The organism is Micromonospora sp. NRRL B-16802 (genome assembly GCF_001279555.1).
Classification (GTDB): Bacteria; Actinomycetota; Actinomycetes; order Mycobacteriales; family Micromonosporaceae; genus Micromonospora; species Micromonospora profundi.
On record NZ_LGEB01000046.1, the window covers coordinates 111,005 to 168,675 of the forward strand.

A 57,671-nucleotide genomic window follows, 5' to 3' on the forward strand; every position below is an offset into this window, starting at 1 on the left:
AGACGGTGGGCCAGGCCCACGGCTTCCTCTACATGCTCTACCTGCTGGCCGCGTTCGACCTGAGCCGCCGGGCCGAGTGGCCGTTGAAGCGGATGCTCCTGGTGATGCTTGCCGGCACCGTGCCGTTCGTCTCGTTCTACGCCGAGCGCCGGGTCACCGGCTGGCTGGACAAGCCGGCAGCGCGTACGCCGGAGCCGGTCGCCAGCTGACCGCGGCCCTGCTGCCGGTCAACGGCTGGGCCGCCACGGGTCGGCCGAGGCGACCGGGTCGACCCAGCCGCCGTACCGGTTGACTTCCCGGGCTCGCAGCAGCGCCCGGGTGACCTGGCCGAACTGCCGCTCGTCGTCGGCGCTGAACAGCAGCACCTCGGCTCCCCGGTGCCACCCCCACAACTCGTACGGCGGTGGGCGCCAGCGGTCGCCGACAAGGGCAAGCGCCGCCGGCAGCAGGAACACCGCACCGAGAATGAGGTACGCGCCGGCGGTCAGCCGTTCCAGGCCGCCGCTGAAGCCGAGCAGCAGTCCGACCGCACCGATCATGGACGCGGTGGCCACGACGGCCCGGACGGCGATCCGGTCGTGCGGGCCCCGGGTGGTGCGCAGGTGGGTCAGGTCGACGATGCGGTAACTGGTGCGGCCGACGGTGAACCGGTCGACGGTGACGATGATGCCGGGTCGCGCGTACAGCAGTGTCGACCGGGCACCGGGCACCGTTCGTTGCGGTCGCGTCGTTGCGCCTTCACGATTCACGGGTCCTCCCCCGAGGGGCGATCGCCGGGGGCCCACCAGCCGCGGGCATCGTTGTCTGTCGACGGGATTCCCGGCTCCGGCCTCCATTGTGTTCGGGCGCCGCCAGCCCACCTGGGCAATTACCGGCTTCCGACAGCTCACCCACCCGGGCGACATCGTTACGAAACAGCATCCATTTCAGGTTTTGTCGGTTATCGCGCCCGCTCATCCGACGGCATACGCCCGGAACGACGAAAGTCAGAAACCAGTCAATAGGCGACAGAAGGGATTCGGCGTCGCCTCCGCGCGGTGTCAACAGCCCCGAGCGCGCCAGGTGGCCCAATGGTCCTTCGCGTCACTCAGCCAACATTCGCCCCTACTTCAACTGCGGGTTTCAGGCGTCCCGGGTTAGGTTGTTCGAGCCGGTCTGGCCCAGTGCCGTCCACCCGGGTGGCCCCAGCCGGTGTCGCCGAGGCGTCAGCAGCGCCGTCGGCGACCGTGGGAGAGGGGCCTTTCGCTCTTGTCATCCCTGAGATATCTGCTGCGCACCGTGGCGCTGGTCGGAATGTCGGCCGCGCTGGTCGCGCCAACGGCGGTGGCTCACGCCGAGCCATCCCCGGCCGACCTGACCCGCCGGATCGAGGCCTCCTCGACCGAGTTGGAGCGGGTCGTGGAGTCGTACAACAAGCTCAACGAGGAGATCAAGGCCAACAAGGCCACCGTGGCCCAACTACAGGCCCGCATCGGCCCGCTGGAGCAGCAGGCCGAGCAGAGCCGGGCCGACGTCGCCCAACTGGCCAACTCCGCATACAAGAGTGGTGGTCTGCGTACCGCGGACGCCCTGCTGCGGCCCGGCGGTTCCGCGGCGCTGCTGGATCGGCTCGGCACGCTCGACCAGTTGACCCGCCAACGGCAGGCACGCATCTCCGGCTTCACCGCCAACCAGCAGCGGTTGCTGGACGAGAAGTCGCGTCTGGACGCCACGCTGGCCCGGCAGGCCGTGCAGGCCCGCGAACTCGCGGCGGGCAAGAAGCGCATCGAGAACGACCTGGCCAAGCTCTACGAACTGCGCCGCCAGGCGTACGGATCGGCCACCGAACGGCCCGCGCCCAAGACGGCGAAGACCGAGGCCAAGAACGTGCCTGCGGTGTCCGGGGCTGCCGGCACGGCGGTGCGCTACGCCTTCGGCGCGCTCGGCAAGCCGTACGTGTGGGCGGCCGACGGGCCGAACGGCTACGACTGCTCCGGGCTCACCTCGGCGGCTTGGCGGGCCGCCGGCAAGTCACTACCGCACAACACGCGCATGCAGTGGGGCGCGGTGAGCCACATCAGCAAGGGCGACCTGCGGCCGGGAGACCTGGTCTTCTACAGCGGGCTCGGGCACGTCGCCCTCTACGTGGGTGGCGGTCAGGTGATCGACGCACCGAGCGCCGGCCGTAACGTGCTCAAACGCGGCATGAACATGATGCCGATCCAGGGCTACGGCCGGGTCCGCTAGCCGGACCCGAATACGGCGAACGGCCGGCGTCCCCCTATCGGACGCCGGCCGTTCGCCGTCATTACTACCAGGTCAGGCTGCCTGCAGCCCCTCCGCGCGGGCAAGCTCACGCAGCCGGCCGAGGGCCTGGATCTCCAGCTGGCGGATCCGCTCACGCGACAGCGAGAACCGCGACGCGACCTCGGTGAGCGAGTGCTCGCGGCCGTCCTCGAGGCCGTAACGGGCCCGCATGATGCCTGCCGAACGGTCGTCGAGGTGGTTGAGCAGACCCTCGATGCGCTGCCGCTCCAGCCCGCTGAGGACGATGTCCTCCGGCGACGGCGCGTCGCTGTCGGCGACCAGGTCGCCCAGGTTGGTGTCACCGTCGTCGCCGACCGGAGTGTCGAGCGACACGGTGTCCTGCGACCAGCGGCGCAGCTCGTTGACCCGCTCGACGGTGACGCCGAGCGATGCCGCGATCTGCTCCGGCTCCGGGTCGGCGCCCAGCTCACGGGTGAGCTGCCGGGCCACGTTGCGCATCCGGTTGACGTCCTCCACCAGGTGCACAGGCAGTCGCACGGTGCGCTCCTGCTGGGCGATCGCCCGGCTGATGGCCTGACGGATCCACCAGGTGGCGTAGGTGGAGAACTTGTAGCCACGCTCGTAGTCGAACTTCTCGACCGCCCGGACGAGGCCGGTGTTGCCCTCCTGGATCAGGTCCAGCATGGGCATGCCCGAGCGCACGTAGCGGCGGGCGATCGACACGACCAGTCGCAGGTTGGCGCGGATGAAGAGGTCCTTCGCGCGCTCGCCCTCGACGACAAGCCACTCCAGGTCGGTCCGGTCGACCCCGTCGGGAACGGCGTCCTCACCGAGCAGGTGCTCGGCGTACAGGCCGGCCTCGATCGCCTTGGAGAGGTCGACCTCCTTGGCGGCGTCCAGCAGTGGCGTCCGGGAGATCTCGTGCAGGTAGACGCCGACCAGGTCGCGCTCCTCGGCCACCTCGTCGGTGCGCATGCCGATGTTCTTGTCCACGTTGCCCACGGTCCCCTCGCTCGCGCCGGTTGCCCGGTTCCTTGCCATTCCCCACGTCGGTCAGCCCCTGGTAACTTCTGCTGTGCCCATCGGTGCTGACACCTACACAACAGATAAGACGTCTCGGGGATTCCATGTCGTGAGTCGAAAGTGTCACGAATGCCTGAGTAGTTGCTGAGAGCGCGATCCATGTTCGCTGTCAGCACCCGCCCGGGTAACTCGCCGCTGGGCACCTCAGACGGGTTGGCGGGTCGACGAAATCGCCGAACGCCCGCACCATGGCAACACCGCCCGCCGCGGGGGCACAGCGACCCGGGTCACCACCGTGCTGCGATCCTGGTCACTGCCAAACACGTACCGGCGGGCCGGTCGGTTCATCCACGAGGGTGTTATTACCCCCCGCCCCGATGAACAATCCGGAGCCCCGTTCGCTTCCCGGTATGCGGGGTCTCAGGAGGCGAGCAGCGCGAGGGCCCCGCGCACCTGGTCGGCGGAGCGCGCCAACGCGGCCCGCGCGGCAGCGACCTCGGCACCGGAGACCAGCGAAACCAGTGCCGTCTTCAGATCACCGTCGGCCTCGTTGAGAGCCCGCCGGCAAACCTCCTCGGAGCATCCGGTCGCCTCCATCAGGATCGAGATCATTCGGCCACGAAGCTTCGCGTTTGTGGCGACCATATCGATCATGAGGTTCGAGTAGACCCGCCCCAGGCGCACCATGACGGCTGTCGAGAACGTGTTCAGCACCAACTTCTGCGCTGTGCCCGCCTTCATCCGGGTCGACCCCGTGACCACCTCGGGTCCGGTGTCCACCCCGATGAACACGTCGACGGACCGGGCCGCCTCCGCCTCCGGATTGGCGCAGAGCAGCACTGTCGAGGCACCCGTGGCGCGGGACGCGGCGAGCGCCCCGAGGACGTACGGGGTGCGCCCGCTGGCCGCGAGACCGACCACCAGGTCACCCGCACGCACACATCCGGCGGCCTCGACCGCACCGCCCTGATCGTCGTCCTCGGCGTCCTCCACTGCCCGCCACATCGCGTCCGGCCCGCCCGCGAGGTGTGCGCAGAACCAGTGCCGGGGCGAGTTGAACGTGGGTGCCAACTCGGCCGCGTCGAGGACGCCCAGCCGACCCGAGGTGCCGGCCCCGAAGTAGTGCACCCGGTGGCCACCGCGCAGCGCCGCGACGGCCAGGTCGACAGTGGCGGCGATCTCGTCGAGCACTGCGGCGACCGCCGCCGGCACCCGCCGGTCGGCTTCGTTGATGACGGTGAGCACGTCCCGGGTCGACATCAGGTCGAGGTCGACGCTCAGCGGGTTGCGCCGTTCCGTGGGGGCGCCCACCCGGACGGCCGGGCGGACGGGCGGTGCTGACATGGTCTCGTCCGGCTCCACCGCACCGGGCGTCATGCCCGCCTCCGGTTGGCACCCACCCGGTGCGACTGGACCGCCTCGGCGGTCGCCTCAAGGGCTTTGCGGGCGCGGGACCTGTTGCGGGCGGCCACCCCGACGAAGAGGCAGTCGACCACTGTGAGCTGGGCCAGCCGGCTGGCTGTGGCACCGGAGCGGTAGGTCGTCTCCCGGGCCGCCGTGGTCAGCACGAAGTCGGCCACCTCGGTGATCGGCGAGCGCGGGAAGTTCGTGAGCGCCACAGTGCTGGCACCCCGCTTACGCGCCTGCTCCAGCACCTCGATGACGTCGGAGGTGGTGCCGGTGTGCGAGATGCCGATCGCGATGTCGCCCTTGCCGAGCAACGCGGCGGACGTCAGCGCGGTGTGCACGTCCGGAAAGTAGAAGGCGATCCGGCCGATGCGATGCAGCTTCTGTTGGAAGTCGGAGGCGACGAACCCACTGGCGCCGGCACCGTAGATGTCGATGCGACCGGCACCGTTGATGGCCTCGACCACCTGCTCGCAGATGGCGGGGTCGAGTTGCTCGGCGGTCTCCTCGACCGCGCGGGCGTCGTTGAACGCGATGGTGGCGATGATCTGGGCGAGGTCGGCGCCGGGCGGGATGTCACCGCCGACGACCCTGGCGTCCGGCGGCTCGACCCGGCGGGCGGCCTCGGCGGCGAGCCGGATGCGCAGCTGCGGGTAACCGTCCATGCCCACCGAACGGCAGAACCGGATGACTGTCGCCTCGGACGTCTCCGCTGCGGTGGCGAGGTCGGTGATCGTCCGCCGGGCGGCGGCGGCCGGATCGGACACGACCAGTCGGGCGACCCGCTGCTCGGCAGGCGACAGCGACGGCAGCAGCCCACTGATGTGGACGATCAGCCCACCGGGCTCGTGATTCGCAGAAATCTTCGGACTCTTCGCCACGGATGAAACTTACTTTCACCAGGCGGAGGCGTCAACCACGACTCCACGTGTTGGGCAAAACACTGCCGAACCGGCCGGGCCCCTCCGGCCAAGGGTGCCACCGTCCAGACAGCACCGCCTCCCCCACCGGGTCCGGCCACCGCACCGTACGGTGCCGGAGGTGCGGCGATCCGGGCCCGGCCGGACCGTACGGCCCGCATGGTCGACCGCACCGGCCAGCCCATCCCCACGAGACGCTAGCGTGACCGCATGGCGGAACGCAGTGTGCTTGTCACCGGAGGCGCGGGCGGGCTGGGCGGGGCGGTCACCAGCACCTTCCTGGCGGCGGGCTGGCGTGTGGTCGTACCCGAGCGGCAGAGTCGGCCCGGGTCGGAGCCGGCGGCCGACGGTCTGGTCCGGCTGGCGGCGGACCTGAGCGACCCCGCGGGCGCGGCCCGCGCGGTCGAGGCCGCCACCGCCGACGCCGCCGCGCCGCTGCGGGCCGTGGTCAACCTCGTCGGTGGGTACGCCAGCGGCGGGCTTGTGCACGAGACGCCGGTCGAGGAGTTCGAGCGGATGCTCACCGTCAACCTGCGACCGACCTACCTGGTCACCCAGGCCGCCTTGCCGCACCTCGTTGCCGCCGGTGGCGGGGCGGTGGTCTGCGTGTCGTCCCGCGCGGCCCTCGCACCGTTCCCCGGTGCGGCCGGCTACGTCACGGCGAAGGCGGCGGTGCTCGCCTTCGCCAACGCGGTCGCTGTGGAGTACCGATCCCGGAACGTTCGCTGCAACACAGTCCTGCCAAGCGTCATCGACACGCCCGCGAACCGGACCGCCCAGCCCGACGCCGACCACTCCCGCTGGGTCTCCCCGGCCGAGATCGCGCCGGTGATCCACTTTCTGGCCTCGGCCGAATCCACGCCGACAAGCGGTGCCACCGTCCCGGTCTACGGACGCGCCTGAGCCACAAGCGGACCGGTGACGACGTGCTCCGAGCGTTGCGCCACCGGCGTGACGGGCGGCCCGTCCGGCAGCGGTGGAGAATCGAACGACTGCGGCACCGGGCCAGAGCCGACGCCGGAGGGCAGCCAGGCCGTGAGGTGCGCACGGATCTGCTCGGTCACCTCATCGGCCGGAAGCCCGGCGTCCACAAGCACGAAGGTCGGATACTCGGGCAGCGTCCGGTACGCCGTGTCCGCCGCGGTGAGCCAGCCCATCGTCTCGTGGTCGGTGCCCCGCCGCTCGATGCGCCGGTACGCCTCCGCCGGGTCGACGGCGAGCAGGAACGTCACCTGCGGCGTCGGGAACAGTCGGTAGCCGGCACGGGCCAGCCGCTCCCAGCGCTGCCCGCCATGCGCCCTGATGCTGGCGTACTGGCAGGCCGAATAGCGATCCATCACCGCAGTGCGACCGGTGAGCACGCAGCTGATCAGGGCGATGGCGATGGCCAACCAGCGCAGCACGGACTCCACAGCCAGGACGCCGTCGCGCCCCACAAGCCGCTGGGCATCCGGACGACCGAGCCGCTGCGCGACCCGGCCGAGCCAGCGACGCCCGCTGGCGTTGCGGCGGTAGGTGGCGGGGCGACCGGCGGCGGTCAGCGCGTCGGCCAGCCGGTGCGCCTGGGTCGTCTTGCCCGATCCGTCGATGCCGATCAGTGCGATGGTGCGTAATCGGGTCCTGCCACGTCGCATCCCCGGTGATCTGGCCACCCTTGACAGGTTATCCGACGCACGCTCATCTCTCCGTGAGGTTTGTAACCCTTCGTCCCCGTTGATCCCCGACCGCCACCTCGCCAGGTGTGGGCAACCGGAATGCCGGGTACGGAAGTTCGATCCAGCCGCCTGTCCACAAACATGACCGACGGGAGACCCAGATGGCCGAGCGCGGGGACGAGAGTCTGGTGCACACCCTCAAAAAGGTCGCCGCCGTGCTCAAGCAGTCCGAGATCCCGTTCGCCCTGGGCGGCAGCTTCGCCGTCTACGCGCACGGGGGCCACTCGAGCGATCACGACGTCGACTTCCTGATCCGTGAGGCCGACGTCGAACGGTCGCTGGAGGCCCTGGTGGCCGCCGGCTTCCGCGCCGAGCGCCCGCCGGAGGACTGGCTCGTCAAGGTCTTCGACGACGAGCGGATGGTCGATCTGATCCACCGGCCGATCGAGACACCGGTGACCGAGGAGACGTTCGCCGACACTGTCGTGCGTCCGGTGGACGCCATCCAGATGCCGGTCCTGTCCGCCACCCAGCTCATGGTGCACAAGTTGCTGAGCTTCTCCCAGCACTACTGCGACTTCGCCCGCGGCCTGCCACTGGCCCGGTCGCTGAGGGAGCAGATCGACTGGGAACGGGTACGCAAGGAGACACAGCACTCGCCGTACGCGGAAGCGTTCCTGGTGCTGCTGGACCGGCTGGAAGTGGTGCCGGACAGCGGCACCCAGGCAGGAGAGGGGACACCGTGACGCACGATCGCGACACCGGCGCCGGGCCACCACCGGACGAGTACGTCGAGGCGGAGATCCAACGGTTGCTCACCGAGGATCCCGCGGTCGCCGAACAGGGGATCACCGTGGTCCGGCGGGAAAGCGCCCTCGTGCTCAACGGCGAGGTGGAGAGCCCACACCGGCGCGACGAGATCATGCGCCGAGTGGCCGAGCGCTTCCCGGACGTGCCGATCACCAGCGACATCGGGGTGATCCGCGCCCAGGCGCCCACGGAGATCGAGCAACTGCCCTGAGGGAGGTTCGATGGTGATCCGGATAGCCGCCGTGGGTGACGTGCATCTGGACGAGGACGTCGTCGGCCGGTTCCGCCCGGCGTTGGAGGAGCTGCCGGACTGCGCCGACGTGCTACTGCTGGCCGGAGACCTGACCCGGCACGGCACCGAGGCCGAGGCGCGCTGCGTGGCGCAGGAGTTCGGTGGCCTCGCAGTGCCGGTGGTGACGGTGCTGGGCAACCACGACCACCAGTGCGACCAGGTGCCACAGGTGGTGAAGGTGCTCGAGGACGCGGGCATCACGGTGCTGGAGGGCAACGGTGTGGTGCTGGACTGCGCGGGCGGCCGGCTCGGCATCGCCGGCGTCAAGGGCTTCGGCGGTGGGTTCGCGGGGCGCTGCGCGAGCGACTTCGGCGAGCCTGAGATGAAGGCGTTCGTCCGGACCACGAACGAGAGCGCGGAGAGCCTCGGCGCTGCCCTGCGCTCGCTGGACTGCGACATGCTCGTCGCGCTGACCCACTACGCCCCGGTGCCGGACACCCTGGTCGGCGAGCCGCTGGAGATCTACCCGTTCCTCGGCTCGTACCAGCTGGGGCAGGCCATCGACTCGGCACCCACAGCGCTTGCCGTACACGGGCACGCGCACGCGGGCACCGAGCGCGGAACCACCCCCGGCGGGGTGCGCGTCCGCAACGTGGCGCACCCGGTGATCAAGCAGGCGTACAGCGTGTTCCATGTCGGCGATCAACTCGACACCGACCAGGTTTCCAGAATCGGCGGGTCGGGTAGTCAGAGGTCATGGAGCTGATTCTTTGGATTCTCGCAGTCGTACTCGTCGTCGCCGGCATCCTCGCGCTGTTCCGCCGGCAGATCCTGTGGGGCATCGTCCTCATCGTTGTCGGGCTGTTGGTCGGCCCGGGTGGTGTCAGCATCTTCAATTGACGTTCGTATCGAACAAAACACCGGGACCCGTCGGGGCCGCCGGCGACCGGAGCTCCGTCCTCCCGACAGGGGCACCGGCCGCGGCGGCCCCGGCGCCGTTGTGTGGGCAGGTGGTGCGCGTGCGGCCGCGCTGCGTCGTCGATGTCCGGCCCAGTGCCGGTTTGACGGGTAGCTGACCGGAAATATCTCGACCATGGAGACAACTCGGCAGGCGCGACCCACCACCGGCCGGCGATCCTGGTTGGCCCTGGCCGGTTTCGCGGCGGCGGTCTTCGTCGCGGCCGCTATCGGCGGGCTGGGTGTTCAGGGCACCACCGACGAGTACGCGAGCCTGCAACAGCCCAGCTGGGCGCCGCCCTCCTGGCTGTTCGGCCCGGTCTGGTCGGCGCTCTACGCGCTGATCGCGGTGGCCGGTTGGCTGGTCTGGCGGCGCGTCGGCTTCTCCCCCGCCCTCTGGGCATGGACCGCCCAGTTGGTGCTCAACGCGATCTGGACCCCGCTGTTCTTCGGCGCGGGGCAGTACGGGCTGGCGTTCGCGGAGATCGTGCTGATGTGGCTGGCGATCGGGGTCACCGTGGTGCTCTTCGCCCGGGTGTCCCGGGTCGCGATGGCGCTGATGCTGCCCTACTGGGCCTGGGTCACCTTCGCCGCCGCGCTGAACCTGTCGATCTGGCAGCTGAACTCCTGACCCGCGTCGGGTCTCCGGCCGGCGGTGCCAGCCGGAGACCCTCATCGCACCGTCAGCAGCGGGGCACGTTCGGGATGTAGCCGTCGTAGCCGGTGTAGACGTACGCGTCGGCGATGAAGCGTCCGCTGCCGATGCGGTCCCAGATCGTGCTGGTGCCGTAGGTGCCGGTGACGCTCGTGCCGCTGGTCTGGCAGGCGATCGTCACCTTGGCGCCGTCGGCGACGGTGCCAACCGAGGCGTACCCGGTGCCCGGGCCGGAGCGCACGGTCAGCGGCGTACCGCTGGTGTCGACGGTGCCCGAGCCGGTGCCTGAGCTGCAACCGTTGCCGCTTGTGTAGTTCTTGGTGCCCCAGTAGAGCGCCAGGCTGCCGTTGAACCGGACCTGGATGTCGCTGCCGTTGAGGCGCTGCTCGTAGTGCAGGTGCGGCCCGGTGGATCCACCGGTGCTGCCGACCCAGCCGATGACCTTGCCGTAGCCGACCGTCTGCCCGACCGAGACGTTGAAGCCGCTGAGGTGGGCGTAGTAGGTGGTGTAGCCCCCGCCGTGGTTGATCCGGACGTACTTGCCGTAGCTGGTGTTACCGAGGTTGGTCACCACGTCGACGGTGCCGGGGGCGCTGGCCACCACCGGATCGCCGGCGTCGTCGGTGCGGTTGAAGTCGATGGCGTACGCCGGGCTGTGCCCTGACCGGGTCTGCCCGGACCAGGTCTGGCCGCAGGGGAACGGCACCCTGAAGGTCGGCGCGGCCATCGCCGGGCTGACCGGCGTGAGGACTCCCGCGACGAGCACAGCCGTCGCCAACAGGCTCATCCACCTCTTACGCATACAGCACCTCCTATGTTGAAAACCTTCGATGCAGTGGGATCAGCCTGACAGATATCGCCAATCTTCGAAAGAGGGCTGGGAGCGTGCCCAACAAGGGTTTCAAGGTTTCTGGATTGTTACTCGCTCGTGTCTGACTGGGGGTGGACCAGATCGGATGCAAGCGCTTACATGTGTGCACGCCCAATCGGACCGGCGCCGGGTCAACAGCACGACCGCGCCGGCTAGGAAGGAGGACGGCATGGCGGTCTTCACCAGACCACGCCACGCCTTCGTGATCGCCGGTGTGCTCGGGCTGGCGCTCAGCGCCACCGCCTGCGGCACCGGTGACGACAAGAAGAGTGACAAGGCGGGCTCCGCGGAGTGCGCCCCGTACGAGAAGTACCAGGGCAACGACGGCAAGAAGGTCTCCATCTACGCGTCCATCCGCGACGCCGAGGCCGACCTGCTGGAGCGTTCGTGGGCCCAGTTCACCGACTGCACCGGCATCGAGATCAACTACGAGGGCAGCGGCGAGTTCGAGGCGCAGCTCCCCGTGCGGGTCGACGGCGGCAACGCCCCCGACATCGCCTTCGTTCCCCAGCCCGGCCTGGTGAAGCGCTTCGCGGACGCCGGCAAGCTGAAGTCCCTCGGGGCCGACACCAAGGCCATGGCCGAGCAGAACATGCCTGCCGACTGGCTGAAGTACGGCACCGTCAACGGGACGCTCTACGGCGTGCCGCTCGGCGCCAACGTCAAGTCCTTCGTGTGGTACTCGCCGAAGACGTTCAAGGAGAAGGGCTGGGAGGTCCCGACCACCTGGGAGCAGCTCATCACCCTGAGCGACAAGATCGCTGACAGCGGCATGAAGCCGTGGTGCGCGGGCGTCGAGTCCGGTGACGCCACCGGCTGGCCGGCCACCGACTGGATCGAGGACGTGCTGCTGCGTACGCAGACGCCCGACGTCTACGACCAGTGGACCACCCACGCGATCCCGTTCAACGACCCTCGGATCATCGACGCCGTTGACCGCGCGGGCACCATCCTCAAGAACGACAAGTACATGAACGGCGGCTTCGGCGGTGTCAAGAGCATCACCACCACCTCCTTCCAGGAGGCGGGCGTGCCGGTGACCAACGGCAAGTGCGCGATGCACCGCCAGGCGTCGTTCTACGCCAACCAGTTCCCCGAGGGCACCAAGGTGGCCGAGGACGGCGACGCGTTCGCCTTCTACTTCCCGGCCATCGACCCGGCCAAGGGCAAGCCGGTGCTGGGCGCGGGCGAGTTCGTCGTCGCGTACGCCGACCGCCCCGAGGTCCAGGCGGTGCAGACCTACCTCGCCTCCGGTGAGTACGTGAACAGCCGCGCGAAGCTCGGCAACTGGGTCACGGCGAACAACAAGCTGGACATCGCCAACGTCGCCAGCCCGGTCGACAAGCTCTCCGTCCAGATCCTCCAGGACAAGAGCGGCGTGTTCCGCTTCGACGGATCCGACCTGATGCCGGCCGCCGTCGGCGCGGGAACGTTCTGGAAGGGCATGGTCGACTGGCTGAACGGCAAGGCGACCGCCCCGGTGCTCCAGGGCATCGAGAGCAGCTGGCCTAAGTGATCCCGGCGGTGGCCCGGCCCGCGCTCAGCGGGCCGGGCCACCGACCGCACGGACCTTCAAGGGAGGGTTGATGGAGTTCGACTTCGCCGACGAGCAGCCGAAGCTCCTCATGCTGATGTACGGGCTGGTCGCCTTCGTGGTGGTGGTGGGCGGTCTGCTCCTGCTGCTCGACGTCGTACCGGCCTGGTTCGCCAAGCGGCGGGAAGCGCAACTCGTGGCGGCCTCGACGAGTGGAACCCCACTCCCCCGCCGCCCGAAGCAGCGCGAGGGCTTCTTCGCGTTCTTCTTCCTGCTGCCGACGCTGCTGCTGCTCGCCGTCGGCCTGGTCGTGCCGGCCATCCGTACCATGCTGCTCTCCCTGATGGACGGCAGCAGCACCAACTGGGTGGGGTTGCGCAACTACGGCTGGATGTTCTCCGACGACTCGATCGTCCGGGTCCTGATCAACACCCTGGTCTGGGTGGTCCTGGTCCCGCTGGTCGCGACCGCCTTCGGCCTGATCTACGCCGTCATGGTGGACAAGGCCCGCTTCGAGGCCATAGCCAAATCGCTGATCTTCCTGCCGATGGCGATCTCGTTCGTCGGCGCCAGCATCATCTGGAAGTTCGTCTACGCCTACCGCGGCGAAGGCGACCAGATCGGCCTGCTCAACCAGATCGTGGTCAGCCTCGGCGGCGAGCCCAGGCAGTGGTTGCTCGAATCACCGCTGAACACGCTCCTGCTGATCGTCATCATGGTCTGGATCCAGGCCGGCTTCGCCATGGTGGTGCTCTCCGCCGCGATCAAGGCGATCCCCGGCGACATCGTGGAGGCCGCCCGGCTCGACGGCGTCAGCCCGTGGCAGATGTTCTGGCAGATCACCATGCCGAGCATCCGACCGGCGCTGATCGTCGTGGCGGTGACCCTCACGATCGCCACGCTCAAGGTCTTCGACATCGTCCGGACCTCGACGAACGGCAACTACGACACCAGCGTGATCGCCAGCGAGATGTACAACCAGGCGTTCCGGTACGGCCAGAACGGGCAGGGCTCCGCGCTCGCGGTCTTCCTCTTCATCCTGGTCATCCCGGTCGTGATCTACCAGATCCGCAACCTCCGTCAGCAACGGGAGGGCTGAGATGACCACCGCAACGCCGACCGTCGCCGCCGGCACCCAGAAGACCGACGCACCGAAGACCACAGCAGGGCGGGTCCGCAAGCGACTGAACACCCGTACGGCCACCCTGGTCTCCATCGTCATCGCGGTGGTCTGGACCATCCCGACCTTCGGCCTGTTCATCTCCTCCCTCCGCCCGGAGGACGAGATCAAGACGACCGGCTGGTGGACGGCCTTCACCAACCCGCAGTTCACGCTGGAGAACTACCAGCAGGTCCTGTTCGGGCGGTCGTCGTCATCGGGGCAGCTCGCCAGCTACTTCATCAACTCGCTGGCCATCACCATCCCGTCGGTACTCTTCCCGCTCGCCTTCGCGGCCCTGGCCGCGTACGCGCTGGCGTGGATGAACTTCAAGGGACGGGACTGGCTCTACATTGCGATCTTCGCGTTGCAGATCGTTCCACTGCAGATGGCCCTGGTGCCGCTGCTGAAGTTCTTCTCCACAGGCGTCAGCCTCGGCGGCATCACACTGATGCCCGCCTGGGACCTGGTGGACGAGCAGAAGTTCGCCCAGGTGTGGTTCGCACATACCTGCTTCGCGCTGCCGTTCGCCGTCTTCCTGCTGCACAACTTCATCTCGCAGCTCCCGGGGGACCTGATGGAGGCCGCCCGCGTCGACGGGGCGAGCCACCCGAAGATCTTCCGCACCATCGTGTTGCCGCTGATCACCCCGGCGCTTGCGGCGTTCGGCATCTTCCAGTTCCTCTGGGTCTGGAACGACCTGCTTGTCGCGCTGATCTTCGCCGGCGGCGGCAACGAGACCGCCCCGCTCACGGTTCGGCTGGCCGAGATGGCCGGCACGCGGGGCAACGAGTGGCAACGGCTCACCGCCGGCGCGTTCGTGTCGATCATCGTTCCGCTCGTCGTGTTCCTGTCCCTCCAGCGCTTCTTCGTGCGAGGTCTGCTCGCCGGCAGCGTCAAGGGCTGACCCGCTCGCCCGCCGCCGCCTGGCCCCTCGGGCGGCGGCGGGCGCCGCGTACGAAGCGGGGGAACCGTGACGAGGATTGATGATGTCGCCCGGTTGGCCGGGGTCTCCACGGCCACCGTCTCACGGGCTCTACGCGGGCTGCCGACGGTCTCGGCAGCCACCCGACGCCGGGTGCTCGCCGCCGCCGAGCAGCTCGACTACGCGGTTTCACCGAGCGCGTCCCGGCTTGCCGGAGGCCGTACCGGCACCGTCGCGGTGGTCGTCCCCCGGATCACCCGCTGGTTCTTCAGCACCGTGGTCGAGGCCGTCGAGGAGTACCTCCACCAGTCCGGCTACGACCTGCTGCTCTACAACCTCGGCGGCCGGGAGCAGGTCCGCCAGCGGGTGCTGCGTACCGCGAATCTGCACAAGCGGGTGGACGCCATGATGCTCGTCGCCACTCCGCTGCGCCCGGCCGACCTGACCGCGCTGGCCACCCTGGACCTGCCGGGGGTGACCATCAGCTCCGGCAGCAGGGTGCCCAACTGGCCGTGCGTACGCATCGACGACGTTGCCGCCGCGCGGGTGGCCACCCGCCACCTGCTCGACCTCGGCCACCGCCGGATCGCCCACATCTCCGGCGACCCCGACGACGAGTTGGCGTTCACCACCCACATCGACCGGCGTCGCGGCTACCAGGCCGAGTTGAAGGCCGCCGGCCTGCGACCCGACCCGAGCCTGGACGTCGAGTCGTCGTTCACCATCGACGGCGGCAACCAGGCGGCCACCGAGTTGCTGGCCCGTGGTGAGCCCCCGACCGCGATCGTCGCGGCCTGCGACGAGATGGCGATGGGTGCGATGACCGCGCTGCGGGATGCCGGGCTGCGCGTACCGCAGGACGTCAGCGTGATCGGCATCGACGACCACGACCTCGCCGGTGTGCTGGGGCTCAGCACCATCGCCCAGCCCGCCGCCGAGCAGGGCCGGCTGGCCGCCCGCATGCTGCTGGACCCGCTCGGGGCGCGCAGCATCGGCCCGGTCGTCGGCCAGCGGGCCGGAGACCCCGACACGCCGGTGATCCTGCCCACTCGGCTGGTGGTCCGCGAGTCGACAGCACCGCCCCGGGCACACTGACATCTCAATGTTCTGCCGCCGGTCGGCGGCTGGCGGCGACGCGGCCGGCAGCCGCGCCCCCGCCCGGCGGTCCACCCACGGCTCGACATGGGAGATCATTCTGAACACCGACCCGACCCAGCAGACCCCCTCCGGCGGCCCCATCACCGGCTGGTGGACCGAGGCCGCCATCTACCAGATCTATCCCCGTTCGTTCTCCGACTCCGACGGCGACGGGATCGGCGACCTGCCGGGCATCACAGCCCGCCTCGACCACCTTGTCGAGTTGGGCGTGGACGCGGTGTGGCTGTCCCCGTTCTATCCGTCGCCGCAGGCCGACGCGGGTTACGACGTGGCCGACTACCGGGACGTCGACCCCCTGTTCGGAACCCTCGCCGACGCGGACAAGCTGATCGCCGAGGCCCGCTCCCGCGGTCTGCGGGTGATCGTCGACCTGGTGCCGAACCACACCTCCTCGGCACACCGTTGGTTCCAGGCCGCGCTGGCCGCCGCCCCGGGCAGCCCGGAGCGCGCCCGGTACGTCTTCCGGGACGGCCTCGGCCCGACCGGTGACCAGGCGCCGAACGACTGGCAGAGCGTCTTCGGCGGCCCCGCCTGGACGCGGACTGTCGACCCGGACGGCCAGCCGGGCCAGTGGTACCTGCACCTGTTCGACACGGGCCAGCCGGACCTCAACTGGGACAACCCCGAGGTGCACGAGGAGTTCCTCGACGTCCTGCGGTTCTGGCTGGACCGCGGGGTGGACGGCTTCCGCGTCGACGTGGCACACGGCCTCGTCAAGCAGGCCGACCTGGCCAACTGGCAGGAACCGCAGGAGATCCTCTCCGGCCAGGACGTGGACAAGCCACGCCCGCCGATGTGGGACCAGGACGGCGTCCACGAGATCTACCGCCAGTGGCGGCAGGTCCTCGACGGCTACCCGGGCGGGCGTGTGCTTGTCGCCGAGGCGTGGGTGGAGCCGGCCGAGCGACTGGCCCGCTACGTCCGCCCGGACGAGATGCACCAGGCGTTCAACTTCGAGTACCTGCTCGCCGCCTGGTCCGCGCCGGCCCAGTACGCGGTGATCACCCGCTCGCTGGAGGCGACCGATTCGGTCGGGGCGCCGACCACCTGGGTGCTGTCCAACCACGACGTGGTGCGGCACGCCTCACGGCTCGGTCTGCCGATCGGCAGCGGCCGGCCCAACGGCATCGGCTCCGACGACCCGCAGCCGGACGCCGCGCTCGGCCTGCGCCGCGCTCGGGCGGCCACCCTGCTGATGCTCGCCCTGCCCGGCTCGGCGTACCTCTACCAAGGTGAGGAGCTGGGCCTGCCCGAGCACACCACGATGCCCGACGAGGCCCGGCAGGACCCGACCTGGGCGCGCAGCGGGCACACCCAGCGGGGCCGGGACGGCTGCCGGGTGCCGATCCCGTGGGAGGCCGACGCGCCGTCGTACGGCTTCGGGTCGACCGACGCCAGTTGGCTGCCGCAGCCCGCGTCCTGGGCCGAGTACGCCCTGGACCGGCAGCGCGGCGTCGCCGGCTCGACGTACGAGCTGTACCGCACGGCCCTGCGGCTGCGCCGCGAACACGGGCTGGGCCGCGGCACGCTGGAGTGGCTGTCCTCCGGCGACGAGGTGCTTGCCTTCCGCAACGGCGAGCTGACAGTGCTCACCAACTTCGGCGACGCGCCGGTGCCGGTTCCGGCAGGGGCCGAACTCCTCGCGGCGAGCGCACCGCTGGACGACGACGGCGCGATCCCGACCGACGTGACCGTCTGGCTGCGCGCCTGACCCCGACCCACCAGCCCCCGCCGATCCCATGCTCGTGACGGGACGGCGGGGGTGGTCGCCGCCGCACACGAGGGCGGCTCAGAGCCGGTCGGCGCGGCTGTGCAGCAGGTCGTGCACGTTGTCGATGTCCGCTGGCGAGGTACGCGAGGCGAGCCAGTACATGATGCCGGTCGGGATGAAGAAGAGCTGGAACGCCGCCAGCCCGACGGCGAAGTTCAACGGCGGCGGGAACGCGGCTCGTAGCCCCTGGAAGGCCACCCCGACCAGCCCGTTGCCGGCCGCCCGCCCGACGCCGTTGACGAGGTTGCCGAGGCTGTAGACGGTGCCCCGGTGCTCCGGCGGGTTGACGTCGGCGATCAGCGCGAACCAGTTCGGCGAGTTGGCCGAGGTCAGCGCGAGCGCCACCACGGCGGTGAGCAGGCTCAGCCCCACCGACGGTTCGGTGAACACGCTGGACAGCACAGCGCCGATCACCGCACCGCCACCGGCACCGTCGGGCACGTCGATGGTCACCGGCACGAAGAACAACACCAGGTAGAACGGCACGGCCGCGAGAATGCCGACCGCCGCGACAAGTGCCCGGCCCCTCGGGGTACGCCGTTGCAGCGCGTCGCCGACCAGCCCTCCGACGATGGAGAGCACTCCGCCGAGCTGGAACAGTGTGGCGAAGACGCTGCCCACCACCACTGCCGTCGACGGCGAGTAGCCCTGCGCCTCGGCTCGTTCGGCGAAGAGCACCGGCAGCCAGACAAGTGAGCCGAAGGCCGCCTGCGCGGTCAGACCCTGCAGGATGAGCCAGAGGTTGGTACGCCGGGCCAGGATGCGCGGCAGATCGGCCCGGCTGATCCGGTAGTCGTAGTCGGCACCGGCGTCCAGCGCCCGGGCCAGCTCCGGTTCGCTCTGGCCGCGTCGGATGTCGTAGGTGAACAGGTAGGCCACAGTGGCGACCAGGCCGACCACGGTCAGCACCCAGAACGGCCGCCGCCAGTCGGTGGCCCCGAGCAGGCCGCCGACGAGCGTTCCGGCAAGCGTGCCGACCCCCTGCGACAGCCCCCAGAAGCTCATCACCAGCCCGCGCCGGGTCGGCGAGATCAGGTCGGTGACCACCGAGAAGCCCACCGAGCCGACCGCGCCGAGACCGACAGCCCCGACCATCTGTGCGGCCAGGAACGTGAGATAACCGCCGGCGAGGGCGCTGCCACCGGTGCCCGCCGCCCAGAGCAACGTGCCCACCATGAGCAGTGGCTTGCGGTTGGTCCGGTCACCGACGTACGCCCAGCCGACAGCTGCCACCGCGCTGACCAGGAAGCTGACCGCGGTCACCAGACCGAGCAGCCGCCCCGGCACGTCGAACGCGTCGGAGATCGGGCCGTACAGCGGCGGCACCAACCCGATCGCCACGTTGTCAAGCGAGGCGAGGAGCACGAACACCGCGACGCTGTAGAACCGGTGCGCCGGGCCCCCGCCCCAGCCGTGCAGGCGTCGCGCCCGGCCCGGGGCGGGCCCGCCACTGGTCACGGTCATGACCGGCAGCCAATCAGACTCCGCTGAGGCGGTCGTCACGCGGGTGGGTGCCGGTCAGCCTCGCACCGGCACCCACCCGCGTCGACCCGATCGGTCAGCGCCTGTCGAGGACCATCCCCCGTGCGGCGGCGTACTTCTCACGAACGGCGGGGACGGGCTCGGCCGCGTACTCCTCGGTGCCCTCGACCGCCCAGTTGGGCGGCTTCGGGCCGCCAAGGGCGACCCAGGCGGCCTGGCGGGCGGCGCCGTCGGCGACGTATTCGCCTGGCGGCGGGACGACCACCGGGCAGCCGAAGACCTGCGGCGCGATCCGGCGGACCGCCGCCGACCGTGCGCCGCCGCCGACCAGGATGACGCGCCGGGCGGTGGCGCCCTGCGCGGTCAGCGCGTCGAGGCCGTCGGCGAGCGCGCAGAGCATGCCCTCCACGGCGGCACGGGCCAGGTGCGCGGGCGTCGACGTGCGCAGGGTCAGCCCGTGTACCGCGCCGGTGGCAAGCGGCCGGTTGGGCGTCCGCTCGCCCTCCAGGTAGGGCACCATGACCAGCCCGTCCGCGCCGGCCGGCGCGGAGAGCGCCAACTCGGCCAGGCGGTCGAGGGTGACGCCGAGCATCGCGGCGGCGGCGTCCAGCACCCGGGCGGCGTTGAGCGTGGCGACAAGCGGCAGGAAGCGGCCGGAAGCGTCGGCGAAGCCCGCCACCGCACCGCTCTCGTCGGCGGCCGGCACGTCGGCGACGCTGAACACGGTGCCGGAGGTGCCGATCGAGACGATCACGTCACCCGGCCCGGCGCCGACGCCGAGCGCGGCGGCGGCGTTGTCTCCCGTGCCCGCGCCGAGCAGCGCGCCGCCCGACCCGCCCAGGTCGTCGGCCAGCTTTCCCGCCGACTCCGCCGGCCCGAGCACCTCGGGCACCACCACCTGCCGGCCGAAGCCCCGCTCCAGCAGGTCCATCCGGTATTCGCCGGTGGCCGGCGACCAGTAGCTGGTGCCGCTGGCATCACCCCGGTCGGTACGCAGCGCGCCGAGCCCCGGTGCGCCGGCCAGCCGCCACGTCAGCCAATCGTGGGGCAGGCAGACGGCCGCCACCCGGGCTGCCCGCTCCGGCTCGTGCGTGGCCAGCCACCGCAGCTTGGTGAGGGTGAAGCTGGCCACCGGCACACTGCCGGTGGCCTCGGCCCAGAACCGACGCCCGGCCGCGCCGCCGCCAGCCTCCTCGATCAGGTCGGCGGCGGCGTCGGCGGAGCGGGTGTCGTTCCACAGCAGGGCCGGGCGGACCACCTGCCCGGCCTCGTCGAGGCAGACCATGCCGTGCTGCTGGCCGGCGACGGAGACCGCCGCCACGTCGCCAAGCCCGCCGGCCTGCTCGGCGGCGCTGCGCAGCGCCTGCCACCAGGCCTCCGGATCGACCTCGGTGCCGTCCGGGTGCGGTGCCCGGCCCTGCCGGACCAGGGCACCGGTCTCCGCGTCCCGGATGACGACCTTGCACGACTGAGTGGACGAATCAACGCCCGCGACCAGCGGCATGGCGGGGCCTCAGCGGGCGCCGAGCAGGTGCTCGACGGCGAGCTGGTTGAGCCGGACGAAGGCGAAGCCCCGCGCGGCCACCGCGTCGACGTCGAACTCCTCGAACGCGGACCGGTCGGCGCGCAGGTCGTCGTACCCCTCGCCCGGGTTGAGGGTCGGGGTGCTGAGCTCGCCGACCTTGCTTGCGGCGAGCGCCTCGACCACCTCGGGGTCGGCGCGGAACGCCGCAGCCCGCTCCTTGAGCAGCAGGTAGGTGGCCATGTTGGCGGCCGCCGACGCCCACACACCGTCCATGTCCTCGGTGCGGGAGGGCTTGTAGTCGAAGTGCCGGGGGCCGTCGTAGGTCGGGCCGCCGTTGGGGCCGCCGTTCTCCAGGAGGTCCACCAGGGCGAACGCGTTCATCAGGTCGCCGTGGCCGAAGACCAGGTCCTGGTCGTACTTGATGCCGCGCTGGCCGTTGAGGTCCAGGTGGAACAGCTTGCCCTGCCAGAGCGCCTGGGCGATGCCGTGGGCGTAGTTGAGCCCGGCCATCTGCTCGTGGCCGACCTCCGGGTTGAGGCCGACCATCTCCGGGTGGGCCAGCTGGGAGATGAAGGCGAGCGCGTGCCCGACCGTGGGCAGCAGGATGTCGCCGCGCGGCTCGTTGGGCTTGGGCTCCAGGGCGAAGCGCAGGTCGTAGCCCTGGTCGATGACGTACTGGGTGAGCAGGTCGACGGCCTCGCGGTAGCGGTCCAGGGCGGCCCGGACGTCCTTGGCGACGTCGTACTCGGAGCCCTCACGCCCGCCCCACATCACGAAGGTGCTCGCGCCCAGCTCGGCGGCCAGGTCGACGTTGCGCAGCACCTTGCGCAGCGCGTAGCGGCGGACGTCGCGGTCGTTGCTGGTGAAGCCGCCGTCCTTGAAGACCGGGTGGGTGAAGAGGTTGGTGGTGACCATCGGCACCACCAGGCCGGTCTCGTCGAGGGCCTTGCGGAATCGCGCGATGTGCGAGTCGCGGGTGGTGGCGTCGACACCGAACGGGATCAGGTCGTCGTCGTGGAAGGTGATGCCGTACGCGCCCAGCTCGGCGAGCCGGTGCACGGCCTCGACCGGGTCGAGCTCGGGCCGGGTCGCGTCACCGAACGGGTCGCGGGCCTGCCAGCCCACGGTCCAGAGCCCGAAGGAGAACTTGTCGGCGGGGGTGGGGCGGGGTGCCATGAAGGACCTCCGGGGTGGTGGTGGGTGATGGTGTCCGGTATTTGTTCAGCGATTGAATTATTTGCCCGCAATATGGCACTGTCAAGAGGTGAGCCCCACCCACGCCCCGGCCGGCGCCGCCCGTCAAGGGAGCCTGCGCGAACTCAATCTCGCCCTCGTGCTCGGTCGGATCGCCGCCGCCGACCGTCCCCCTTCCCGCGCCGACCTGGCCACCGCCACAGGCCTGACCCGGGCCACCGTCTCCGCGGTGGTCGAGGACCTGCTCGCCGGCCAACTGGTGAGCGAGGCCGACCCGGCGCCCCGCGCCGGCGCCGGCCGACCGGCCCGCGGGCTGGTCCTTGCCGACCAGGGCCCCGCCGGGCTGGGTCTGGAGGTCAACGTCGACTACCTGGCGGTGTGCGTTGTCGACCTCGCCGGCCAGGTACGCCACCACACAGTGCACCGCGCCGACCTGCGCCCGGTGGCACCCGCCGACGCCCTGGCCCAACTGGTCACCCTGGCCGGGCAGGCCCGCGCCGACGCCGCCCGGCAGGGCCTCACCCTGGCCGGCGCCGCGCTCGCCGTCCCCGGCCTGGTGGACGACGCCGGAGTGGTCCGGCTCGCACCGAACCTCGGCTGGCAGGACGTACCGGTTCCGACCCTGCTGCGGGGGCACCCTCCGCTCACCGATCAGGTGCCCGGCGTACCGGCGCTGGTGGTCGACAACGAGGCAAATCTCGCCGCGCTCGGCGAACTGCACTCCGGACCCCCGGGGCCGGCCAGCTTCCTGCACATCTCCGGCGAGGTCGGCATCGGCGCGGGCATCGTGCTGGACGGCGCGCTGTTCCGGGGCGTCCGGGGTTGGAGCGGTGAGATCGGGCACCTCCCGGTCCACCCGCAGGGGCGTCCGTGCCGCTGCGGCGGGCGAGGCTGTCTGGAGCAGTACGCCGGTCAGGAGGCGATCGTGGCCGCCGCCGGGCTGGCTCGCGCGGAGCTTCCCGCCGACACCGCAACCGTACGGCTGGCGGAGCTGGCCGAGGCCGGCGACCCGGACGCCCTGCGGGCGCTGCGCGACGCCGGCACCGCGCTCGGTGTCGCAGTCGCCAGCGTGGTCAACCTGCTGGACCTGGACACCGTGGTGCTCGGCGGAGGGTACGCCCCGCTTGCGCCCTGGCTGTGCCCTCCGGTGCTCGCCGAGATCGCCGCTCGGGTGCTCACCGCCGCCTGGTCACCGGTCACGGTCCGACCGTCGACCCTCGGCCCGGAGGCAGCCTCGGTGGGCGCCGCCGGATCGGTGGTCCGCCACATCGTGGGCCGACCCGCCGGCTGGCTGACCCGTTCCAGCTGATCACCGCCCGCACCCTGGGTGTCCGTCACAAGGGCTCGGTACGCTTGCTGTCGGGCAACGATCCGCGGGCGAGGATTGCAGGAGCAGCATGCGTAGAGGGCGTCAGACGCAGGCCGGCGTCGGGCGGTGAGCACTACCCGACGCGACGGCGATGCCGGCCCGGTCAGCGACGAGGGGCAGACGCCCCACTCCGTCCAGCAGCCCACCGGCGGCCCACTTCCGGCCGACTCGCCGTTGGCCCGCGAGCTGCTCGACGGGCTCGGCGAGGCTGTGCTGACAACCGACAGCGCCGGCCGGGTCACCCTTGTCAACGCCATGGCCGCAGAGCTGCTCCCGGAGATCGCCGCGGGCACCGGGCTGCCCGGCTGTCCGATCGCGCCGCTGGCCCGGGCGGTCACCGACGGCGCCGAGCACTTCGACGCCGAGCACCGTGGCCGGCAGCTGCGCGGCTACCGCCGACAGCTCGCCGGCAACCGGTACGCCTGGTACGTCAGGGACGTCACCGAGGAGCACGCCCGCGCCGACGCCCTGCTGGCCGAACGCTCCCGCACCGCGTTCCTCGCCCAGGCCGGCAGCCGGCTGGGGCTCTCCCTGCACCGGGACCAGACCCTGCGGGTCACCACTACCCTCGCCGTGCCGTACCTGGCCGACGCCGCCGTGGCACTGCACCGCGCGCCGGCCGAGCCGCACACCCGCTGGACCCGGTACGCCGAGGGGGCACCTGCCCCCGTCACCGGGCGCGTCGGGCCGGAGCTGAGCGCCGTCGTCCCCGGCCTCGCCGAGGCGCTCGACGGCACGCTCGCCGAGCCGTGCCTGTGGCGGGACGTCACGTCCGACGGCCTGGCCTCCGTACTGCCGCCCGACTTCGACCCGCCCGGTGCCGTGCTGGTCTGCCCGATGCGCGGCGCGGGCGGCCCGGCCGGCGCCCTGCTGCTGATCCGGCGCAGCGGCCGGGCCGGATTCGACCCGCGCGACGTCGAACTGGCCCGCGAGTTCGCGGCGCGAGCGGGCGCGGCACTGGCCACCGCCGAGTTGTACGGCGAACAGGCCCACCTGGCCCGCGTGTTGCAGACCAGCCTGCTCCCGCCGGAGCTGCCGACGGTGCCGGGCGTGAGCATCGCCGGGGGCTACCGGTCCGCCGGGGACACCCTGCGCATCGGCGGAGACTTCTACGAGGTGTTCCCGCACCCGCGCGGGGCGCTGTTCGCCCTCGGCGACGTGTGCGGCAAGGGCGTCGGCGCGGCCGTCCTGACCGGCCGGGTCCGCCAGTCGTTGCAGACGTTGCGGCTTGTCGAGCAGCGCCCGCTGGAGCTGATCCACCTTCTCAACCGGGCGCTCTTCGACGCCCCCGAAGCGGCACGGCGCAGCCAGTTCACCACCCTGCTGCTCGGCTCGCTGGAGCGCGGACCGGCCGGGGTGGACATCCGGATCGCCGGTGGCGGCCACCCGGCGCCCCTGCTTGTCACCGCCTCCGGCTCGGTCACCCCGGTTCCGGTCGGCGGGATGCCGGTCGGCGCGCTCGCCGACGCGCGGTTCGCCGAGACCCGGGTGCATCTCGACCCTGGTGACCTGCTGCTCGCGTACACCGATGGGGTGACCGAGGCGCACGGCGGGCCGATCGACGTCGAGATGTTCGGCGAGCACCGGCTGCGCGCCGCGCTCGCCTCGGCGGCCGGGCTGCCCCCCGCCGTGCTTGTCGACCGGCTACTCCAGCTCGTGGACGAATGGCTGGGCGGGCAGGCCCACGACGACATCGCCATGCTTGCGGTGTGCGCGTCGACGCCGACGTGACCGACCTCCGGGGCCTGTCGGATCAGGCGGTCCGGGCCACCGGCGGCTCGCCCGTGGGCCACTCGCGAGGGCTGCCCACCTGCCCGTCGGTGTCTGTCGGCCCGCCCTGTCGCATCGTGCGCGACGGCCGGTCGGGGGCCGCCGGCCAGTCCCTCGCCCGGCTGGTGGGCCGGTCCGGATCGCGCGGCCACCCGGCCGGGTCGTCCCCGTCGGCTGGCCAGTCGCCCGACGTCGGCGTGGTCTGCGCCTGCTGCCGGCGGGCGGCCTCGTCGAAGTCCTGCATCCCGCGCAGCAGCGCGGTGCGCCCTGCCGGGCTCATCGCGCCCAGGACGGCGGCGAGCCGCGCCTGGCGGTCGGCCCGCAGCTCCGCGAGGAGCCGACGTGCCTCCGGGGTGAGGTGCAGGGAGATCTCCCGCCGGTCGAAACGGCCCGGCTCGCGTTCCAGCATGCCTGCGGCGACCAACCTGTCGCAGAGCCGGCTGGCGGAGCTGAGCAACATGTCGAGCTGGGTGGAGAGCCGGCGCAGGTTGATCCCGTCTTGGTGCTCGACCACCATCACAGCCCGTAACTGGACTCCGGAGAGCCGGTTGGCGGTCGCCTCCCGGGCGGAATCCCACACGCTCAGCAATGCACCCGCCGCCGCGTCCAACGCGGCGGCCATACTCGTCTCGTGGTCCGGTGGACCGGGCAGTTCGGCCATGGTGGCCCGAGACTACTCCGAACCCGCTGGTGGTTGAGCTTGATCAAGGAGCCCTGATGAACGAACCGGTCAATCGGGCACGACGTACCCTCAATGAGACGCCCGCCGACCGCCTCGTGAGCGGGGTCGAGGAGGTTCTCTCCGAGGCGTACGGGATCAGCGACGTCGAGCTGTACCAGGTCGACTACCGACTCTCGGAGCTACTGCCGCTCACCGAGGGTGACCCTCTCCGAGGTGCCGGGCACCCCGCGTGGCGAGTTTTCGACCACCAGTCGCCCCTGCGGGTCGACGACACAGCCTGGCTGCCGGTCAGCATGCGCGGCGAGCGCCGCGGCGTACTGCGCGTGGCGCCGGTACCGGCCGACCCGACAGTTCTCGCGGACCTGGCCGAGATCGCTACCGCGCTCGCCCACGAACTGGACGCCGTCTCCCCCGGCACCGACGTGTACAGCGCCGCGCGGCGCAGCCAGCGGCTCACCCTGGCCGCGGAGATGCAGTGGGACCTTCTGCCCGGCCGCAGCCGGATCAGGCCGTCGTTCAGCCTCGCCGGGCAACTGGAGCCGGCGTACGCGGTGCGGGGCGACAGCTTCGACTGGTCCGACGACGGGCAGCGGCTCTGGCTGTCCACAGTCAACGGCACCGGCGAGGGTGTCGCGGCGTCCCTGCTCACCTCGCTCGCCACCCACGCGCTCCGCAATGCCCGCCGGGCCGGGCTGGGTCTGGCCGACCAGGCGGCCCTCGCCGACCAGGCCATCTACGACGAGTACCGGGGCAAGCGGCACCTGTCCGTCCTGCTGCTGGAGCTGGACCTGCGATCCGGGACGATGACAGTGGTGGACGCGGGCTCACCCCGGCTGGTCCTGCTGCGCGGCGGCGAGGTCACCGAGCAGCCGCTGGAGGCGCAGTTTCCGCTCGGCATGTTCGAGGCGACCGACTACCGCGAGCAGACGTTCACCCTGGAGCGCGGCGACCGGCTGTTCGTGGTCAGCGACGGGGTGGTGGAGGCCACCGGGCGGGATGTGCGCTACGGCGAGACGGCCCTCGACCGGTTTCTGCGCCGGACCGGGCCGATGGAGCCGCTGGACGCCGTCCGCTCACTGATCGGTGACCTGCGCGCGTTCGTGGCCGGCGACCTGATCGACGACGCCGTTGTGGTCTGCCTGGACTGGACCGGCCCGCAGCCGTGACCGGCGACGGTCAGTACGCGCCGCGACTGTTCAGCACCGCACCGACGGTCTTCCAGAGGATGGTGAGGTCGGCGGCGAGGGACCAGTTCTCCACGTAGTAGAGGTCGAGGCGGATGCCGTCCTCCCAGCTCAGGTCGGATCGCCCGCTGACCTGCCACAGCCCGGTCATGCCAGGCTTGACAAGCAGCCGGCGTGCGACGTCGCCGTCGTAGCGGGCCACCTCCGAGGGCAGCGGTGGGCGCGGCCCGACCAGGCTCATCTGGCCCAGCAGCACGTTCACCAGCTGCGGCAGCTCGTCCAGCGACCACTTGCGCAGCAGCCGACCGACCCGGGTGACCCGTGGGTCGTCGCGCATCTTGAACATGAGGCCGTCGGTCTCGTTGCGGGCGGTCAGCTCGGCGAGCAGCGCGTCGGCGTTCACCACCATGGTCCGGAACTTGTAGACGCCGAACTCCTTGCCGCCCCGGCCTACCCGGGTCTGCCGGAACAGCACCGGACCCCGGCTGTCGAGTTTGATGGCAAGCGCGATGACCGCGATGACCGGCAGCAGCAGCGCCAGGGCGACCGACGACACCGACCTGTCGACGAATCCCTTTACCAGCTTGCGCGCACCGCGGAACTCGGGCGCCTCGACGTGGATCAGCGGCAGCCCGGCGACCGGGCGGGTGTGGATCCGGGGGCCGGCCACGTCGGTGAGCGCGGGTGCCACGACGAGGTCGACACCTGTGCCCTCCAGCTGCCAGCCGAGCCGGCGCAGTCGGGCGGCGGTCAGCTCGCCCGAGGCGGTCACGGCCACCGTGTCCGCGCCGATCGCGGTCGCGGCCTCCGGAATGCCCCGGAACGACCCCACCACCGGTACGTCACCGAGACGCTGCGCCACCGGTGCCAGCAGCGCGTCCGGGATGCACGCGCCGACCACCTGATAGCCGGCGTACGGCTCCCGGCGCAGTGTGTGCACCAACTCCAGAACATGGGCGGTGTCACCGACCACGAGCACCTTGCGGGACCAGCCGAACCCCCGGGACCGTGCCCGGTGCAGACGTTTTCGGGCGGCGAACCGGGCCACCTCCAGCCCGACGGTGCCCACCGCGAAGGAGATGCCGAGGAAACCCCGGGAAACCCCGACGTCGGCGATGTATCCGGCGATGGCTATCGCCCCGGCCAACCGCAGGCTTGCGGAGCTGACCCGCCGGTACTCGTCCGCCCCGTAGCCGATCACCCGGTCGTCGTAGCAACCAAGCGCCTTGAGCGAGACCAGCCAGGCCAGGACCAACCCGGGCGCCACCAGCACGTACGGGATCTTCGAGCCGCTCGGCTCCTCGTCACCGAACCGCGCGACGTACCCGACGAGCAGGGCGATGGTGAGGATGGCGGTGTCCAGCACCACCAGGACCCGGATGTAGGACCGCTCGTCGGCGCGGGCCATCAGCCCAGCCGGGCGGCCATCCGGCTTCGCGGACGCGCTGGCGGGGGTCATCAGTGTCGTGGCGGTCACTGGCCCTCCCCACTCTGTTCAGGTCGGCCCGGCCGATGGGCCGCACCGAGGCGGACCGAGAAACCGGGGCGGCCGGGCGGACCGACAATGCCGGGACACGTCGACATCCTGCCCTGATAACTATGACTGCCGATTGATTCCGACGTATTGCCGTCACTTTTCTTCAACTCAGCGGTTACAAAGGGGCCCGCCGTGCCGGATCGGCGGTCCGGCAGGCTCCCTGTGCTGTGCGTCGGCTCAGCGCGGCGCCGGGGGGCGGCGGGCGATGGCGCTGAGGAAGATGCTGCCGATCTCACTCGGGTCCTTGGTGACGAAGACGTCCCCACCGGTGACCTTGGTGATCGACTCCAACTCGGCCTTGCTGACGCCCTCGCCGATACCGATCATGATGACCTGCACCGGACGCTCGGGGTCGGCGATCTGCTTCAGCTTGGCCAGCAACTGCTGCTGGTTGAGCCCGTTGTCGTCCTCGTTCTTACCGTCGGTGAACAGCACGATCGAGTTGACGCGGCCGGGCTGCCAATCTTCCTGGACCGCCTGGTAGGCGGCCAACATGGTGTCGTAGAGGCCGGTGTCGCCGTCGGACGGCTTGATCGTACCGAGGGCCGCTTCGAGCTGACCGCGCTGGCTCGACAGCGGGCCGATGGGAACCAGCTCACGGTAGTCGCGGTTCCCGACGAGCTTGGTGGAGAAGGTCCACAGGCCGATCGCCCAGGAGTCGTCGAAGAGGCCGAGGCCGCGACGCGCCGCGTCAACGGTGACCTCCTCGCGGCTACGCCTGTTGGCGCTGGGCACCTCTTCCTTCATCGAGCCGGAGACGTCGATGACGCAGAGCATGCGGCCGGACTGGGTGGCGATCGACCAGCTGGAGACGACACGCTGTATCGCGGCCGGGTCTAGGCCGCCTGCCGCCGTGCCGCCTGCCGCCGGCTCCGCCGGCGCGGTACCCGACGGGCTCGGGGCGCCCTGCGGCGCGCGGAAACCGGCACCCCAGTTGCCGTCCGGCCCGCGCAGCGACTGCGCCGCCAGCCGGTCCCGGAACTTCGGGGCGGTGAGCAACTCGAACAGCACCTTGGCCGCCGACGCCTTGGTCGGCTCGATGCCGGGCAGAACCGCGTACGGGTAGTCCAGCGGCATCGGCGCCGGCTCCATGTAGAGGGCGGCGAGCGGCACCGGCGGCTGCTTGCTGTTGTAGGCGATCACGTCTTCCTCGGACAGCGCCGCCGCACCGAGGCCGCTCGCGATGGAGGTCGGGTCCGTGGCGGTCGGGAAGCGTGCCACAAGGTCGCTGCGCAGCGACGAACGGCCCGTGGCCAGCGCCCGCAGCGCACCGACGGTGTTGCGTTGGGTGTCGCCGCCCGCCGCGCTGGCAGCGGCCGTCAGCGAGAGCAGACCGGACAGACCGGCAGCGTCCCGGGTGGGCTCGACGATCCCGGTACGCAGCGGCTTGCTGCTGTTCACCTGCTTGAGGAGGTCCGCCCAGGTGAACTTCGCGTTGGGCCAGCCCAACCGGGTGGCCACCGGCTCGGGCATGGCGACGACGACGGGGCTGCGGGCGATGGAGGCGCCGTTTGTCGGAGCGAAGGCTGTCGCGTCCTTCTTGAGCCGCAGCAGCCAGGTCGACGAGTCCGGCACCCAGACGTCCGGGGTGACGGCGGTGCCGCTGGCCTGCCCGACACCGGCCAGGACGGCACCGTGCTTCGCAGCCACGACGGCGGCCACGTCGACCGGGTCGGACGCCGAGACGTCGACGCGGATGCAGGTGGGGCCGACAGCGGCACCGTCCTTTACCCACTGGGACGCGGCGGCGTCGACGGCAGGCGCGAGCTCGGCGGCGACCGCCACCGCGAGTCGGATCTCCCCGGAGCAGTTCGGCTGGATCAGCTCCTTGTAGCCGAACCACGCGCCGGTGGTGACGACGAGAACCGTCGCCATCGATCCGACGACGGCGAGGTGGAGTTTCGAACGCATGCGATGGCGGCCTGCTGACACGCTGACCATCTTGCGTATTAGGTGCCGTCTCTGCCACAACCGTTCGGACTAAAGTTACGCAGGAGAAACAGTTGATCACCGTTTAGCGACACAGAGTGATGAAGCCGCCCCGAGCCGTCGTCAAATCGGCATCGTCTTCACGTCTCGCCCTCCGATGGTTCGGCTCACGGCAGCACACAGGTCGGGCTCGGCACCGCCACGGGCTCGCCGACCGGTGCCGGGATGCCGGTGCTCGCGTCCAGCCGGAAGACCCGCACCATGTCCGCGCGCTCGTCGGCGACGTACAGATGCTTACCGATCAGTGCGAAGTGCCGGGGCCACTCACCACCGGTGTCCACCTCGGCCACCAGCTCGGGCAGCTCGCCGGCCAGGTTGAAGACGGCGATGGTGCCCACCCCGCGGTTGGCGACGTACAGGAATCGGCCGTCCGGGCCGACCGCTACCTCCGACGGCTGCACGTGCCCGGTCCGGTCGCTCGCGTCGACCCGGCCACGCTGGTGCAGCGCCCCGTCGTCGTCAAGCTCGTACGCGGTCACAGTGGCGTCCAGCTCGCCAACCAGGTAGCAGCGTCGCCCGTCGGGGTGGCGTGCCAGGTGCCGCGGCCCGGTGCCGGGCGCCGTGCGCGCCCGTGGCCCGCGCGGCGTCAACCGGCCGCTCGCGCCGTCGAGGTCGTACCTGTAGACCGAGTCGGTGCCCAGATCCACAGCGAGCAGCGGTCCCGCGCCCGGGTCCGGGGAGACCATGTGGGTGTGTGCCCGGTCCTGGCGGTCCGGGTCGGGACCGTGCCCCTCGTGCACCACGAGGTCGGTGCGCTCGCCGGGTACGCCCTGCGCGTCGAGCGGAAAGACCGCGACGCTGCCGCCGCCGTAGTTGGCCGCCACCAGGTGCCCACCGTCGGGCAGCACCGCCAGGTGGCACGGCTCGGCGCCACCTGTCGAGTGGCTGCCGAGCGGGTCCAGCGAACCGTCGGACCCGACCTGCCAGGCGCTGATCGCCCCGTCGGTCACCTCGTTGACCGCGTAGAGCACCGGCTGACGGGGGTGCCGAACCAGGAACGACGGGGACTCGGTGACCGCCACAGTGCCCAGCGGGGTCAGCGCCCCCGTGGCCGGGTCCCGCAGGGCCGCCACGATGCCACTGCCACGCCCTCCGCCCTGCGCCGTGTAACCGCCGATGTGGACGACCTCGCCCTGACCACTCACGCCCCACCCCTTAGCCGGCATCCTCGGTAGATCCAATCAGAGCTGCCCACGATGCCGGCCGGCTAACCAGCTTTCCGGGCCCGGATCGCCGACCATCGGCTCTCCGCGCGAGCTGACCGCCGATCCGCCGCCCGCGCGGAGGCGGCTCAGGCGGTCGGCACCGGCTCACCACGCTGGCGGGCCACGTGCTCGACCAGGGAGATCAACACCAGCTTGCCGGACTGCCGGTCCCGGGCGTCACAGAGCACCATCGGTACGTCCGGATCGAGGTCCAGCGCCCGACGTACGGTCTCCAACTCGAACCGACGGGTGTCGTCGAAGCAGTTGACGCCCACCACGAACGGGATGCCGCGCTGCTCGAAGTAGTCGATCGAGGGGAAGCAGTCGGCCAACCGTCGCGTGTCGGCGAGCACCACAGCGCCGAGCGCGCCGAAGGCCAACTCGTCCCACAGGAACCAGAACCGGTCCTGACCCGGGGTGCCGAAAAGATAGACCTGGAGGTCCTCGTTGATGGTGATCCGGCCGAAGTCCATCGCCACCGTGGTGGTCGACTTGCCCTCAACGCCGGAGATGTCGTCGGTGCCGATCCCGGCCCCGGTCAACACCTCCTCGGTCTGCAACGGGCGGACCTCGCTCAACGCGCTCACCAGCGTCGTCTTGCCGGCACCGAAGCCTCCGGCGATGAGGATCTTCAGTGCCAGCGGGATGGTGGTGCGAGTGCCCGCATGGTCATAACGCACGGAGTCCACTGACCACCGCCTTGAGGATGTCGTCGTCGGGAAGGTTGCCGTCGGCCGGCGGCTCGTGCACCGCGACCAGGCCCTGAGCGAGAAGATCACCGAGAAGCACCCGGATCACACCGACCGCGAGGTCCAGCTCGGCTGCCAACTCGGCCACCGAGACCGGCCGGCCGGCGAGCGCGACGAGCCGCCGGTGCTCCGGGAGTAGCTGCGGGTGGGCTGCCGGATCGAAATCCGAGGCGGCCAGGACGAACGCGACAAGGTCGAACCCGACGGCGGAGCGTACCCGTCCGCCGGTGAGCGTGTACGGGCGCACGACCGGGCCCGCGTCGCCGTCCAGCCACTCGTGCTGGGGCGCGGGCGGCTCAGCCCGCATCACCGGCACCCGCCGACGGCCGAGCCGGCGCGCTGAGGTTCTCCCCCACACGGATGACAAGCATCGCCATCTCGTATGCCACCAGGCCGATGTCCGCGTCCGCGTCACTCACCACGGCCAGGCAGGCACCCTGCCCGGCGGCCGTGACGAAGAGGTACGCCGACTCCATCTCCACAACGGTCTGCCGGACCGGACCACCGTCCACGTGTCGGCTGGCACCCCGGGCCAGGCTGGAGAAGCCTGCGGCGAGCGCGCAGAGGTGCTCGGCGTCGGAGCGGTCCAGCTCGGTGGAGGAGCCCATCAGCAGCCCGTCGGCGGAGAGCACCACCGCCTCCCGGGCGGCTGGCACCCGTTGCACCAGCTCGTCGAGCAGCCAGTCGAGGCTGGCGCCCTGCTTCGTCGTCTGTCGCACTAGGCGTCCCTCTCAGTCTCGGTCTGGGGTTCGGTGGTGTCCCGGTCCGCAACGGCACGGTCCGCCGGAGCTGCCGTGGCCGGCGGAGATCCGGTGGCCCGGCCGCGGGCGGTTCCCGCCTGAAGTGCCGCCATGACCCGGCGTACCTCCTCCGGCGACCGGGGCGACGGCGTATCGGCGACCGTCGACCGGGGCACTGCGGCGGGGGTACGTCGTCGCACCCGGCGGGGCAGTCCGTCCAGGTCGTCAGGTGTGTCGTCCGAGGGCGCCCCCTCGACGTCCGGCCCGGTCGTGCCCGACCCGACGGCTGCCGAGGCGTTGGCGGCCGAGGCGTCCGGCCCGTGGGCGGGCGAGGCGGTGGTGGGCGGTCCGATGGCGGCCACGGGCGGGCGGGCGCGGTTGGGCCGGGGTCGGGGCACTGTGCCTCGGCGGGTCGGTCGCAGTGCACCGGGCGCGGAAGTCGGCGCGGTGAGGTCGGGCCCGGCCGGCGGCTCGGCGGTGACCAGCTCGCTGGGGATCAGCACCACGGCGGTCAGCCCGCTCTCCCTGCCGGGGCGCAGCCGGACCCGTACCGCGTGCCGTGCCGCCAGTCGGGCCACCACGAACAGGCCGAGTCGCGCGCTCTCGGTCGGGTCGAACTCGGGCGAGCTGGCCAGCCGGGTGTTGGCGCTCTCCAGCGCCGCCTCGGACATCCCCAGCCCCTGGTCGGTGATCTCCAGGGCGTACCCGTTGGCCACCTGCTCCCCCGTCACTGTGACCCGGGTGTCCGGCGGCGAGAAGGCGGTGGCGTTCTCGATCAGCTCGGCCAGCAGGTGGATGACGTCGCCGACCGCCCGGCCGAGCACGCCGGCCGGCTGCACGACGGTGACGTCCACCCGGTCGTACGCCTCGACCTCGGAGATCGCGCCGCGAACCAGGTCGACCATCGCGACCGGGTTGCGCCATCCTCGGCCCGGCGCGGAGCCGGCAAGAATGACCAGGTCCTCGGCGTGCCGACGGAGCCGGGTGGCCAGGTGGTCCACCTGGAACAGTTCGGCCAGCTCGTCCGGGTCCTCGGCGCGGCGCTCCATCCGGTCCAGCAGGTGCAACTGCCGGTGCACCAGGCCCTGGCTGCGCCGGGCGATGTTGAGGAACACCTCGTTGAGGCCACGGCGCAGGGTGACCTCGTCCACCGCTGCCTGTACGGCGGTGCGCTGCACCTGGGTGAAGGCCCGCCCGACCTCGCCGATCTCGTCGTGGCCGTACTCCAGCGGCGGCGCCTCCCGCGCGACGTCGACGAGCTCGCCACGGCGCAGCCGGGTCACCACGTCCGGAAGGCGGTGCTCGGCCAACTCGAGCGCGGCGGTACGCACTCCGCTGAGGCGCCGGACCAGCGTGCGGCCGACACGCACCGCCACCAGCACCGAGACCACCACGGCGACGAGTCCGAGCACACCGGCGGCGGCCAGCCGGAGCAGGATCCGGACGGCCATCGGCACCGAGCGGTCGGTGAGCCCGTCGGCCTCGGACAGCTCGAAGTCGCGCAACTGTTGCTGTACGGCGTCATGGCTGGCCTGCCATGACGCCGCGTCCACCGGTGGACGCCCGGTCCGGCTGGCACCGATCAACGCGTCCTGCATGGCGCGCAGGCTTGTGAACTCCGGAGTCTCGGTAAGTCGTTGGTACGCGACGCGCCCGGCCTCGGGCAGGTCGGCGACCGCGCTCTCGCTGAGCCACCGCTGGTTGCCGATGGCCTGCACGAGTTGGGTGTGCTCGCCGTCGGCGAACCGGCCGGCGGTGAACGCGCCGGCCAGCAGGGCGTCGGTCTGGCCGAGCAGTTCCCGGGAGCGCCCCAGCGCGGTGAGCGCCAGCGCCTCTCGGTTGATGTCGGGATCGGGCAGATCCGCCATGGCGGAGAACGCCTGGAAGGCCGCGGTGACGATGCCACTGTAGAGGCCGAGCGCGCCGGCACGGTCCATCATGCGGTCGTCGATGAAGTTCCGGCCGCTCGGCAGGGCCGCCAGTGCGGTGACCAGCCGGTCGATCCGGTCCTCCAGGACGTCGTCGGCGGCGTCGCGCAACGCCTCCCCGTCGATCCGGTGGCGCAGCTCGGCGACCGCCCGATCGGTGCGTTGGCGTTGCTCGGCCAGGGCCGGCAGCACGGTGGTGCCGGCGAGTTGCACCACCGACAGCCTGCGTTCCCTTTGCAGCTCGGTGACCACTGCCTCACCGGGGCGGCCCAGGTCGTACAGCAGGGTGCGCGCGGAGAGCAGATCCAGTGCCGGGCCGAAGGTCAACGTCGTCGCGAAGATCCACAGTGCCAGCAGCGCGGTCACCGGCGCGACGACCAACGCGGTCAGCTTCGAGCGGATCGGCCAGTCGCGGGTTCTCATCAGACCTCGCCCGTACAGGGGTGGCAGGAGTGCGCCGGCACCGCCGGGCAACGCGCTCGCCGGGTGCGCGCCCGACCGTCCAGGTCGGGTGCCGGCGCGGGCGCCTTGGGCAGGATACGTAATCACGCGCCGATGCACTACCGCCCGTCGCGTGGGCATCGACGCTACGGAATGCAACACCGCCGGACGCCGACGGCGGCGGCCTCGCGAACCCGGCTCAAATCAGGTTTGACCCCGCGTTGCGCCGTGTCCCTGGTCCGCGTTTCGCCCTGGAATGCCCTCACTAGGCGAAACGGGACGCGGATCGGTGCGGAAAGTACCTCGGATCGGGATTGGCGATCAGTACGCGGAGGGAATACCAGGTAACGAAGGAGGAGCCCATGTCGTCCACGCAGATAATCGTCATCGTCCTCGTCGTGCTGGTGATCGCAGCACTGGCCGTGGCAGCGCTGTCGTTCAGCCGCCGCCGCAAACTGCAGAGCCGGTTCGGGCCGGAGTACGACCGGGTGGTGCAGGAGCAGGACAGCCGGTCCGCCGCGGAGCGCGAACTGCGCGATCGGGAGCGCCGGCACGCCGAGCTCACGCTCACCCCGCTCAGCCCGGAGTCCCGGGCCCACTACGCCGCGGCCTGGGAGGAACTCCAGATCCGCTTCATCGACTCGCCCGGCGACACGGTGGGCGACGCTGATGAACTCGTCACCCGACTCATCGAGGAGCGGGGCTACCCGACCGGGGACTTCTCCGACCAGATCGCCCACCTCTCCGTCGACCATGCCCGCACGCTTACCCACTACCGGGACGCGCACGAGATCCACCTGCGCAACTCCCGGGGTGAGGCCAGCACCGAGGAACTGCGCCAGGCGGTCGTGCACTACCGGGCTCTCTTCGCCGACCTGCTCGGCGAGGAGCCGGTCGGACAGCACGCACCCGAACAGCGCCACCACCCGGACACTCCGCACGACGCCACGAGCCGCTGAGGAGGCCACCCATGCGCCAGCAAGAGCAGGTGAGCAACGACCACCCGGAGGCCGTCCGGTCCACACCGGTACCCGTGCCGCCGACCGACGACCGAACCGACCGTGACGACCAAACCGACAGGGACTACCGCTCGGACGCCCCCGAGGGCAGTGTGGACGACCGGGGCGCCTTCGACGACCCCGACCCCGACGCCGAGCGCGACCTCACCGCCGAGCGCGAGCGGACCGACGACGTCGACACGGGCCTGTACGACGTCGACGACGAGACGGCGGACGACCGACGCCACCGGGCGGACGAACGGCAGGCCGACGCGACGGACGACAGCGACGGCGAGGGCGGATTCCACGAGCCCGGCCCGCTGCCGACCGCGTTCGGCGCCACCACCGTGGGGGACGCGGTGGCCGCGTCCGCACTGGCCAGCCCGCACCCGCAGGACCAGCCCGACCCCCGGGCCGAGCGGACCGCCGAGCCCGGAGACGGCGCCGAGGACGGCGAGCGGGTGGGCCTGACCGCTGACCCCACCGCCGAACTGCACCGCCGGGACGGCGGCCCGGAGACCGGCCGGGACACCGATCTGGATCCCGACGCCGACGACCAGCACACCGACGCCGACGGTTCCACCCGTACCGTCGTACCGGCGGGGAGCACTGACGGTGCGGCCGAGCGCCGCGGTGACCTGACCGACTGGGCCGGGGACCCGGACGCGACGGCGGCCGGCGCGGCCGGCTACGGCAGCGCCACGCCGGAGATGGTCGACCCGGACGCGGACGCCGACGTGGTGCCCGTCGTCGCTGGCACCACCTCCTCGCTGGAGTCGGCCGGAACGTCGCGGCCCGCCGGGTCGACGGTGGCCGCCGAGCCGGCGACGCTCCTCGAAGCCGACACGGCGCAGGGATTCCGGGACCGCTGGCGCGACGTGCAGCTGCGGTTCGTGGACGACCCGCACGCGGCGGCCGGCGAGGCGCAGTCGCTGGTCGAGGAGGCCATCCAGGCGCTCTCCTCGGCGCTGGCCGCGCAGAAGAACAAGCTTGGTGGCTGGCAGGACGCCGGTTCGGCGGACACCGAGCAGCTACGGATGGCGGTCCGCAACTACAGGGACTTCCTGGACCGCGTACTCGGTCGCTGAGTGACGCACGGGCGCCCCGGTCGATCATCGACCGGGGCGCCCCCGTATGTCCGTCCCGCTCGCCCCGCCCGTTGCGGCCGGAAGCGCGCCGAAAGTGGGCATCCGGGCGTGAAAGCGCCGCGCATGGGCCCCCCGACACGGGGTACGCGAGGGATCAGGCAACGTGTCGGACCCAGGAGGCAGCACCATGACCGATCGCGACCGCCGACCGCCGCTGGAAGAGAGCCCGCAAACGGCCGCTGCGGTGGACGACGACAGCACCGTCCCGCAACTGCGGACCGGAGGCGGCCCGGACCGGGACAATCCGGCCTTCGCCGAGCCCCGGGACCGGCCGGAGGATCTCGCGCCGGAGACCGACGAGTTGATCGGTGACCCGTACGCCGCCGGCACCGGCGCGACCGGGACGGGCACCGGCGCGGCCGGTGACAACATCCGCACAGGGGCTGAGCAGCCCTGGGAGCCGGAGGATCTGGTGATGGCCCGCGGTCAGGACCTCACCAGGGAGAACCTCGACAAGGCGCGCCGTGACCTGGCCGAGCAGGGCCGGGCGGCGATCGAGCGCACAGTGCCCTGACCGGGCCGGCAACGGGGTGGGTCCCCGACCCGACCTGTGACGGTCGAGTCGGGGACCCGGGGGGACCTGCCGCCGGCAGTGCCTCACCTACTGCCGGCGGCGGGTGGTGCTGGAGCGTTCCCGGTCAGAGCGCCGGGTACGCGTTGCGCATGAGCTCCTGGAACTGGGCGGAGAACCACGCACCGGAGATCGGGGCGTCGGCCAGCGCACCGGACGGGTTGTTGCCGTTACGGGCGTTACCGCCGTACGTCGGGTCGCACATCCGGTCGAAGCCCTTGCCCTCGTTGTTCGGGATCTCCTTGCTGGAGCCGTCCGACTCGCCCGGAGGCTTCACCCAGACGTAGGCGTCGATGCCCGGCTCCGGGTTGGCCCGGGGACGCTCACCGAGGCCGGCACCGGCCTGGTTGCACCAGTTGCCGAGGTGGAGCCGACGGTCGACCCGGCCACCGTTGACGTACGTGTCGACGCTGGTCGTCGCTCCCGGGCCGGTGGGCCGGGCGGACCCGCCCCAGCCGTTGCGGGAGGTGTCGATCAGCATGCCGATGTTGGAGTTGAAGCCGACCGAGACCAGCTTGTCGCGGAACGCCTGCGCGAAGGACAGCTCGTCGACGTAGTAGTTCCAGTCCACCCACTTCGACTGCCGCACCGTCTGGCCGTTCACGTTGTCCGTCACCTTGAAGTACGGCTCACGCAGCGCCGAGTAGTTCGCCGTGTTGGTGATGAAGCCGTGCACGTTGTTGACAGTGCTGCCGGAGGCGACCGCTGCGGTCTTCAGGATGTCGGCGGTCGGGCCGAAGTTGGTGTCCCAGCCCAGCCAGCCGTGGTGGCCGGCGTCAACGTAGTTGTAGACGTTGCTGATCGCACCGAACTTCGCCAGCGCGTAGCCGACGCCGTTGACGTAGGCGCCGTTGGCCTTGACGGTGTCACACATCACCGTGCCACCCGCGTTGCCCGTGGTGTTGGTGACCAGGTTCGGCAGCGAGTCGATTTCGATGACGTTGATGATCCGCAGGTTCCGGTACTTCGAGTCGGACTGGATCGCCGCGATCGGGTCGATGTACTCGGCCTTGTACCTGGGCAGCTCGTCCGGGCCCAGCTCACCGTTGGAGGCGAGCGCGGAGCAGTCCCGGCCCGGCAGGTTGTAGATCACGAACTGGATGTAGCCGGCACCCTGGCGCAGCGCCTCGTCCAGGTGGTCCCGCACCCCGAAAGCACCGTTGGAGCTGCTGTCCGGCGTGCCGTTGATGGCAGCGATCCGGTCCAGCCACACGGCGGTGGGGTTGTTGGAGACCCGGCTTCCGCCCGCCTCGGCGTCCGCCTTGGCCTTCCACTCCGGGTTCACGTAGCCGGGAACACCGGCGTACGGGTTGTCCACCTTGGTTCCGGGCGGCGGGGTCGTCGGCGGAGGCGTGGTGGGCGGAGGCGTGGTCGGCGGAGGCGTGGTCGGGGGTGGGGTGGTTGCCGGGGGGGGGGTGGGCGGCGGGGTGGTCGGGCCACCGCCGTTGCAGACCACTCCGTTGAGGGTGAACGACGTCGGCTTCGGGTTGCTGCCGCTCCACGCGCCGTTGAACCCGATGTTCGTCGACGCACCGGTGGCGAGGCTGCCGTTGTAGGACAGGCTGCGGGCCGTGACCTGGCTGCCGGACTGGGTGAACTCGGCCGACCAGCCCTGCTGCACCCGCTGGCTGGAGTTGGGGAAGGTCCAGCCCAACGTCCAGCCGTTGACCGGGTCGCCGAGGTTCTTGATTGTGACGTTGCCGGTGAAGCCACCGGGCCAGTCGTTCGTCGAGTAGACGATCTCGCACTGCGTCGCGGCCTGTGCCGCGGTAACGGGGATCGTCACCAACCCTCCGGCGACCAGCACGCCCGCGCCTGCGAGCGCGAAGGTCCGGCGTGGGCCGGACAGCCTTCTCCACACATTCATGCCACTGATCTCCTTGGGCGAGACCGGGCTCGCGTACGGCCCGGCGTGGGACGGCCCGGTGAGACGTCCTGGACGGACGGCTGCCGGCGCCAACGGGATTCTTTGGGGTGCCCGACCCGGACGGGCTGCTGTGGTGGTGGTGAACGACCGGCGCGGACCGGCCCAGTGGCGGCCGGATGTCGTCCGGCGAAACCGGATGCCCTCGACGCCCTGCCTGCGCGGTGTGGCTCCCCGAACCGCGTGCGCCGATTCTTACATGGGAGCGCTTCCATGGCAATGGCTCGATGCGTGTGGCCGACCTTTGCGACTCGGACGATACCCCCGAGCGGGATCTGCCGGCACGAGAGCGACGGGCCTGCCGTTACCGGATGAGCGCTGGTGGGCCGGCACGCGGCGTGCCGAACACCGCTATCGACGCCGCAGGGCGGTGGCGCGCCTAAGACGTACGGCAAGCCCGAGAAGGCGGCGTAGCACTCCTTAGCCTCTTACCAGCAGCAAAGGTCAAAACGCGAATCTTTCCCTTCATAAGTCATGAAACCGTCTAACGTCGGTCGTAGCTCGACTGTCGTCGGGCTCAGGACAACAGGGATGGAGTGACGCAAGTCATGGCTAAAAAGATGCTCGGGAAGGTCGTTGCGGGCGCTGCGCTCGGCGGCGCATCGCTCCTGGTGTTCGCGCCGGGGATCGCGTTCGCCGACGGGCACCACGACGGCGGCAAGGACCACGACGGCAAGGTCTACGCCAAGCCGCACGTCGTGAAGGCTGGCGACGAGGTCAAGCTCCTCGAGATCTGCCCGGACCGGCAGGAGCACGCCTTCGTCTGGTCCAAGGTCACCGGCAAGGTCAAGCTGGAGGCGGCGCGGGACGACAAGGGCAAGGACCACGGCGAGTGGAACAAGGAGGACGGCTCCTACGACCGCGAGGACCGCGGCCGGGACGAACACGGCAAGGACGACAAGGGCAAGGACGAGCACGGCAAGGACGACAAGGACAAGGGCAAGGACCACGAGGGCAAGGGCGAAGACGGCAAGGACAAGCCGCAGCCGCCGGCCGACTCCCCGCAGCCCGGTGGCCAGGGCGGCGGCGCTGCCGCCGACGCCTACGGCGACGAGGGTGGCAAGGACTGGAAGGGCGAGGAGCACGGCCAGGACGCGGAGAACGGCCGCGACAAGGACTGGGGCTCCAAGGACGAGGGCAAGAAGGACTGGGAGTCCAAGGACGAAGGCAAGAAGGACTGGGAGTCCAAGGACGAAGGCAAGAAGGACTGGGAGTCCAAGGACGAAGGCAAGAAGAGGCAAGAAGGACTGGGAGTCCAAGGACGAAGGCAAGAAGGACTGGGACTCCAAGGACGGCGAGTACGGCTCGGACGAGTACGGCTCGGACAAGGGCTGGGAGTCCAAGGGCGGCGAGTACGGCTCCGACGAGTACGGCTCCGACAAGGGCTGGGACTCCAAGGGCGGCGAGTACGGCTCCGACGAGTACGGCTCCGACAAGGGCTGGGACTCCAAGGGCGGCGAGTACGGCGACAAGGGCGGCGAGTACGGCGACCATGGCAAGGACGGCGGCTGGGAGCGCGAGCGCGAGTTCGTGTACTACGGCGAGGCCAAGGTCGACAAGGACGCCAAGCCGGGTCGCTACGAGCTCAAGGGTTCGTGCGGCGAAGGTGAGCTCGTCGTGCTGCCCCACGGTGGGGTCGACGGTGGTGACGGTGGCGCCAGCACCGGTACCGACCGGGGCCTGGCCACCGGTGGCGCGAGCCTGCTCGGCGCTGCCGCGCTGGGCGGGATCGTTCTGATGCGTCGTCGGCGGACCGATGGTTCCCTCGTCTGACGTGACGATGGCACGGGCCGGCGGCCGTCACGGGAGACCGTGGCGTGCCGCCGGCGCGGCCGTCGTCGTCACAGTGGCCATGATCGGCGCCGGCATGATCGGCGCCGCGCTGAAGACCACGCCCGCTCCCCGCCCACCGCAGCCGCTGGCCCAGGCCGGTCCCGAGACCACCGACCCCGACGTTCCCCGGCTCGACGACGGGGAGTCCGCCGCACCGGGGAGTGTCCCGGCGGGACTGAACCGGGCTACGCCGACAAGCATCGAGATCCCCCGGATCGGCGTCAACGCGACGATCATGCCGCTCGGCACCAACCCGGACGGCACCGTCCAGGTCCCCCCGTTGGAGCAGGCCGACCAGGCCGGCTGGTACGAGCCGGGCGTGAGCCCCGGCGAGACCGGCAACGCGGTGATCGTCGGTCACGTGGACTCGGCGCAGCTCGGCCCTGCCGTCTTCTTCGACCTGGGCTCCCTCGTTCCCGGCGACACGATCACCGTGCGTCGGGCTGACGGCCAGCCCGCCACCTTCAAGGTCGAGTCGGTGAAGGCGTACCCGAAGACGGCCTTCCCCACCGAGCTCGTCTACGGGCCGAACGACAGGCCCGGCCTGCGGGTGGTGACCTGCGGCGGTCAGTTCGACGAGAGTGTCAGGAGCTACCCGGACAACGTGGTCGCCTTCGCGACCCTTGTGGACTGACCTGGGAGTGCGAAAAAGGTCCGGCCGGTCGGGGTGACCCGACCGGCCGGACCGCGTCCGGCGTACCGACTCAGGCTGCGGCGCCGGAGGTCCGCACCAGCGTGCGGATCTGACGCAGCAGCACGGACAGGGCTGCGAGGTCCGCCCTCGACTCGTCGAACTCCCCCATCGCCTGGCGGGCACGGTGGATCGAGGTGGCGTTCGACTGCTCCCACTGGTGCACCCGCTCGTGCGGCGGCAGTTCGCCAGGTGTGGAGTCGAGCACCTCCGCGGTGAGCGCGGCCAGCGCGGCGTACAGGTCGTAGCGCAGCGCCATCCGGGCCAGCGTCTGCCACCGGTCCTCGCGCGGCAGCAGGGAGATCTTCGACAGCAGCGAGTCAACCCGGAACAGGTCGGACAGCACGAAGTAGACCGAGGCCACCTCGCCGACCTGCCGCCCGCTGCGGGTCGCGGTCTCCACCACGTCCAGCAGGCCGAAGCTGTACATCAGCCGGGTCGCCTGCTCGGCCAGCTCTCGGGGCAGCCCACGCTTTGTCGACGAGTCGATGTGCTCGGCGATGGCCTGCCGCTCACTGCCGTAGAACAGGTCCTCGAGCCCCGGCAGCAGGTCGGCCACCCCGGCGCGCAGCCGCTTGATCTCGGCCGGCACGTCGATCGGCGAGCGTCGGTTGGTGACAAGCCACCGGACGGCGCGGTCGAGCAGCCGGCGGGTGTCCAGGTAGACGCTCGTCTGTAGCTCCGGGGAGACCTTGTTGTCCAGCGCCTCCACCGCGTCCCACAGCTCGCGCAGCCCGAAGACCTCGCGGACCACCACGTACGCCCGGATCACGTCGGCGGCGTTCGCCGCGGTCTCCTCGACGACCCGGAAGACGAACGAGATCCCGCCCCGGTTGATCGCCTCGTTGACGAGCACCGTGGTGACGATCTCCCGGCGCAGCCGGTGCTGGCCCATCCGGTCGGCGAACCGCTCGCGCATGGGCGTCGGGAAGTAGTTGACCAGCACGTCGGTCGTCCACGCCTCGTCGGCCACCCCGTCGGCGAGGATCTCCCGTTCAAGGACGATCTTCACGTACGCGAGCAGCACCGCGAACTCCGGCGCGGTCAGCCCGGACTCGCCTCGTACCGCCAGCTCCTCGTCCGGCGGCAACGCCTCCAGCGCCCGGTCCAGCCCGCCCGAGCGCTCCAGCTCGTTGATCATCCGGCGGTGCACCGGAAGCAGCGAGGCTGCCTGCGCCTGGGCGTTGTTGATCGCCCGAGCCTGGTCGTAGTTGTCCCGCAGCACCAGCTTGGCGACCTCGTCGGTCATCCCCGCCAGCAGCTCGTCCCGCTCGGCGGTGGTCAGCTCGCCGTCGGCGACAGCCGTGTTCAGCAGGATCTTGATGTTCACCTCGTGGTCGGAGGTGTCCACACCGGCCGCGTTGTCGATGAAGTCGGTGTAGATCCGGCCACCGGTCAGCGCGTACTCGATGCGCCCGAGCTGGGTCCAGCCCAGGTTGCCGCCCTCGCCCGCCACCCGGCAGCGCAGGCTGCGCCCGTCCACCCGGATCGCGTCGTTGGACTTGTCGCCCACCTCCGCGTTGGTCTGCGTGGACGCCTTCACGTAGGTGCCGATGCCGCCGTTCCAGAACAGGTCCACCGGCGCGGTGACGATCGCCTTCATCAACTCCTGCGGCGACATCTGCGTGACGTCGTCGTCCAGGCCGAGCACCGCCCGGACCTGCGGCGTGATCGGGACCGACTTCGCGGTACGCGAGTAGACGCCACCGCCGGCCGAGATCAGCTCCGCGTTGTAGTCCTCCCAGGAGGACCGGGGCATGTCGAACAGCCGCCTGCGCTCGGCGTACGAGGTGGCCGCGTCCGGGTCGGGGTCGAGGAAGATGTGCCTGTGGTCGAACGCGGCGACCAGCCGGATGTGCTCGGAGAGCAGCATCCCGTTACCGAACACGTCACCTGACATGTCGCCGACGCCGACCACAGTGAAGTCCTGGGTCTGGGTGTCGTGGCCCAACTCCCGGAAGTGCCGCTTCACCGACTCCCAGGCGCCCCGGGCGGTGATGCCCATCTTCTTGTGGTCGTAGCCTGCCGAACCACCGGAGGCGAACGCGTCACCCATCCAGAAGGCGTGCGCCTTGGAGATCTCGTTGGCGATGTCGGAGAACGTCGCAGTGCCCTTGTCCGCCGCCACCACCAGGTACGGGTCGTCGCCGTCGTGCCGGACCACGTCCTCCGGCGGAACGATCTGCCCACCGACGATGTTGTCGGTGACGTCAAGCATCGCGCCGACGAACTCCTGGTAGCAGGCGACAGCCTCGTCCCGGTCGCCCGGCTTCTGCTTCAACACGAAGCCGCCCTTGGCGCCCACCGGCACGATCACTGTGTTCTTCACCATCTGCGCCTTGACCAGGCCGAGCACCTCGGTGCGGAAGTCCTCCCGACGGTCCGACCAGCGCAACCCGCCCCGGGCCACCGGCCCGAACCGCAGGTGCACACCTTCGAACCGGGGCGAGTAGACGAAGATCTCGAACTTCGGCCGGGGCGCCGGCAGGTCCGGGATGGCCTGCGGGTCGAGCTTGAACGCCACGTACGCCTTCGGCCGCCCGTCGGCGCGCTTCTGGTAGAAGCTCGTCCGCAGGGTCGCCTCGATCACCGTCAGGTACGAGCGCAGGATCCGGTCCTGGTCGAGGCTCGCCACGTCGTCAAGGGCGGCCCGGATCGTCTCCACCAGCTCACCACTGCGCTGCTGACGCTGCTCGCCGCTCTGCTCACCCGGCGCGAACCGGGTCTCGAACAGCTCCACCAACAGCGCGGCGATCTTCGGGTACGCGATGAAGGTCTGCTCCATGTAGTCCTGCGAGAAGACCGTGCCGGCCTGCCGCAGGTACTTCGCGTACGCCCGCAGCACCACCACCTGCCGCCAGGTCAGCCCGCCGCGCAGCACCAGCTCGTTGAACCGGTCCACCTCGGCCTCGCCACGCCACGCCGCCGCGAACGCGTTCTCCACGTGTGGGCGCACCTCGGACAGCTCGTGGTGCCCCTCGGGCAGCATGAGGCCGAAGTCGTACAGGTAGACCCGACCGTCGATGCGGTCCACCTCGTACGGGTGCTCGTCGACCACCCGTACGCCGAGTGAGTGCAGCACCGGCAGCACGGCGGAGAGCATCATCGGCTCCCCGTACCGGTAGACCTTGAACCGGACGTCCATGGTCTCGGCCAGGTCCGCACCGGGCACACGGGTGCCCGGGCGGGGCGCCAACTGCTTGCGGAACAGGTGCATCTCCAGCTGGCCGGGCTCCTCAAGCAGCTCCAGCTTGGCCAGATCCTTCATCGCCTCGTACGGCGTGTGCCCGTCCTTGTAGCCCTCCGGGAACGCGTCGGCGTACCTGGTGAACAGGTGCTTGGCCTGCTCGTCGCCGAGCTTGCGCTCCAACACCAGCCGGTAGTCGTCGTCCCAGAGCCGGGTCGCGTCGGCCAACTCCTCGGCCAGCAGGTCGGCGTCGATGTCACCGGGCGGCCGGGTCGGGTCGGTACGGACGATGAAGTGCACCCGCGCCAGCATCGACTCGGTGACCCGGGTCGTGTAGTCAACCCCGACGCCGTTCAGCTCGCGCAGCAGGATGTCCTGCATACGCAGCCGGTTCTGCGTGGTGAACCGGTCCCGTGGCAGATAGATCAGGCAGGAGATGAACCGCCCGTACGCGTCGCGGCGCAGGAACACCCGCAGCTGCCGGCGACCCGCCATCCGCAGCACACCGACCACTGCGTGGTACAGGTCGTCGGTCTTGATCTGGAACAGCTCGTCGCGCGGGTACGTCTCCAGGATCTGCAGCAGGTCCTTGCCGGAGTGGCTGCGCTGGCTCAGGCCGGAGCGGTCCAGCACCTCGGCGACCTTGCGGCGCACCACAGGCAACTCCTGGACGCTGGTCCGGTACGCGGCGGTGGAGAACAGCCCCAGGAAGCGCCGCTCACCGATGACCTCGCCCGCCTCGTTGAAGATCTTGAAGCCGATGTAGTCCAGGTACGCCGAGCGGTGCACGGTGGCCCGCGAGTTGGCCTTGGTGATGATGAGCAGGCGCTTCTCCAGCACCTTCTCGTGCGCCTCGTGCGTCATCGACGCCAGCGACCGGGCCTCCGGCGAGTCCGAGCGCAGGATGCCCAGGCCGGTGCCGAGCACCGCCTCCAGCGCCTTGCCGTCGACCGGGTCCGAGGAACTCGCGTCCGGCACGTCCACCAGCCGGTACTCGCGGTAGCCCAGGAAGGTGAAGTGGTCGTGGGCAAGCCAGCGCAGCAACTCCACCGAGTCGGTGATGTCCTTCTCCGGCACCGGCGGGCGGTTGTCGGCGGTACGGGCCGAGGCCAGTTCGTCGGCGAGCGCGAGGGCCCGCTGTCGCATCTTCGGCCAGTCTTCCACGGCCTCCCGCACGTCGGTGAGCACCCGTTGCAGCTCACGACGCAGCCGGTCCCGCTCGTCGGCGTCGCGCACCGGGTCGATCTCGATCCGCATCCAGCTCTCGACGATGTCGCCGGCGATCGCGTCGTCCGGCTCCACGTCCGCGGAGACCTCGGTGAGGCGACCCAGCGGCTCGCGCCGGACCACCACAAGCGGGTGCACAAGCAGGTGCACATCCAGGTGGTACGAGTTGAGCAGCGCGGTGACCGAGTCGACAAGGAACGGCATGTCGTCGGTGACGATCTCGACGACCGTGTGGTGCTGGTCGGCGTGCGGCTCGTGGATCCGTAGCTTCAGCTCACCGGGGACCCGCTGCTGGGCCAGGTCCCGGTGTGCCCGGGCCGCGTCCAGCATCTCCTCCGCCGTGAGGCCGACCAACTCTTCGTCCGGGGCGAACCGCCAGAAGCGGCCGACCAGGGTCGCCGCATCGTGGTCGTCCCCGGCGAGCGCGACGGCCTGGGCCACGAGGCGCTCCGCGTTGGGGACCGGCTCGTCGAGATCGGCGTCCTCCACGTCGTCGGCCAGCACCTCCGGTGGCAGGCCCAGATCGTAGATGGTGTCGATGCTCGACCCAGTCAGCCCGGTGACTCCCGTGTCGAGCCGGCCGTAGCCGTCCCCGTCGGTCGCCGAATCGAAGCTGTCGTCCCGGCCGAAGTCGTCCTGCCGGAGGTCGGGTTCCGGTTTGATCGCCGGACGCCGGTCCATCGGTGCCACTCCCCTCGACCCACCGCGTTGTGGGTCACTCTCGCCCAGCCTAAGCCTGCCGCTCTGTTCCTCCATCGGCGGATCAAGGGCCGGACGTCCGGATCGGGACTCTGTCCTTTCACCCGTTGCGGGTCCGAGGTTGGCCGGGTCGTCGGATACCCCGCCGCGCGATGTTCATCACACCGGCGCGCTCCCTCTTTCCGCACGTCGGACGTCTCACGGGACGCCTCGGACAGCGTCGCCGTACTACCGTGCAGGGCAGCCGAGACCGGAAGGACCCGCTCCATGACCTTGTCCTACCCCCGGCCCCACCGGGCGAATCACGCCCGCCGGGCGGTCGCCGCGCTGGCCGCGACCCTGCTCACCGCCGGTGGCCTGGTGGCCTGCTCCGGCGACGACGGGCCGCAGCGCAGCGTCGACGCCTTCCTCACCGGGTGGCGCAACGGCGATCTTCAGGCAGTCGGGGTGGTCGACACGACCGGCGGCAAGCTGCCGGCAGCCGACGTGACCCGCGAGATCAAGGAACTCTCCGGCGAACTGGTCGGCAGCCCGCCGACGCTTACCCGCCGGGGCGAGCCGAAGGTCACCGCCGACATCGCGACCGCCCCGATCCGGGTGGAGTGGACCCTTCCGGGCGACATCCGCTGGGCGTACGACAGGGAACTGCGGCTCGTCAAGGGCGACGACGACCAGTGGCAGGTCATGTGGGAGCCCCGGGTGGTGCACGAGCAGCTCACCAAGGGTGACCGGCTGGGGCTGCGCCGCGACACCGGTCCCCGCGCGGCGCTGCTGGACGCTGCCGGGCAGCCGATCGTGACGCCCCGGCCGGTGATCCGCGTCGGCGTGCAGCCCAACCAGGTCACCGACATCAAAAAGCTCGTCAAGGATCTGGACGCGGGCTTCAAGGCGATCCGCCCGGCCCTCGTCCCCGCCGTCGACCTGGCCGACCTGCCCGAGCGGGTGGCCAAGGCCGACCCGGGCGCCTTCGTCGAGGTGGTGACCCTGCGCGAGGAGGCGTACCGGCAGATCAAGCCCCGGATCTACGACCTGCCCGGCACCAAGTTCGTGTCCGACAAGCTCGACCTGGCACCGACCCGGGAGTTCGCCCGCGCGCTGCTCGGCACTGTCGACCCGGCGCAGGCCGACGACCTCACCGCGCACCCCGACCGGTACGTCGCCGGCGACCTGGTCGGGCACGGCGGCCTCCAGGGCCGCTACGACGAGCGGCTGCGCGGCACGCCAGGGCTGACCGTGGTGGTCGAACGCCCCGCCGAAGGCGGCAAACTGGCCCCCACCGGCACCGAACTGTTCCAACAGAAGCCGCAGCCCGGCCAGGCGCTGAAGACCACCCTGGACGTCGCCGTCCAGAACGCGGCCGACGGAGCGTTGCGCGCCCAGTCCCGCCGATCCGCGCTGGTGGCCGTACGGATCAGTGACGGCGCGGTCCTCGCCGCCGCGAACGGCCCCGGGCCGGCCGGCGAGAACCTGGCATTCGTCGCCCAGGTCCCGCCGGGCTCCACGTTCAAGATGGTCAGCACGCTCGGCCTGCTGAACCAGGGCGCGGTCAGCCTGGACGGGCCGGTGAACTGCCCGAAGACCTTCACCGTCGACGGCCGGTCCTTCAAGAACTCGGACAACTTCGAACTGGGCCAGGTGCCGTTCCGCACCAACTTCGCCAAATCGTGCAACACGGCGTTCGCCTCGCTGGCCCCGAAGCTGGGCGGGGACGGGCTCGCCGCCGCCGGCCGCTCGCTGGGCCTGGAGGGCCCCTGGGACCTCGGCACGGACGTCTTCACCGGCAAGGTGTCCACCGGCGGCAGCCAGGCCGAACAGGCCGCCGCCTCGTTCGGGCAGGGCACCACGCTTGTCAGCCCGCTGGCCATGGCCGGTGCCACCGCCGCCGTCGCCCGGGGCCGATTCGAGCAGCCGAAGCTGCTGCTCGACCCGGCACCCGCCAAACCGGCCCCGGCCGGCGAGCAGCTCAAGCCGGAATCGGTCGAGGCGCTGCGCACGATGATGCGCGAGGTGGTCACCGCCGGCACCGGCAGCGCCCTCAAGGACGTACCGGGCGAGGTGTACGGCAAGACCGGCACCGCCGAGTACGACAACAACCCGGCCAACACGCACGCCTGGTTCGTCGGCTGGCGGGGAGATGTCGCGTTCGCCGTCTTCGTGGAGAAGGGCGGCGCCAGCACCTCCTCGGCCGTCCCGATCGCCGAGCGCTTCCTGCGCGCCCTACCCGCGACCTGAGGACCGCAGCGCCCCCGGCGGCCAGGGTGCTGGTGGCGGCGGCTCCCCCACTGGGCGCGGCCAGGCAGCTCCGCCGATGATCGACTCGGTTTCTTGGTAATCGCGGTATCCGACCTAGTGGGACACCGCGATTACCAGGAACTCGAGTCGATCAACCGCTTGTGCCGACCGGCAACCGGTCAGGCAGTGCCGGATTCGCGGCGGTTCGTGTGGTTTTGCTCGGCCGGCGAGGGCCTCCGCAGCAGCCCGGGACCAGCCGACGCGGGCGGGCCGACAGGTTCCCGCTCGGTTGAAGCCGGAGTGCCGGCCGCGTCGCTGGACACGACACCTGACGGCTCCCACCGGGTCGCACCCCGCGTACCGAACGGCTCCGCCCGGACCGGAACCGGGACACCGCCCGGCACCTCGGCCACAGGCGGCTGGGCGTCGGAAGGCCCGGTGTCGGCAGGCCCAGCACCGAACGGCTCAGCGCCGGCAGCACCAGCGGGCGCGGCCCTGAAGGAATCGGCCCCGACGCGCCCGGCGGACGCAGCAGCGACATGCTCGCCGCCAGCGGACCCGGCGGGCTCAACTGCGAAGGACCCGCCGAGAGCAGAACCAGCACCGGAGGATTCGACGCCGGCGGGTTCGACGCCGAAGGGCTCGACGTGGGCGGAATCGGCAGCTCCGGAACCTGGACCGGCGAACGCCGCATCAGCAGCGCCGACACCGCTGACGCTCGCTCCGCCCAGGCCCGCATCAACAGAGACCGCATCGGCAAGGCCCGCACGATCCGAGCGCTCCGACCGGTCCGCGCGATCCGCGAGACCCGCACGATCCGAGAGACCCGCACGATCCACGAGACCCGCACGATCGGAGCGGGCGTCGAGGTCTGCCGCGCGGGTCTTGGTACGCCGGGGACCGGGCGCCGGTCGGGCGGACAGCAGCCGGGGCGGCAGCGCCTCCGGGGCGGTCACCGGGGCCAGCCCTGCGACGACGGTGTTGACGATCTCGGCTGCGTACGAGCCGTCCGGGTCGTAGTCGGGGTCGAAGACTGTCAGCTCGACGCCGAGGCAGTGTGGGGTGTCGACAAGGCCGGCGAGGAGGATCTCCAACTCGGCGAAGGCGATGCCGCCCGGGTCCGGTGCGTCGACGGCGGGCATCACCGCGGGGTCGAGGACGTCCACGTCGATGTGTACCCAGTAGCCCGCGCAGTCGGCGAGTTGCTCGTGTGCCCACTGGGCTGTCCGGGCGGCGCCTTCGGCGCGTAGCGCCGGCACCGGCCGGGTGATGATGCCGGCGGCTTGCAGGTCGAGCCGGTATTCGTCCTGCGCCCGGATGCCGAGCACCACGACGTCGATGTCGCGGAAGTAGGGTCGGCGGCCTTCCAGGGCGGCCAGGTCGGCCTGCCCGCGTCCGGTGACCAGGGCCAGGTCCTCACCGGCTGCCGCGCCGACGTAGGAGGCGTTGCCGGGGTGCCGGAAGTCGGAGTGCCCGTCCACGAAGACCAGCCCGATGTGGCCGCCGACGGCCTCACCGAGGCGGTGCATGGCAAGCGCGGAGCCGAGCAGTACCGAGCAGTCGCCGCCCAGCACGACGGGGAACTCGCCCCTGTCGATGATGGAGCCGATGCGCTCGGCGAGGGCGAGTGAGTAGTCGGCGATTTCCCGGGCGTGGCAGACGCCGTCGCCGGGTCGCCAGTCGCCGGGGTCGTACCGGGGCGGGGTGATGCAGCCGGCGTCGCGGGCCCGCAGCCGGGCGAGCAGGTCGTGGTCGCGCAGGGCCCCGGGTGCCTTGGTGCAGCCCGGGACGGAGGTGGGGGTCGGCGGGCGCAGGCCCAGGTTTGTCGGCGCGTCGAGGACGGCAATCCGGCGCATCATGAGCTCCCGTCCCCGGTGGTCGGGCGGGCCGGCGGATCGCCGGCCCGCGCTGGCGTGCTACGAACTCAAAACCGTGCGTGAACTCAGAACAGGGCGCTGGCCAGGGCCCGCCGGGCCGAGGCGACGGCCGGGTCGTCCGGGCCGGCGATGCTGAACAGGGACACGAGGTGCTGGCGGACGGTCTCGCGGTCCTCCCCGGCGGTGCGTCGGACGAGACCGACGAGCCGGGCGTACGCCTGCTCGGCCAGACCGCTGAGCACCTCGATGTCGGCGGCGAGTAGCTGGGCGGCGACGTCGTCGGGGGCGCTCTCGGCAGCGGCGAGCGCGGCGGCCGGGTCGGCGCCGGCGACCCGGCGGGCGACACCGACCTGGGCGAGGCCTGCCTCGGCCGCGGCGTCCGCCGGCGAGTCGGCCAGAATCTTGCGGTACGCCCGCTCGGCGGCGTCCAGGTCGCCGCTCATCAGCGCGTCGTCCGCCTCGTCGAGGCGCGGGTCCTCCGGCTCGGAGACGGTCACGCCTCCGGCCTTGAGGACGGCCTGGATCCACTGGCGGAGTTGGGCCTCGGGCACCACGCCGGAGAACGCGTCGATCGGCTGGCCGCCGACCACCGCGTACACCATGGGGATGCCCTGGACCCGGAACATCTGGGCGATCCGGGGGTTTTCCTGCACGTCGACCCGGGCGAGCGCCCAGGCGCCGCCGCTCTCGGCGGCCAGCCGTTCCAGTACGGGGGCGAATTCGTCGCTCTCCGGGAAACCTGCCGCGCCGAAGAAGACGACGACGGGCATGGTCATCGACCGTTCGAGCACCTCGGACTGGATTGTCGCCTCGGTGACGTCGACGATGAGGGCGTTACCACCGGCGGCCTGCGCGCCAGGGGTGCTGGCGGAGGGGCCGCCCTGCGGGGGTGTGCCGGGGCGGGTACTGGCTGGTGCGGGGCCGCGCAGCGTGCTGAGGTCGACCGCGCCGCGGGTGAAGATCGACGAGGTGATCCGTGGGTCGCTCATGGTTACCTAGTCTCGCACGCGAGCCGGCGTTCTCAGATCACCCGCAACTCCGACGTTGCAACTCTCACGCCCCACCCCCACCCCCGCGATCTTGCACTTTCGGTCCCCTATACAGGCCGTATGCGGCATATGTCGAGGCAGCAACTGCAAGATCGACGGGGAAGGGGGTGGGAGCGGGAGCCCGTTAGAAGCGGGCGGGCTCGCGGTAGACGCCCCACTCGGCGCGTAGGGCGTTGCAGATCTCGCCGAGCGTCGCTTCGGCGCGGACCGCGTCGAGCATGGCCGGGATCATGTTCTCGTCGGTGCGGCTGGCCTCGACCATGCGGGTGACCGCCGCACGCACTGCGGCCTCGTCCCTCGCGTTCTTGCGCTCGGCCAGCACCCGGCGCTGCTCCAGCTCCACCTCGTGCGAGATGCGCAGGATCTCCAGCTCCTTTGTGACGGTGCCGGTGTGACAGTTGACGCCGACGATCTTCTTGTCGCCCTTTTCGAGAGCCTGCTGGTAGACGAAGGCGGACTCCGCGATGTGCCCCGTGAACCAGCCGTCCTCGATGCCACGCAGGATGCCGGAGGTCATCGGGCCGATCTGGTGCGGCCCCTCCCCGCCGAGCTGCCGGATCCGGGCGAAGATCTCCTCCGCCTCGGCCTCGATCTTGTCGGTCAGCGCCTCGACGTACCAGGAGCCACCGAGCGGGTCGGCCACGTTGACGACGCCGATCTCCTCCATCAGCACCTGCTGCGTACGCAGGGCGATCTCGGCGGACTCGTCGGTGGGCAGAGCCAGGGTCTCGTCCAGCGCGTTGGTGTGCAGCGAGTTTGTCCCGCCCAGCACCGCCGCGAGCGCCTCGACGGCGGTGCGTACCACGTTGTTTACCGGCTGCTGCGCGGTCAGCGACACCCCGGCGGTCTGCGTGTGGAACCGCAGCCAGAGGGCCTTCTCGCTGGTGGCGCCGTAGACGTCACGCAGCCAGCGGGCCCAGATGCGGCGGGCCGCGCGGAACTTGGCGATCTCCTCGAAGAAGTCCAGGTGCGAGTCGAAGAAGAAGCTCAGCCCCGGCGCGAAGACGTTCACGTCCAGGCCGCGCGACAGGCCCAGCTCGACGTACCCGAATCCGTCGGCGAGGGTGTACGCCAGCTCCTGCGCGGCGGTCGAGCCGGCCTCGCGGATGTGGTACCCGGAGACCGACAGCGGCTTGTAGCGCGGGATCTCGGCGGCGCAGTATTCCATCAGGTCGCCGATCAGGCGCAGGTGCGGCTCCGGGTCGAAGAGCCACTCCTTCTGCGCGATGTACTCCTTGAAGATGTCGGTCTGCAGCGTGCCGTCCAGTTTGGACAGGTCGGCGCCCTGCCGCTCGGCGGCGACCAGGTACATGCAGAACACCGGTACGGCCGGGCCGGAGATGGTCATCGAGGTGGTGACGCCGGCCAGGTCGATGCCGTCGAAGAGCGCCTGCATGTCGGTGGCGGTGTCGATGGCGACGCCGCAGTGGCCGACCTCGCCGAGCGCCTGTGGGTCGTCGGAGTCGCGGCCCATCAGGGTCGGCATGTCGAACGCGACCGAGAGACCACCCCCGCCGGCGCCGAGGATCATCTTGTAGCGCTCATTGGTCTGCTGGGCGTTGCCGAAGCCCGCGAACTGCCGGATCGTCCAGGTCCGCCCGCGGTAGCCGGTCGGATAAAGACCCCGGGTGTACGGGTATTCGCCGGGCCAGCCGATCCGCTCGAAGCCCGGGTAGGAGCTGCCCTCCGGCGGGCCGTAGACCGGGTCGACAGGCATCCCGGAGAGGGTGGTGAAGTCGGCGTCCCGCTTGCGCGCGGAGTCGTACCGGGCCTGCCAGCGTGCCCGTCCGGCGTCGATCTCGTCAGCGTCCATGCGCGGAGCTCCTCCTCGAGTCCTCGTCCCACGGCGAGTGTAGATCGCCTACCTGAACGGTCGCTAAGGGATACTCCTACCAGCGGGTAACTCCGGCCGGCGCCGTGGTGCACCCACGGCATCTTCCGTGTCTCACGTGCCGGACGGCTCTCCGGCTGGAGCCTCCCGACGACAGAAGCCGTGCCAGACTGCCGCCGTGGACATTCGAGTCGTGATCGAGCTGATTACCTAGGCGACGTGCGTCTCCTGCGTGCGTCGCCGGCCCAGCCATCCTGTCGGCTCGACATTGTGAGGCCCCCCGTGACCACGTTCCCCCTCACCCCCACACCCTTCGCTCACGCGGCGCAGACGGTGCCGCCCCGCCCGAGCGACGCGGTCGAACCCACCGCCCCCGGCCCCGGGCCGGGCCCCCAGCACGACGAGCCCTCCGGGGAGGACGGCACGCCGTGGACGATGGTGGTGCACCTCGGCGAGGGGCACTCCACGACAGGCCTGCTCAAGGTGCTGTCAGTGCTGCACTCACGTCGGGTCGCGGTCTCCCACGTCCAGTACGTGCAGTGCCCGAACACGTCGGCGGTGATGATCCTCGAGTGCTCCCCCAGCGTGGCGACGCTGGAGACGGTTCGTCGGAGCGTCGCGAACGCCGTACCCGTCGTCAGCGTGAGTCTGCACGCCGCACCGCCGCGCGACGGCGTCCGGCGTCGGCGGACGCGCCACCGCACCCACAGCTGACGTTCACGCCCCCGGAGCACGGGTAACCGGCGTCCCGGGGGCGCGTCAGCCCGCCGCCCCGAGGCTGTTCTTCGTCCGCATCACGTCACGTGCGGTGAGCGCCACGTGCAGCGACAGGTGCCTCTCGCTCGAATCGAGGTCGACGTCGAGCACGCGCTGGATCAGCTGGAGCCGCTGGTACAACGCGGACCTGGACAGTGCCATCGCGGCCGCCGCGCGCCGCTTGTTGCGCCCCTCGACGAGGTACGCCTCCAGGAGGGCGACGTGGTTCGTGCCGTGCCGCTGGTCGTACGACAGCAGTGGGCCCAGCTCGCGCTCGACGAACGTCTGCAGGCGCACGTCCTCCCGCAGCAGGTGCAGGAGGCCCCGGAGCCGGACGTCGAGGAGCCGGTAGAAGGGTCGCGGCTCGGCGGTGTGCACCGAGGCATCGGCCACCTGCGCCGCCTCCACCAGTGAGCGCCGGGCCAGGTCGAGGGATCTGACCACGGACCCCGCGGCGACGACGACGTCCGACCCGGCGGAGTGGCCCGCCTCGGTGAGCGCGGTGGAGAGCCCCTGCAGTGCGGCTTCGTCGGTGTCCTCGTTTCCGAGGGCGACGAGGACACTGACCCCCTCACCGCCCACCGCCTCTCCGACGTCGCCGGTCAGTGCCGCGAGCCCGCAGTCGCCGACCGCTCTCTCCACGGCGTCCAGCAGCTCCCGTCGACGGGCGTTCATCTCGACGCCGGCGGTCCGGGTCAGCCGACGCCTGCGGACGACGACCCCGAACAGCCGTCGCTGCTCCAGCACCACACCCAGCCCGCGTGCCCGAAGCGCCACGTCCCGGGTGGGCGCGGAGTGGGTGACGATGCTCCACAGGAGGTTGCTGCGCGCCTGTCTTTCGACGGAGGAGGAGTCCTGTACGACGAGTTGGTTCAGCGCGATGGTGGACGCGGCGCGCTCCAGCAGGACCCTTGTCCGTGCCGGCGGCTCCTGGTCGCACAGCAGCACGAGCCGCCCCCACCGGCTGCCCCGGGCCTCGACGCCGGTCACCAGCCAGCCCGAGCGCGGCTCGTAACCAGTGCCGGACGGGACCTCGACCGCGCGTGAGCGGGCCTCCCAACGGTCGAGCAACTCCTCGGCGGACAGCGGGCCCGTCTCGTACGCGAGCACCTGGTGGGCGAGGTTCTCCAGTACGGCGGGACGCCGGGACAGGCGGGTGACCTCCCGGAGCACCTGCCGAGGCTCCGCGCCCTCGACCGAGAGTTCGGTGAAGATGCGGTGGATCTCGTCGTTCGCGAGCAGGTCGGCGGTCTGCTCCTCAACGATCACGGAATGGACGACCTCGGTCACGGCCACGAACCGCACCTCGCGTCGGAGCGCGATGAGGGGCAGGTCCCGGCTGCGGGCACGCTCGACGAGCCCGGTCGGCAGGGTGGGGCCGAACCGCCGGCCGAGTTCGATGACGACGCCAGCCGCGCCGACAGCCGCAAGCGCGTCGATCCAGCGGCACAACCCGTCGTCGTCCGGCGGCAGGCCGATGCCCGTTGTCAGCACCAGTTCGCCACCGCGAAGCAGGTCGGCGATCTCGGGCACCTCGGCGACGTGCACCCATCGCACCGGCGCATCAAGCCGGGTGCGACCAGCCAGGACACGTGGCCCGGCCTGTTGCAGCGCTGGCAGCTCGAGCACGTCCCGGACCGTCATCGGCATGAGCTCGTCTCCCTTCTCGCCCAGGCGCACAGTATGTGCGGTTCCAGAGAGCGAGAGCGACACAGTGCCCATTGCCCGGATGCGGGGAAGCGCAGATGATCCGGGCATGACCCAGACAGAACCCGAGACCGTCCCCGCTCCTGCCCCGCCCCAGCGGGTGACCCACTGGATCGGTGGCCAGCGGGTCGCCGGCGTCGCCGAGCGGACGGCGCCAGTCTATGACCCGGCGCTGGGCACGATCCGCACGGAGGTTCCGTTGGCCTCCGTCGACGAGGTGGACCGCGCCGTCGCCTCCGCCGCGGCCGCGTTCGCGTCGTGGCGGACGTCTTCGCTTACCAAGCGCTCGCAGGTGCTGTTCGCGTTCCGGGAGTTGGTGAACCAGCACAAGCACGAGCTGGCCGAACTCATCACGGCCGAGCACGGCAAGGTCCTCTCCGATGCCCTCGGCGAGGTCTCCCGCGGTCTGGAGGTCGTCGAGTTCGCCTGCGGGATCCCGCACCTCCTCAAGGGCGGCCACTCTGAGGGTGTCTCCACGAACGTGGATGTCTACTCCATCCGCCAGCCCCTCGGTGTCTGCGCCATCATCTCGCCGTTCAACTTCCCGGTGATGGTCCCGATGTGGTTCATGCCCATCGCCATCGCGGCGGGCAACGCCGTCGTCCTCAAGCCCAGCGAGAAGGACCCTTCCGCGTCTCTGCTCATCGCCCGCCTGTGGGAGCAGGCCGGCCTGCCCGCCGGCGTGTTCAACGTCGTCCACGGCGACAAGGTGGCCGTCGACAGGCTGCTGGAACACCCCGAGGTGAAGGCGGTGTCGTTCGTCGGCTCCACCCCGATCGCCCGGTACGTGTACGAGACCGGCGCCCGGAACGGCAAGCGCGT

General features: G+C 70.9%; 47 protein-coding genes and 1 pseudogene (2 of these 48 running past the window's edge). 24 read left to right on the plus strand and 24 right to left on the minus strand.

What is annotated here, in order from left to right; translation table 11 throughout:
* Positions 1-209: the 3' portion of a DUF3817 domain-containing protein gene (locus tag ADK66_RS06975; RefSeq protein WP_053653062.1), read on the plus strand. The gene continues 118 nt to the left of window position 1, outside the view; 209 of the gene's 327 nt are visible here — the last part of the coding sequence; the start codon falls outside the window, past its left edge; its stop codon occupies positions 207-209.
* A gap of 18 nt (positions 210-227) precedes the next feature.
* On the opposite strand, the gene ADK66_RS06980 is transcribed toward ADK66_RS06975, so the two are convergent.
* Positions 228-749, minus strand: coding sequence for a DUF6232 family protein (locus ADK66_RS06980; protein ID WP_053653063.1), 522 nt, complete (start codon positions 747-749; stop codon positions 228-230).
* Between the two features lie 499 nt (positions 750-1,248).
* Here ADK66_RS06980 and ADK66_RS06985 point away from each other — a divergent pair, with 499 nt between their 5' ends.
* A complete protein-coding gene (locus tag ADK66_RS06985) occupies positions 1,249-2,226 on the plus strand; it encodes a C40 family peptidase (protein ID WP_053653064.1) in 978 nt (325 codons plus the stop codon).
* A gap of 72 nt (positions 2,227-2,298) precedes the next feature.
* On the opposite strand, the gene ADK66_RS06990 is transcribed toward ADK66_RS06985, so the two are convergent.
* The 3 genes from ADK66_RS06990 to ADK66_RS07000 all read right to left on the minus strand — a co-directional run bounded on the left by ADK66_RS06990 (position 2,299) and on the right by ADK66_RS07000 (position 5,558).
* The gene (locus ADK66_RS06990; protein WP_053653065.1) at positions 2,299-3,288 is read right to left on the minus strand and encodes an RNA polymerase sigma factor RpoD/SigA; all 990 of its coding nucleotides are present in this window, start codon (positions 3,286-3,288) and stop codon (positions 2,299-2,301) included.
* Positions 3,289-3,690: 402 nt separating this feature from the next.
* Positions 3,691-4,647: an N-acetylmuramic acid 6-phosphate etherase gene (murQ, locus tag ADK66_RS06995; protein WP_082377282.1), complete on the minus strand. Its 957-nt coding sequence runs from the start codon at positions 4,645-4,647 to the stop codon at positions 3,691-3,693.
* Positions 4,644-5,558, minus strand: a complete 915-nt coding sequence (locus tag ADK66_RS07000) for a MurR/RpiR family transcriptional regulator (RefSeq protein WP_053653066.1) — start codon at positions 5,556-5,558, stop codon at positions 4,644-4,646. Before ADK66_RS07000 ends, murQ begins: the two co-directional genes overlap by 4 nt.
* Positions 5,559-5,807: 249 nt before the next feature.
* Here ADK66_RS07000 and ADK66_RS07005 point away from each other — a divergent pair, with 249 nt between their 5' ends.
* On the plus strand, positions 5,808-6,500 hold the full coding sequence (locus ADK66_RS07005) for an SDR family NAD(P)-dependent oxidoreductase (RefSeq protein ID WP_053653067.1): 693 nt from the start codon (positions 5,808-5,810) through the stop codon (positions 6,498-6,500).
* Here the strand turns inward: ADK66_RS07005 and ADK66_RS07010 are convergent.
* On the minus strand, positions 6,485-7,231 hold the full coding sequence (locus tag ADK66_RS07010; protein WP_157552311.1) for a thymidylate kinase: 747 nt from the start codon (positions 7,229-7,231) through the stop codon (positions 6,485-6,487). The genes ADK66_RS07005 and ADK66_RS07010 overlap by 16 nt on opposite strands.
* A 140-nt stretch (positions 7,232-7,371) precedes the next feature.
* On the opposite strand from ADK66_RS07010, the gene ADK66_RS07015 reads away from it, so the two are divergent.
* From ADK66_RS07015 to ADK66_RS07030, 5 genes are all read left to right on the plus strand, one after another.
* Positions 7,372-7,998 carry a nucleotidyltransferase gene (locus ADK66_RS07015; RefSeq protein ID WP_255353020.1) on the plus strand — a complete coding sequence of 209 codons (627 nt, stop codon included), beginning with the start codon at positions 7,372-7,374 and terminating at the stop codon, positions 7,996-7,998.
* A complete protein-coding gene (locus ADK66_RS07020) occupies positions 7,995-8,273 on the plus strand; it encodes a hypothetical protein (protein ID WP_053653070.1) in 279 nt (92 codons plus the stop codon). Before ADK66_RS07015 ends, ADK66_RS07020 begins: the two co-directional genes overlap by 4 nt.
* A gap of 10 nt (positions 8,274-8,283) precedes the next feature.
* A complete protein-coding gene (locus ADK66_RS07025) occupies positions 8,284-9,060 on the plus strand; it encodes a metallophosphoesterase (RefSeq protein WP_053653071.1) in 777 nt (258 codons plus the stop codon).
* Positions 9,051-9,194 carry a GPGG-motif small membrane protein gene (locus tag ADK66_RS31800; protein WP_007464364.1) on the plus strand — a complete coding sequence of 48 codons (144 nt, stop codon included), beginning with the start codon at positions 9,051-9,053 and terminating at the stop codon, positions 9,192-9,194. Before ADK66_RS07025 ends, ADK66_RS31800 begins: the two co-directional genes overlap by 10 nt.
* Before the next feature lie 193 nt (positions 9,195-9,387).
* Entirely contained in the window at positions 9,388-9,882 is a 495-nt protein-coding gene (locus ADK66_RS07030; protein WP_053653072.1) for a TspO/MBR family protein, read from the plus strand.
* 52 nt (positions 9,883-9,934) lie between these two features.
* Here the strand turns inward: ADK66_RS07030 and ADK66_RS07035 are convergent, their stop codons facing one another.
* Positions 9,935-10,708 carry a M23 family metallopeptidase gene (locus ADK66_RS07035; RefSeq protein ID WP_053653073.1) on the minus strand — a complete coding sequence of 258 codons (774 nt, stop codon included), beginning with the start codon at positions 10,706-10,708 and terminating at the stop codon, positions 9,935-9,937.
* 238 nt (positions 10,709-10,946) lie between these two features.
* On the opposite strand from ADK66_RS07035, the gene ADK66_RS07040 reads away from it, so the two are divergent.
* The 5 genes from ADK66_RS07040 (at position 10,947) to ADK66_RS07060 (ending at position 17,264) form a co-directional block, all read left to right on the plus strand.
* On the plus strand, positions 10,947-12,293 hold the full coding sequence (locus ADK66_RS07040; RefSeq protein WP_053653074.1) for an ABC transporter substrate-binding protein: 1,347 nt from the start codon (positions 10,947-10,949) through the stop codon (positions 12,291-12,293).
* A gap of 70 nt (positions 12,294-12,363) precedes the next feature.
* Positions 12,364-13,410: a carbohydrate ABC transporter permease gene (locus ADK66_RS07045; RefSeq protein WP_053653075.1), complete on the plus strand. Its 1,047-nt coding sequence runs from the start codon at positions 12,364-12,366 to the stop codon at positions 13,408-13,410.
* A 1-nt stretch (position 13,411) separates the two neighbouring features.
* The gene (locus ADK66_RS07050) at positions 13,412-14,377 is read left to right on the plus strand and encodes a carbohydrate ABC transporter permease (RefSeq protein WP_053653076.1); all 966 of its coding nucleotides are present in this window, start codon (positions 13,412-13,414) and stop codon (positions 14,375-14,377) included.
* A gap of 66 nt (positions 14,378-14,443) precedes the next feature.
* Complete coding sequence (locus tag ADK66_RS07055; protein ID WP_053653077.1) at positions 14,444-15,490, plus strand: LacI family DNA-binding transcriptional regulator; 1,047 nt, start codon at positions 14,444-14,446, stop codon at positions 15,488-15,490.
* A 100-nt stretch (positions 15,491-15,590) separates the two neighbouring features.
* Positions 15,591-17,264, plus strand: coding sequence for a glycoside hydrolase family 13 protein (locus ADK66_RS07060; protein ID WP_053653140.1), 1,674 nt, complete (start codon positions 15,591-15,593; stop codon positions 17,262-17,264).
* Positions 17,265-17,342: 78 nt separating this feature from the next.
* Here ADK66_RS07060 and ADK66_RS07065 read toward each other — a convergent pair whose 3' ends face one another.
* The 3 genes from ADK66_RS07065 to xylA all read right to left on the minus strand — a co-directional run bounded on the left by ADK66_RS07065 (position 17,343) and on the right by xylA (position 21,507).
* A complete protein-coding gene (locus ADK66_RS07065) occupies positions 17,343-18,788 on the minus strand; it encodes an MFS transporter (RefSeq protein WP_053653078.1) in 1,446 nt (481 codons plus the stop codon).
* 94 nt (positions 18,789-18,882) lie between these two features.
* Positions 18,883-20,310: a xylulokinase gene (gene xylB / locus ADK66_RS07070; protein WP_053653079.1), complete on the minus strand. Its 1,428-nt coding sequence runs from the start codon at positions 20,308-20,310 to the stop codon at positions 18,883-18,885.
* Between the two features lie 9 nt (positions 20,311-20,319).
* Positions 20,320-21,507 carry a xylose isomerase gene (gene xylA / locus ADK66_RS07075; RefSeq protein WP_053653080.1) on the minus strand — a complete coding sequence of 396 codons (1,188 nt, stop codon included), beginning with the start codon at positions 21,505-21,507 and terminating at the stop codon, positions 20,320-20,322.
* Between the two features lie 88 nt (positions 21,508-21,595).
* Between xylA and ADK66_RS07080 the strand changes: the two genes are divergently transcribed.
* Both ADK66_RS07080 and ADK66_RS07085 read left to right on the plus strand, forming a co-directional pair.
* Positions 21,596-22,834: an ROK family transcriptional regulator gene (locus ADK66_RS07080; RefSeq protein ID WP_197281442.1), complete on the plus strand. Its 1,239-nt coding sequence runs from the start codon at positions 21,596-21,598 to the stop codon at positions 22,832-22,834.
* Between the two features lie 126 nt (positions 22,835-22,960).
* Complete coding sequence (locus ADK66_RS07085; RefSeq protein ID WP_231639940.1) at positions 22,961-24,625, plus strand: GAF domain-containing SpoIIE family protein phosphatase; 1,665 nt, start codon at positions 22,961-22,963, stop codon at positions 24,623-24,625.
* Positions 24,626-24,647: 22 nt separating this feature from the next.
* Here the strand turns inward: ADK66_RS07085 and ADK66_RS07090 are convergent, their stop codons facing one another.
* The gene (locus tag ADK66_RS07090; RefSeq protein ID WP_231639941.1) at positions 24,648-25,325 is read right to left on the minus strand and encodes a MarR family winged helix-turn-helix transcriptional regulator; all 678 of its coding nucleotides are present in this window, start codon (positions 25,323-25,325) and stop codon (positions 24,648-24,650) included.
* Positions 25,326-25,381: 56 nt separating this feature from the next.
* On the opposite strand from ADK66_RS07090, the gene ADK66_RS07095 reads away from it, so the two are divergent.
* Complete coding sequence (locus ADK66_RS07095; protein ID WP_053653083.1) at positions 25,382-26,512, plus strand: PP2C family protein-serine/threonine phosphatase; 1,131 nt, start codon at positions 25,382-25,384, stop codon at positions 26,510-26,512.
* A gap of 10 nt (positions 26,513-26,522) precedes the next feature.
* Here the strand turns inward: ADK66_RS07095 and ADK66_RS07100 are convergent, their stop codons facing one another.
* From ADK66_RS07100 to ADK66_RS07130, 7 genes are all read right to left on the minus strand, one after another.
* Positions 26,523-27,989 (minus strand): sugar transferase, encoded by a 1,467-nt coding sequence (locus ADK66_RS07100; protein WP_231639950.1) that lies wholly within the window; start codon positions 27,987-27,989, stop codon positions 26,523-26,525.
* 255 nt (positions 27,990-28,244) lie between these two features.
* Positions 28,245-29,999, minus strand: a complete 1,755-nt coding sequence (locus ADK66_RS07105; RefSeq protein ID WP_053653142.1) for a substrate-binding domain-containing protein — start codon at positions 29,997-29,999, stop codon at positions 28,245-28,247.
* Positions 30,000-30,163: 164 nt separating this feature from the next.
* Positions 30,164-31,201, minus strand: coding sequence for a lactonase family protein (locus ADK66_RS07110; protein WP_053653085.1), 1,038 nt, complete (start codon positions 31,199-31,201; stop codon positions 30,164-30,166).
* Positions 31,202-31,347: 146 nt separating this feature from the next.
* Positions 31,348-31,950, minus strand: a complete 603-nt coding sequence (locus ADK66_RS07115) for an ATP/GTP-binding protein (protein ID WP_053653086.1) — start codon at positions 31,948-31,950, stop codon at positions 31,348-31,350.
* On the minus strand, positions 31,931-32,317 hold the full coding sequence (locus ADK66_RS07120; protein WP_053653143.1) for a DUF742 domain-containing protein: 387 nt from the start codon (positions 32,315-32,317) through the stop codon (positions 31,931-31,933). The genes ADK66_RS07115 and ADK66_RS07120 overlap by 20 nt, the downstream gene beginning before the upstream one ends.
* On the minus strand, positions 32,307-32,729 hold the full coding sequence (locus ADK66_RS07125; protein WP_053653087.1) for a roadblock/LC7 domain-containing protein: 423 nt from the start codon (positions 32,727-32,729) through the stop codon (positions 32,307-32,309). The genes ADK66_RS07120 and ADK66_RS07125 overlap by 11 nt, the downstream gene beginning before the upstream one ends.
* A complete protein-coding gene (locus tag ADK66_RS07130; protein WP_053653088.1) occupies positions 32,729-35,101 on the minus strand; it encodes a nitrate- and nitrite sensing domain-containing protein in 2,373 nt (790 codons plus the stop codon). The genes ADK66_RS07125 and ADK66_RS07130 overlap by 1 nt, the downstream gene beginning before the upstream one ends.
* A 380-nt stretch (positions 35,102-35,481) precedes the next feature.
* Between ADK66_RS07130 and ADK66_RS07135 the strand changes: the two genes are divergently transcribed.
* The 3 genes from ADK66_RS07135 to ADK66_RS07145 all read left to right on the plus strand — a co-directional run bounded on the left by ADK66_RS07135 (position 35,482) and on the right by ADK66_RS07145 (position 37,779).
* Positions 35,482-36,078, plus strand: a complete 597-nt coding sequence (locus ADK66_RS07135; protein WP_053653089.1) for a hypothetical protein — start codon at positions 35,482-35,484, stop codon at positions 36,076-36,078.
* 11 nt (positions 36,079-36,089) lie between these two features.
* Positions 36,090-37,205, plus strand: a complete 1,116-nt coding sequence (locus ADK66_RS07140) for a hypothetical protein (protein ID WP_053653090.1) — start codon at positions 36,090-36,092, stop codon at positions 37,203-37,205.
* Positions 37,206-37,392: 187 nt separating this feature from the next.
* Entirely contained in the window at positions 37,393-37,779 is a 387-nt protein-coding gene (locus tag ADK66_RS07145; protein ID WP_053653091.1) for a hypothetical protein, read from the plus strand.
* A gap of 124 nt (positions 37,780-37,903) precedes the next feature.
* Here ADK66_RS07145 and ADK66_RS07150 read toward each other — a convergent pair whose 3' ends face one another.
* Positions 37,904-39,703: a glycoside hydrolase family 6 protein gene (locus tag ADK66_RS07150; RefSeq protein ID WP_053653092.1), complete on the minus strand. Its 1,800-nt coding sequence runs from the start codon at positions 39,701-39,703 to the stop codon at positions 37,904-37,906.
* A gap of 485 nt (positions 39,704-40,188) precedes the next feature.
* Entirely contained in the window at positions 40,189-40,845 is a 657-nt protein-coding gene (locus tag ADK66_RS32215) for a hypothetical protein (protein WP_231639942.1), read from the minus strand.
* Between ADK66_RS32215 and ADK66_RS32220 the strand changes: the two genes are divergently transcribed.
* Together ADK66_RS32220 and ADK66_RS07165 are read left to right on the plus strand one after the other, a co-directional pair.
* On the plus strand, positions 40,817-41,533 hold the full coding sequence (locus ADK66_RS32220; RefSeq protein WP_231639943.1) for a hypothetical protein: 717 nt from the start codon (positions 40,817-40,819) through the stop codon (positions 41,531-41,533). The genes ADK66_RS32215 and ADK66_RS32220 overlap by 29 nt on opposite strands.
* Before the next feature lies 1 nt (position 41,534).
* Positions 41,535-42,227 (plus strand): class F sortase, encoded by a 693-nt coding sequence (locus tag ADK66_RS07165; RefSeq protein WP_053653095.1) that lies wholly within the window; start codon positions 41,535-41,537, stop codon positions 42,225-42,227.
* A gap of 70 nt (positions 42,228-42,297) precedes the next feature.
* Here ADK66_RS07165 and ADK66_RS07170 read toward each other — a convergent pair whose 3' ends face one another.
* Positions 42,298-47,379 carry an NAD-glutamate dehydrogenase gene (locus ADK66_RS07170; protein WP_053653096.1) on the minus strand — a complete coding sequence of 1,694 codons (5,082 nt, stop codon included), beginning with the start codon at positions 47,377-47,379 and terminating at the stop codon, positions 42,298-42,300.
* Positions 47,380-47,664: 285 nt separating this feature from the next.
* On the opposite strand from ADK66_RS07170, the gene ADK66_RS07175 reads away from it, so the two are divergent.
* Positions 47,665-49,629, plus strand: coding sequence for a penicillin-binding transpeptidase domain-containing protein (locus ADK66_RS07175; protein WP_053653097.1), 1,965 nt, complete (start codon positions 47,665-47,667; stop codon positions 49,627-49,629).
* 863 nt (positions 49,630-50,492) lie between these two features.
* Here ADK66_RS07175 and ADK66_RS32225 read toward each other — a convergent pair.
* The 3 genes and pseudogenes from ADK66_RS32225 to ADK66_RS07190 all read right to left on the minus strand — a co-directional run.
* Positions 50,493-51,488 (minus strand): annotated as a pseudogene (locus ADK66_RS32225) (arginase family protein); the annotation flags it as partial.
* Between the two features lie 83 nt (positions 51,489-51,571).
* Positions 51,572-52,495 (minus strand): tetratricopeptide repeat protein, encoded by a 924-nt coding sequence (locus tag ADK66_RS07185; protein WP_053653099.1) that lies wholly within the window; start codon positions 52,493-52,495, stop codon positions 51,572-51,574.
* 184 nt (positions 52,496-52,679) lie between these two features.
* The gene (locus tag ADK66_RS07190) at positions 52,680-54,368 is read right to left on the minus strand and encodes a methylmalonyl-CoA mutase (protein ID WP_053653100.1); all 1,689 of its coding nucleotides are present in this window, start codon (positions 54,366-54,368) and stop codon (positions 52,680-52,682) included.
* A gap of 300 nt (positions 54,369-54,668) precedes the next feature.
* Here ADK66_RS07190 and ADK66_RS07195 point away from each other — a divergent pair, with 300 nt between their 5' ends.
* On the plus strand, positions 54,669-55,100 hold the full coding sequence (locus ADK66_RS07195; protein WP_231639944.1) for a hypothetical protein: 432 nt from the start codon (positions 54,669-54,671) through the stop codon (positions 55,098-55,100).
* A 45-nt stretch (positions 55,101-55,145) separates the two neighbouring features.
* On the opposite strand, the gene ADK66_RS07200 is transcribed toward ADK66_RS07195, so the two are convergent.
* Positions 55,146-56,792 carry a PucR family transcriptional regulator gene (locus ADK66_RS07200; protein ID WP_053653145.1) on the minus strand — a complete coding sequence of 549 codons (1,647 nt, stop codon included), beginning with the start codon at positions 56,790-56,792 and terminating at the stop codon, positions 55,146-55,148.
* Positions 56,793-56,898: 106 nt separating this feature from the next.
* Between ADK66_RS07200 and ADK66_RS07205 the strand changes: the two genes are divergently transcribed.
* A protein-coding gene (locus tag ADK66_RS07205) for a CoA-acylating methylmalonate-semialdehyde dehydrogenase (RefSeq protein ID WP_053653101.1) crosses the window boundary here: on the plus strand, positions 56,899-57,671 show its 5' portion. The gene runs 760 nt beyond the window's last position; the window shows 773 of its 1,533 coding nt (coding positions 1-773); the start codon lies at positions 56,899-56,901; its stop codon lies off the right edge, out of view.

Excerpts from the sequence above, each read along its gene's own strand:
- ADK66_RS07050 (WP_053653076.1), top strand. The coding sequence starts at position 13,412 with ATGACCACCGCAACGCCGACCGTCGCCGCCGGCACCCAGAAGACCGAC.
- ADK66_RS07030 (WP_053653072.1), top strand. The coding sequence starts at position 9,388 with ATGGAGACAACTCGGCAGGCGCGACCCACCACCGGCCGGCGATCCTGG.
- ADK66_RS07035 (WP_053653073.1), bottom strand. The coding sequence starts at position 10,708 with ATGCGTAAGAGGTGGATGAGCCTGTTGGCGACGGCTGTGCTCGTCGCG.
- murQ (WP_082377282.1), bottom strand. The coding sequence starts at position 4,647 with ATGACGCCCGGTGCGGTGGAGCCGGACGAGACCATGTCAGCACCGCCC.
- ADK66_RS07090 (WP_231639941.1), bottom strand. The coding sequence starts at position 25,325 with ATGGCCGAACTGCCCGGTCCACCGGACCACGAGACGAGTATGGCCGCC.
- ADK66_RS07095 (WP_053653083.1), top strand. The coding sequence starts at position 25,382 with ATGAACGAACCGGTCAATCGGGCACGACGTACCCTCAATGAGACGCCC.
- ADK66_RS07130 (WP_053653088.1), bottom strand. The coding sequence starts at position 35,101 with ATGAGAACCCGCGACTGGCCGATCCGCTCGAAGCTGACCGCGTTGGTC.
- ADK66_RS07135 (WP_053653089.1), top strand. The coding sequence starts at position 35,482 with ATGTCGTCCACGCAGATAATCGTCATCGTCCTCGTCGTGCTGGTGATC.
- ADK66_RS07140 (WP_053653090.1), top strand. The coding sequence starts at position 36,090 with ATGCGCCAGCAAGAGCAGGTGAGCAACGACCACCCGGAGGCCGTCCGG.
- ADK66_RS06990 (WP_053653065.1), bottom strand. The coding sequence starts at position 3,288 with ATGGCAAGGAACCGGGCAACCGGCGCGAGCGAGGGGACCGTGGGCAAC.
- xylB (WP_053653079.1), bottom strand. The coding sequence starts at position 20,310 with ATGCCGCTGGTCGCGGGCGTTGATTCGTCCACTCAGTCGTGCAAGGTC.
- ADK66_RS07145 (WP_053653091.1), top strand. The coding sequence starts at position 37,393 with ATGACCGATCGCGACCGCCGACCGCCGCTGGAAGAGAGCCCGCAAACG.
- ADK66_RS07120 (WP_053653143.1), bottom strand. The coding sequence starts at position 32,317 with ATGCGGGCTGAGCCGCCCGCGCCCCAGCACGAGTGGCTGGACGGCGAC.
- ADK66_RS07190 (WP_053653100.1), bottom strand. The coding sequence starts at position 54,368 with ATGGACGCTGACGAGATCGACGCCGGACGGGCACGCTGGCAGGCCCGG.
- ADK66_RS07185 (WP_053653099.1), bottom strand. The coding sequence starts at position 52,495 with ATGAGCGACCCACGGATCACCTCGTCGATCTTCACCCGCGGCGCGGTC.
- ADK66_RS07045 (WP_053653075.1), top strand. The coding sequence starts at position 12,364 with ATGGAGTTCGACTTCGCCGACGAGCAGCCGAAGCTCCTCATGCTGATG.
- ADK66_RS07005 (WP_053653067.1), top strand. The coding sequence starts at position 5,808 with ATGGCGGAACGCAGTGTGCTTGTCACCGGAGGCGCGGGCGGGCTGGGC.
- xylA (WP_053653080.1), bottom strand. The coding sequence starts at position 21,507 with ATGGCACCCCGCCCCACCCCCGCCGACAAGTTCTCCTTCGGGCTCTGG.
- ADK66_RS07040 (WP_053653074.1), top strand. The coding sequence starts at position 10,947 with ATGGCGGTCTTCACCAGACCACGCCACGCCTTCGTGATCGCCGGTGTG.
- ADK66_RS07100 (WP_231639950.1), bottom strand. The coding sequence starts at position 27,989 with ATGACCCCCGCCAGCGCGTCCGCGAAGCCGGATGGCCGCCCGGCTGGG.
- ADK66_RS07065 (WP_053653078.1), bottom strand. The coding sequence starts at position 18,788 with ATGACCGTGACCAGTGGCGGGCCCGCCCCGGGCCGGGCGCGACGCCTG.
- ADK66_RS07025 (WP_053653071.1), top strand. The coding sequence starts at position 8,284 with ATGGTGATCCGGATAGCCGCCGTGGGTGACGTGCATCTGGACGAGGAC.
- ADK66_RS07150 (WP_053653092.1), bottom strand. The coding sequence starts at position 39,703 with ATGAATGTGTGGAGAAGGCTGTCCGGCCCACGCCGGACCTTCGCGCTC.
- ADK66_RS07010 (WP_157552311.1), bottom strand. The coding sequence starts at position 7,231 with ATGCGACGTGGCAGGACCCGATTACGCACCATCGCACTGATCGGCATC.
- ADK66_RS07170 (WP_053653096.1), bottom strand. The coding sequence starts at position 47,379 with ATGGACCGGCGTCCGGCGATCAAACCGGAACCCGACCTCCGGCAGGAC.
- ADK66_RS31800 (WP_007464364.1), top strand. The coding sequence starts at position 9,051 with ATGGAGCTGATTCTTTGGATTCTCGCAGTCGTACTCGTCGTCGCCGGC.
- ADK66_RS07175 (WP_053653097.1), top strand. The coding sequence starts at position 47,665 with ATGACCTTGTCCTACCCCCGGCCCCACCGGGCGAATCACGCCCGCCGG.
- ADK66_RS07200 (WP_053653145.1), bottom strand. The coding sequence starts at position 56,792 with ATGCCGATGACGGTCCGGGACGTGCTCGAGCTGCCAGCGCTGCAACAG.